Here is a 57,671-nt window from a genome sequence, read left to right as displayed (position 1 = left end):
CGTTGTCCTTGACGGACACATCCTGGATGCCTGCGGCGATGACAGGGTTTTGTGTGCGCAGCGCCTGCCGCTGCTGCGACGTGCGCTGCGCACACCCTGCTCAGGCCTTGGCCACCGGCTCCCGGCCGAACGTGGCATGGAGGCGCCGCGTGTGGTCCACGGGGCGCTCGGCTCCGGTCAGCGTGACCCTGGCTGTCAGGCGCGCATCCGCGCTGGAGGCGGCCAGCCGCAGTTCCAGTTCGCCCGGTTCGACGATGCGCCGGCCGTCGCGCCCGGTGAAGGAAGCGAGGTCGGCCGGGACCGTGACACGGACCCGACGGGCCTCGCCCGGCTCCAGCTCCAGGCGGGTGTAGCCGACGAGGCGCTGCACCGGCTGGACGACGGAGGCGACCGGGTCGTGCAGGTAGAGCTGAACGACCTCGGTGCCGGACCGTTCGCCGGTGTTGCGCACGGTGCAGGCGAGGGTGAACTCGCCGTCCGTCGGGGCCTGCTGGGCCTCCACGGTCAGATCGCTCCAGTCGAACTCCGTATAGGACAGTCCGTGGCCGAAGGCGAACGCCGGGGTCGGGTCGATGTTGGACACCTCGCTGGTGTGTGCGAGGCGCGCGCCGAGGTAGGTGGTCGGCTGGGAGCCCGGCCGCCGCGGCACGCTGACCGGCAGACGTCCGGAGGGATTGATACGGCCGCTGAAAACGCCGGCGATCGCGTGCGTGCCCTCCTCCCCGGGGAAGAAGGACTGCACGATCGCGGCGGACTCGTCCGCGGCGCGGCCCAGAGCGTACGGCCGTCCTGCGAGCAGCACGGTGATCACGGGTGTGTCCAGATCGAGCAGGGCGTCGAGCAGTTGCTGCTGTGCGCCGGGCAGGATGAGCGCCTCGGCGTCGCAGCCCTCGCCGCTGGTACCCCGCCCGAACAGCCCGGCACGGTCGCCGAGCACCACCACGGCGACGTCGGCCTCGCGTGCCGCCTGGACGGCGTCGGGGATGTGGGAGAGGTCTCCGTCGTCGATTCCGGTGCCGCGGGCGAGCGTGAACTCGGCGTCGGGGAATTCCGCGGCGAGCGTGTCGCCAAGCGTGGGCAGCGCGATGCCGAGCGGGGTGCCGGGATGGCGGACGCCGATGTGCTGCGGGAAGGAGTAGCAGCCCAGTACCGCCGTGGGCTCGGTCGCGTTGGGACCGATCAGGGCGATGCGACGCGGCCGGGTGAGCGGCAGGGTGCCGTCGTTGGTGAGCAGGACGACCGCCTTCTCGGCGATCTCGCGGGCCAGTTGACGGTTCTCGGGCCGGTCCAGGTCGACCGTGCCGCGCAGGGCCTGCGGGGTGTCGGTGTCCGCGCCGTCGAGGGCCGTCGGCATCGGGTTCCAGTCGGGGTCGAGCAGGCCCAGCATCGCCTTCTGGGTGAGGACGTGGCGCAGGGCACGGTCGATGAGCTCTTGCGGTATGCGGCCCTCGGTGACGGCCTGCACGAGGGGTTCGCCGTACGTCTTGACGTTGGGCAGTTCGACGTCGATGCCGGCCGCGAGTGCGCTGCCGGCGGCATCGCCCCAGTCGGCCGCGATGCCGTGCAGGGTCTTGAGGAAGGCGATGGCGAAGTAGTCGGCGACGACGGTGCCGTCGAAGCCCCATGTGTCGCGCAGCAGTCCGGTCAGCAGGTCCGCGTCGGCCGCGGAGGGTATGCCGTCGGTGTCGGTGTAGGCGTTCATGACCGACCGTGCGCCCCCTTCGCGGATGGCCATCTCGAAGGGAGGCAGCAGAACGTCGGCTCGTTCACGCGGGCCCACGGAGGAGGGGGCGAGGTTACGGCCGGCGCGGGAGGCCGAGTAGCCGACGAAGTGCTTGAGGGTGGCGACGATGCCGGCGGACTCGAGGCCCTGCACGTACGCCGTCCCGATGCTGCCGACGAGGTACGGGTCCTCGCCGATGGTCTCCTCCACCCGGCCCCAGCGTGCGTCGCGTACGACGTCGAGGACGGGTGCGAGGCCCTGGTGAACGCCGACGGACCGCATGTCGCGGCCGATGGCTGCGGCCATGCGGCGCACCGTGTCCGGGTCGAAGGTAGCGCCCCAGGACAGCGGTACGGGGTAGGCGGTGGCGCCCCATGCGGCGAACCCGGCCAGGCACTCGTCGTGCGCGAGAGCGGGTATGCCGAAGCGGTTCGCCGAGGCGATGCGGGCCTGGGTGCGGGCCAGGGAGAGGGCGCCGAGCGCGGGGTCGACGGGCACGGTGCCGAACGGACGGGTCAATTGACCCAGTCCGGTGGGCAGCAGCGCCTCGAGGTCGATGGCCTCCTCCATGTCGTGCTGGTGGGGGGCCACTTCGCCGCCCTGGTCGGAGGCGCCGACCCACACACCGTACAGCTGGGCTGTCTTCTCCTGAAGGGTCATCGCGTCGATCAGGGCGTCGACCCTGGTGGTGACGGGGAGGGTGGAGTCGTTCCAGAGGGGGGTTTGGGGGGTGGTCTCTACGGCCACGGTGGCGTTCACTTTCCTCCCACGCCCATCAGGCCCTGGAGCAGGACGAGACGGGCGAACAGGTAGACGAGCAGGGCGGGCGTCGGCAACGGCACCACGGCTCCCGGCAGACCCGGATGCCCTCCATGGTGCCGATCCGCCACTGGTCACGGCGTCGGGTCGATCACTTGCTGAATCCGGCGGTCAGACCGCTGAGCAGCTGACGGCGGCCGCATGCGTACAGGACCAGGACGGGCAGGGTCGTGAGGACGACGGAGGCGAGGACGGCGGGGATGTTGATGCCGTACTGGCCCTGGAAATTCCACAGTGCGAGCGGGAGGGTCCGGCGGCCGGGGCTCTGGGTGAGGACCAGGGGCAGCAGGAATCCGTTCCAGATGGTCAGTCCATTGAAGATGGACACGGTGAGGATGGCCGGCCGGGTGAGCGGCGCCGCCAGCTTCCACAGCGTCGTCCACTCGGTGGCGCCGTCGACCCGCATCGAGTCGAACAGCTCCTTGGGCACATCACGGATGAAGTTGGAGAGCACCAGCACGGACAGCGGGATGGCGAAGGCGATCGACGGGAGGATCATCCCCAGCAGGCTGTCGTACAGTTTCAGCCTGATGATGATCAGGTAGACCGGGATGATCGTCGCCTGCAGCGGGATGGCCAGGCCCATCAGGAACAGCCCGTTGATCGCACGCAGGCCCCGCATGTGCCAGCCGCGCACGATCGCGTAGGCGGCCATGAAGGAGAACGCGACCGCCGGCACCATGGCCCCGAAGGTGACCACGACGCTGTTCACGAAGTAGCCGATGAAGTCGGACTCGATGACCAGCTTGTAGTTGTCGAGCGTGGGGTCGCCCGTGGGCACCAGAGGGTTGCTCGAGTAGTAGCCGCTCTGGGGCTTGAGGCTCGTGATGACAATCCAGTACAGCGGTACGACGACGATGACGAGCCAGATCCATCCGGCCAGGCCGCCGAGCCAGTTGGGCCGGCTGGATGCCGGGCGGGAGTTGTGCCCGCGCCGGGGTCGGACGGCCTTCTTCGGTGTCTGCGCCTTGGTGAGCATGGTGGTCATGTCAGGCCCCCTCGAGTTGGCTCGCACCGGCGTCCCGGCCTCCGAGCCGGCGCAGCAGCAGTGCGAGCGCGAGGCCCACCAGGACCAGGACGACCGCGATGGCGCTGGCCGGTCCCATCTCGCTGGCCTGCCATCCCCGTTTGTACATGTCCAGCGCGAGGACCCGGGTGGCGTCCGCCGGGCCGCCCTCGGTCAGGATGAAGATCAGGTCGAAGAAGGTCAGCGACCCGACCACCATCAATGTGGACGACGTGATGATGGTGTACTTCAGCTGGGGCAGCGTGATGCTGAAGAACTGCCGGACCCGCCCGGCGCCGTCCAACTGCGCGGCCTCGTACATGGACTTCGGAATCTGCTGGACGCCACCCTGGTAGATCAGCGAGTGCAACGGGATGAACTGCCAGGAGACGACGAAGATGACGACGCCGAACGCGAGCCAGGGGCGTCCCAGCCAGTCCTTGACGAGCACGTCGATCTTCAGCCCGGCACCGAGCCCGAAGTTGGGGTCCAGCAGAGCCTTGTACGCGATCGCGATCGCGGCGGAGCTGAGCAGCAGCGGGACGAAGTACACCACGCCCAGCACCGCACGGTAGCGCTGGCGGCCGGCCATGAACGTGCCCAGCAGAATGCTGAGCGGAGTCTGGACGGCCCAGGACACGACCATCACGAGGAAGGTCACCCACAGGGCGTGCGGCAGCCCGGGGCTGGTGAGGATCGTGCGCCAGCTGCGCAGTCCGGACGGGTGGATGGCGCCGATCCCGTCCCACGTGGTGAAGCTCAGTACGAAGACACCGATGAGCGGAGCCACGGCGAAACAGATGAACATCACCAACGCCGGCATCGCCAGCCACGGCAGAATGCTCCGTGGCCTGCGACGCGGCGGGTGGCTGGTGAGTGAACTCATGTGCCGATGACCGCATTCATGTTGGCGGCGAACTTCTGCGGCGAGAGGGACAGCTGGAACAGCTTGGCGATGTTGTCCAGCAGCGTCGCGGCGGCCGCGGGGCTGAGCGCCTGGTCCCAGGACTGGCCGAACGACTTGGCCTTGCTGGCGATGCCGTAGTTGACCTGGAGGAAGTCGGCGCTCTTGGAGGACGCCAGCTGCTTGTCGATGCCCAGCCGGATCGGCACCGAGCCGTTGTCGATCCATGCCTTCACCTCGGCGTCCTGGAGGACGCCGGTGGCGAAGAAGTCCTTGGCTATCTTCTTCTCCTCGGCGGAGGCCTTCGAGGAGATGGAGAGGTACTGGGCGGGGTTGCCGACCGTGTTGCTCGGGTCGCCCTTGCCGCCGTCGACGGGCGGGAAGTTCATGTAGCCCAGCCCGCCGCTGGAGACGAAGTCCCCGCCGTCGGTCGACAGGCCGCCGTACGCCCAGGCGCCGTGCAGCATCATCGCAGCCTTGCCGGTGTACAGCAGCGCCTGGTCGGCGTTGGAGTCCGCGGTGATCGAGGAGAAGCCCTTGATGAAACCTTTGGCCTTGACCAGCTCCTGCACCTTGGTCAGCGCGGTGATGGCGTCCGGGTTGGACCAGGCGTTCTTCTCGCCCTCGATGACGGCCTGGAACACCTCGGGACCGCCGATGCGGTCGAACAGGAACTCCAGCCACATCATGCTCGTCCACCGGGACTGGCCACCCAGTGAGAACGGCGCGATGCCCTTCGCGTTGAACTTGGGGACCAGGGCCATGATGTCGTCCCAGGACTGCGGCGGGTTCACGCCGACCTGGTCGAAGAGCTTCTTGTTGTAGTACAGGATGATCGGCTGCACGGTCTCGACGGGCATCGCGTAGATCTTGCCGTCGACGGTCGCAGCGCCGAACGAGGACGGGAACAGCTTCTTCTTGACCTCGGCGTTCTCGTCGAACCACGAGGTGAGGTCCTCGACCTGGCCCGCCTCGGCGTAGGTGCGCAGCGTTCCGCCGCCCCAGCCCCAGATGATGGTGGGCGCCTGCCCGGCACCGATGGCGGTCTTGATCTTCGTCTTGTACGCGTCGTTCTGGAACGTGGTGTCTTTGATCTGCTTCTTGGGGTGGGCCTTGTTGAACGCGTCCACCGCGCCTGCCCTGACGCCTTCCTGCGGCTGGCCGTTCAGGTACCAGTACGTGGCTCCGGCGTTGCTCTTGCCGGGACCGGACGAGCCGCCGCAGGCAGTCAGCGCCGCGGAGACCGGCACAGCGGCGGCCATACCGAGGAGGGTACGCCGAGACAAGGTACGTCGAGAGAGAGGGATCTCCATGTTTGTTCTCCGCACTCGAGAGCCACCAACTTCTCATGAGTCATGGTGAAAACGTTTCGAAACCACCGGCTCAGGTTTCGTGCGTGCAAATTAGGTTTCAGGCCGATGCAGTGTCAAGGCATGTGCAAGCACGTTGCCGAGAAACCTTCAACTGCGTAGTGTCGGACGCGTACGGCTCCCGAGAAGCCCTGACCCGAGGATCGAAACATTTCGAAACCCTGAGGGTGAGGGCAGGGGAGAGTGAGGATGCGATGGCTGCGACTGCTTCCCTGCCGGCGCCGGATCAGGCCCGCGGGCAGGCTGCACGTGCAGCTCCCAGCCCTCCGAGTTCCCTGCCGGTTGCCATAGAGTTGACCGATTCCACCCACGTCGCCGACACGGACCGGCGGCTCGTGAGACCGGTGGACGTACAGCTGAGAGGAACCGATGCCACCGAACGCCAGGCGCACCACTTTGGCGGACATCGCGCAAGCGGCTGGGGTCTCCGTCGCGACCGTGTCCAAGGTGGTCAACGGCCGCGGTGACGTGGCGCCGCAGACCCGCGCCCGGGTGCAGGAACTGCTGCGCCAGCACGACTACCTCGCGCCCGTGTTCCGCACCGCCGAGGCCGTGGAATGCCCGACCATCGAGGTGCAGTTCCAGGGCGGCCTCAAGTCGTACGTGGCCAAGGCCCTGGAAGGCATCATCGACTCCGCCGCCGAAGCAGGAGCCTCGGTGGTGATCAGCAAGGCGTCCCGCGCCCCGCACTGGGCACGGGATCTGGTCTCAGCCGGGCGCCGCGCCCTCATCGCGGTCACCAGCGTGTACACCGCCGCACACCTGAAGGAGCTGGCCCGGGTCGGGCTGCCGCTGGTCGTGCTGGACCCGCTGCACCTGCCGGACAGCCGGGTCCACAGCGTCGGGGCGACCAACTTCTCCGGTGGCCTGACGGCGACCCGGCACCTGCTCTCCCTCGGCCACCGCCGCGTGGCCTATCTCGGCGGCCCGGCCATGGCCGTGTGCAACCAGGCACGTATGCACGGCTATCGCGCCGCCATGGAGGCGGAAGGAGCGCCGGTACCCGACGCCTACGTCCGGCCCGGAGAATTCACGTACGAAACGGGCTTGCTCGGCGCCGCGGCACTGCTGGACCTAAAGGAGCCACCGACGGCGATCTTCACGGGCAACGACGAGATCGCCCTCGGTGTCATCGAGACCGCCCGCGCCCGGGGCCTGCGCATCCCCGAAGATCTGAGCGTGGTCGGCTTCGACGACACGGACCTCGCTCACATGGCCTCACCGCCGCTGACCACCGTGCGCCAGCCACTGAGGGAGATGGGCGGCGCCGCCCTGCGCACCGCCCTGCGACTGGCCAATGGCGACAAGGTCGAGTCCCACCACATCGAACTCGCCACCGAACTGGTGGTACGCGCCTCGACGGCACCGCCCGGGGAAGTCACCTCGACACGTAAGTGATTCCCGCCCGAAGGCGCCCCACCTGCGGGCAGCGCGGGGTGTCCCCCTCTCCGCAGCCACGCAGACCGGGCCCGACCCCGTCCCCGCGCGTGCGGGGAGCAGACTCCGTGACCTGCATGTTCACCCGGCCAGGAGACGAGAATTCATCACGCTTGTGGGAGCGGGGCTCAGGCGCTGCGGCGGCGGCCGGCCACCGGCCGGCCGCCCAAGCCGGACGATGTCCAGGTCCACCGACGCACGCTCTCGGGGTGCATCCCCACTTTCCGTGCGACCTCGGGTGAAGAGCGTCCTTGCTCGAACAACTCGACCGCCCGCATACGACGGGCCTCGGCCAACTGCGGCCGCGTCAGCGGCAGAACAGAGACGTCGGAAACAACGGCCTGCGACTCGGAAAGCACACCAACATGCTCACCCCGCCGAAACCCCTGCGCCCACGGAACTAACGAAAAGCACAGTAACTTCCTTACCTGGCTGCGGACTTGGGACCCAACCGCGCGGATCTCGACCAGTGCCTGCTCGCCGGCGGTGGCGAGGCCGTCGATCGGGCTGGAGACGTCGGGTCAGAGGCAACCAACCCGAACACGGTCAGCTCGGCACGGAGCAGTGCGATGTCGGCGAGGCAGTCCCCGCCGAGCGCGACCGCCGGCGCGAGCTCCGGGCTCTCACCGCTGTGCCGGCGCTCGCCGCGCTGGCAATGGGCCCCAAGGGCACCCTCGGGGCAGTGACGGCCGCGCTGGCCGTCGGCGTGACCACCCACCGGCTCCAACCATGTGTTGGGCACCCAGCAGGTCCTCGGCAACCTCCTGGGACTGCTCATGGTCTCCCTCGCCAGTGTCACCATGAGCAATGCGGCACGGACCCACCGACAAAGCGAACTCGCCCAGGTACGCCGGGTCGCCGTGGCGGCACAGGAGCTCATTCTGCGGCCCGTCCCAGCACGGCTGGGCCCGGTGCGGGCGGCCGGCCTGAGCCTCGCGGCCGAGGCCGAGGCCGAGATCGGTGGTGACCTGTACGAGGCGGTCCAGACGCAATACGGCGCCCGCTGATCGCCGGCGGCGTCAGAGGCAAAGGACTCGATCATGCCGAGGGAGCGGCTGATCCGCACGACTTCGTGTCCGGCCTGTTCCAGGGCCGCACTGTGCGGGTCCCGATGTTCCCGGTAGCGCCTGCGACGGCGATTCGCGTCGTGATGCCTCCTCTGCCACATGCTGCCCTTCCCAGCGTGGCCCTCAGCCGCCAGGACCACGTCCCGGCAGCCGGTGTCGTAGCAGCCACGCCATAGATGGCCTCGCGTCCGCTCATCACCCAAGCCCTCCCGCCACTGGGCGGGCCTGCCTGAGCGGCCGGGTGCTGCGGTGCAGCCGCACGGTTCGGAGGACTACTCATGGTCTACAACTTCAATGAATTGCAAATTTCTGCAATTCAATACATCCTGATGTCTGTGGGCCCTTGGCACTCGCGGTACAGCCCGCGCGCCGGGGCGGTTGAGCATGGGGAAGGGTGGACGAGCGGTGCCGCTTGCGCTGTACCTGGCGACAACCTCCTTCCAGATGCCCGGACAGGACCTGATGCGTGTCCAGGTGCTGGAGCTCTTGCGAGAGGGCCCGCTGTCCAGGCGGGGCCTGCCGGCCGCGATCGCGGTGGATCCGTCGGCGATGTCGCAGCAGTCAGCGGTGCTGCGACGTTGCTGCCGGAGCGGCCTGCTCGATGGCCTGAGGCGGATCGCGTGGTGAAAAGCGTTGTGCTGCGGTGCGCGCGGAGGCTGCGGACCGTGTTGCCGGCCGGCGCCGACTATGCGCTCATGGCCCGAGATCCGGGTCGCAATCTTCTGGCGGGGCTGACCGTGGCGATCGTCGCCCTGCCGCTCGCGCTCGGCTTCGGTGTCTCCTCCGGGCTCGGGGCGAAGGCGGGTCTGGCGACCGCAGTGGTGGCTGGTGCGCTGGCGGCATTGCTGGGCGGGTCCAACCTTCAGGTGTCCGGGCCCACCGGGGCGATGACGGTGGTCCTGGTCCCGATCGTCGCGGCGTACGGGCCCGGCGGCGTGCTCACCGTCGGGCTGATGGCCGGGATACTGCTGATCGCTCTGGCGCTGCTGAGAGCCGGCCGGTACATGGCGTATGTGCCCGCGCCTGTCGTCGAGGGCTTCACCCTCGGGATCGCCTGCGTGATCGGCTTGCAGCAGGTCCCGAACGCGCTGGGGGTGGACAAGCCGGAGGGAGAGAAGGTCTTGGCGGTGGCCTGGCGGTCGCTGCCGGCCTTCGCCGAGCAGCCGAACTGGACCGCGATCGGCCTCGCGCTCGGATCGGTGGTCCTCATGCTGGCCGGGGCGCGGTGGCGGCCGACGATTCCGTTCTCGATCGTCGCGGTGGTCGCCGCGACGCTCCTGGTCCAGGTCTTCCACCTGCACGGGGCGGCACCGATCGGCGACCTGCCGTCCGGGCTGCCCGCTCCCTCGTTCGCTTTCCTCAGCGTGTCCACGATCGGGTCGCTGCTGACTCCGGCCGTGGCGGTGGCGGCACTGGCCGCGCTGGAATCCTTGCTGTCGGCGACCGTCGCGGACGGCATGACGGTGGGCCAGAAACACGATCCCGACCGGGAACTGTTCGGGCAGGGCGTGGCGAACCTGGCCGCCCCGCTGTTCGGCGGGGTCCCGGCAACGGCGGCGATCGCCAGGACCGCAGTCAACGTCCGTTCCGGCGCCTCGTCCCGGCTCGCGGCCCTGACCCATGCGGTGATCCTCGGCATCATCGTCTTCGCCGCTGCCCCGCTCGTCTCCCGGATCCCGCTGGCAGCGCTGGCCGGTGTCCTGCTGGCGACCGCGATCCGGATGGTGGAGGTCGGCTCGCTTCGGGCCATGGCCCGAGCGACCCGTTCCGATGCGCTGGTCCTGGTACTGACGGCCGCCGCGACCCTGGTGCTCGACCTGGTCTACGCGGTCATCATCGGCCTGGTGGTCGCCGGGTTTCTCGCGCTGCGGGCGGTCGCCCAGCAGGCCCGTATGGACCAGGTCGACTTCCGGCCCGACGTGCTCGGCGAGCACAGCGACGAAGAGCACGCCCTGCTCGCCGAACACATCGTCGCCTACCGGATCGACGGCCCCGTCTTCTTCGCCGGCGCCCACCGCTTCCTCCTCGAACTGGCCGAGGTCGCCGATGTGCGCGTGGTGATCCTGCGCATGTCCCGCATCACCACCATGGACGCCACCGGCGCACTGGTCCTCAAAGACGCGGTGGACAAGCTGCGCAGCCGGGGAATCGCCGTACTGGCCTCCGGGATCCGGCCCGGCCAGCGCCAGGTCCTGGACGCCGTCGGCGCACTGGATCTCCTACGCCACGACGACCAGGAGTACCCCACCACCCCCGAGGCGATCACCGCGGCCCGCAAGCTCCTCACACAGGCCGGCCTCCTGCCCCACCACCCTCACCGCACCCGGAAAGCACCCCGATGACCGCCCCCGCCGAGCAGACAGTCCCGGAGATCTCCGGCACCCAGACCCCGCGGATGCCCGACGGGACCAGGCACGGCCGGCTCACCGTCCGCACTCGCCCGCTCCCCTTCGCCCACCCCCTTACGAGGCAGAGACGGTGACCACGGCCTTGCCAGACGAACCCCTGCCGTTCCGTCATGTGCTGACCGTCCCCGCCATGGGGACGGCGGTGAAGATGGCGCGGGAGACCGCCGAAGCCGTCCTCCACGAGTGCGGTGTCGGCCTGCGCCACCCCAGCATCGGACCCGCGCTGCTCGTCCTGTCGGAGCTGGCTGCCAACGCCGTCCAACATGCCGTCGACACATCTCCGATGATCACGGTCATCTTCGCGCACGGCCCCGGCACGCTCGCCTTCGCCGTCCACGACCGCCACCCCTACCAGCCCGCCCCCTACCAGGCCCTGGTCTACGCCCCCGACAGCGGACTGGCGCTGGTAGCCGCAACCGTCGTGGAACTCGGCGGCACCCTGGCCGTGCACGCGGACGCCGACGGCCACGGCAAGACCATCTGGATCACCCTGCCCCTATGACCACAACGGTCAGCATCGACGAGCCAGTGCCACACCAGCACCAATGGCGCGTACCGGCGTCGGTCTCCTCAAGGCCGAGGCGACAAGACGCTCGCTCCACCCGCTCGGCGGGTGGGCCCCTGCCTGCGGCGCCAGGCCGGTCACCTCGGACCTGACCGGCCCGCAGTCCGCGGCCGGGCAGTCACCGTCGCCAGTCCACGCGGGAACCTCCCAAAGGGCACCCTGCCCCGAACCCGTACCCTCGCGGCTACACGGGCACGAGTGGCGGGCCGTCCGTCCCAGATTCCGGCCCGCGGGTTTTCAGGAGTTGCAAGAATCTGCAATTGTGGAGGTCACGCGGTACAGACGAGGGCGGCCCCGGCCACCCCCGAAGAGAAGGCCAAGGGTGGAACACGGTGCCACGGACGCGCGCAGGCAAGACGGCCCAGGCCCGCACCAGCCAGAGCCTCCCCCTGCAGACCCCGCTCTATCAGCTCAAGGCCGAGTTCTTCAAAACCCTTGGCCACCCAGTCCGCATCCGTGTTCTGGAACTGCTCAGCGTCCGCGAGCACGCCGTCGCCGAAATGCTGCCCGAGACCGGGGTCGAGGCGGCCGCCCTGTCCCAACAACTCGCCGTCCTGCGCAAAGCGAACCTGGTGTCCACCCGCCGTGAAGGCCCCAACGTCTACTACCGCCTCGCCAACGACGACCTCGCCGAACTCCTGCGCGTCGCACGCGGCATCCTCTCCGGTGTCCTGCAAAGCCAAGCCGACCTCCTGGCCGGACTGCGTGACAACCCCCAATAGAGGCACCCAGCACGATCTGCGCGGCAATCCGTTCGTTGAGAACCGCCAGCCGCGCAAGAGCCACCTTCGGACCATTGTCCGAGGACGGTACGGCAGCCACATCCCCATCCAGACACGGCAGGAACACGCAGACGGCGACAGGCCGATCTTCAGGCAGGTTTGACCGAGCGGCGTCAGTCGCGTGAGCAGGTCCTTGTGGAAGGGCAGACCCTTGCTACCCGGCCTGGCTACGCACGTGGTGGCCGGCGGGCGGAGAATGAAGCAGGGACCCTTCAAAGGGTGCCGTCTGGGTGATCGCGCGTCCTGCCCGTGGACTCAGGCGACAGCACGAGCAGGACGTGCCCCCTTGTCCCAGACAGCGCGCGGGGCGGCGCCGATTCCCGCAGACCGCGGTTGCAGTTGATGCTGGTGGCAGAACCGCCGTCCGGCTTCGCCCTCGCCCGCCCGTTCTGGCTGGCTGGGGGTCACTGTCGGTACGGAGTGTCACATGGCTGATCAAGTCCCACCGTGACGGCTTCCCCCAGGCGGTCCTCTCTGGGGGCTGGTCTTGCGCCCGCCTCCCGGATGGCCCGCAGTTGTGCCGCCCATCCGCGCAGGGACGTTCCCTGTGAACGCGCATGCCAAGGCGCGTCCGCAGGGGCCCCGTCTCCATGCGCGCCGCTGTCGGCCCAGCGCATCCAGAGCCGTCTCGGCCGATCGGTGGCTGCTTGCGGCTGAGCAGCCCCATTGTGCGTCCGCGGGGGCATGGATGGGGTGGAGGTGTGTGTTGTCCATGTTCGGCGGCGACCTGCTCATGCGCGTGGATGAGAGCGGACGGGTGATCGAGTGGAAGCATCCGGCGCAGGAGATGTTCGGGTGGAGTGCGCACGAGGCGGTCGGCCAGTTCGTGGCCGCCCTCGTGGGTGAGGCGGTGGCCGATGGGCCGTGGCGCACTGGGGTGGAGGATGCGGCCCCTGTACTCGTCCAGCCCGTACTGGCAGGCCCGTCAGTGGTGTGGGAGGTCCGCGCTGCGCGTGACGCTCGTTGCGGCCAGGACATGGCGATCCTGCGGGCTATGTTCACCCAGTCCCCGGTGGGCCTGCATGTGCTGGACGACCAGCTGCGCATCGTCCGGGTGAACACGGCAACGCGCGCACTGCGTGATGTGCCCACCGACCGTCTGTTGGGCCGCCTCTTCACGGAGGCCTATCAGCTGGCTGAGCCCGAGCAGGAACAGGCGGCCGCACGCAGCGTCCTGAAGAGTGGGCAGCCGGCGCTCGACCGGCTGGTGCGGGGAGTGGCCCGGCTGAACGGTGGCAGGCGCGGTATCTATTCCGTCAGCTACGTGCGGCTGGAGAACGCGGACGGTGACGTCCTGGGTCTGGTGGCCTCTGCCGTCGACGTCACCGACCGCGAGCAGGCCCTGCAGCGCCTGTCGGTGCTGGACGCGGTTCGCACACGGGTGGGCGAACACCTGGATGTCATCACTGTCTGCGAGGAGCTGGTCAACGCTGTGGTGCCCGCGTTCTCGGGCATCGCGGTGGTGGAGGTGATCGAGGACGTGGTGCGGGGCCAGGCACCGCCTCTGGTTCCGGTCGACCGTGATGTCCCCCTCCGCCGGGCAGCCTTCCGGGGCAAGGTGTCGGCGTACCCGGTGGGGGACGTGCGGCACCTGCCCTACGGCACTCCGTACGCGCGGGTGCTGAGCGACCTGCAGCCTCGCCTGCTGTCGGTGGAGGAGGACACCGTGTGGCTCGCGGCCGACCCGCCGCGGGCGGACGCGATCAGCCGTTCCGGCGCGCACTCCTTGATCGTGGCTCCGCTTGCCCTACGGGGCGAGGCGCTGGGCGTGGTGAGCTTCTACCGGCACGAGGGCCAGGACCCGTTCACGCAAGAGGACATGGCGCTGGCCACCGATGTGTGCGCGCATGCGGCCCTCTGCATCGACAATGCCCGCCGCTACGCGCGGGAACGCACGATCGCGGCAACCGTGCAGCGCAGGCTGCTCCCCCAGCAGCCGCAAGTGCCCTCCACGGTGGACTTCTCGCACCTGCACCTTCCCGGCGTCGCCGGCGGCGGTGCATGGTTCGACGTCATCACCCTGGCCGGGGCACGCACGGCGCTGATCGTCGGCGATGTGGCCGGGCGTGGAATCGCCGCCGCCACCACGATGGGCCAGCTGCGGACCGTGATCAACTGTCTGGCCGCGCTCGACCTGGAGCCGGATGAACTGATGGCCCGTCTCAATGACACCGCCGCCCGCCTGGCCGCCGAACGCGCCGCCCTGCCGACGGGCGACCCTCTGCACCGCGAACCGCTCACAGCCGGATGCCTGATCGCGCTCTACGACCCGGTCGAACTCACCTGCACCCTCGTCCGTGCCGGCCTGCCCGCGCCCGTCGTCATCCTTGCCGACGGCAGCTTTGCGACTCTGAACGTCCCGGCAGGCCCTCTGCTCGCCGGCACAGGCAACGCCCCCTTCCCCGCCACCACCATCGACCTCCCCCCAGGCAGCACCCTGGCGATCGGCACAGCCGCTCTGGCCGACACGGTCCTCTCCCCCACCGCCCCGCTGCGCGACCTCCTGAACGAAGCCGCAGGCCGACCTCTGACCGACCTGTGCGACACCCTCGCGTACGCGCTGCGCGACGACGACCGGTCCGAGGATGCGCTCGTGCTACTCGCGCGCACCAAAACACTCCCGGCAGAGCAGGTCCTCATCCGCTCCCTCCCGGCCGGCCCCGAAGCCGCACCTCTGGCCCGCGCCGCGGTACGCCGCCAGCTTGAGACCTGGAACGTGAACGAAGACGACGCCTACACCACTGAGCTCATCGCCAGCGAACTCGTCGGCAACGCCAGCCGCTACGGCGCCCCGCCCCTGCGTCTGCGCCTGATCCTCGACCGAAAAACACTCACCTGCGAAGTCAGCGACGCATCCACCAGCGCCCCGCACGTCAAGCACGCCCGCACCATCGACGAGACCGGACGAGGACTGTTCATCGTCGCCACCCTCGCCGACGGCTGGGGCACCCACGACCACGCCGACGGAAAGACCATCTGGGCACAACAGCACACCGAAACAACAGAAGGGCCTTGAGTTCGGCCGGCACCGGGACAGGGAGGCAGCGAGCGATGAGTGGAGCATCGAGCCGTCCCGAGGCGGGGTTGAACCATGCCCATGCGGTCGCTGTTCCTCTCGCCGCCCTGAAGGGAGGCGGGCGGCCACTGCAGAGCCTGGTTCAGACTCACGCAGGGCGTGCCGTTCACGCTCGCCTTGGCCGTGCTGGGCATCGAGCTCTGCCCCGCACACACTCTGGTCACCGGCACCGTCCTCACCGCTGTGCCGGCGCTCGCCGCGCTGACGATGGGCCCCAAAGGCACCCTTGGCTCAGCGACGGCCGCTCTGGCCGTCGACGTGACCACCGCCGGCTCCAACCACGCATGGGGCACCCAGTGGTGGCGGCGGTCACACCGGATTCGTCGGCAATCGATCCGTCCCATCCCGAGCGGGACGGCTGGAGACTGTTGGCGGCATGCTCGGAGCCGTGCCTGCAGGCCCGTGAAGAAGAGGCCGGGCGGCGGAGCACTGTCCTTCTGCGATGCGCAGTCACTGAGGACCTGGGCGGTCTTCCACCGCACGGTCCAGCGGGCTTGCCCCTTGCCTGTGGGATCAAGCGACATGATGGCCATGGAGACGCACTTCAAGGCGGCCTGCTCGTTGGGGAAGTGACCGCGGGCCTTGACCGCCCGACGGATGCGGGCATTCACCGACTCGATCGCGTTCGTCGTGCAGACGGTCCGGCGGATCTCGGTGTCGAACCGCAGGAACGGGGTGAGCTCCTCCCAGGCGTTCCCCACGGCTTCACGATCGCCGGATATCCGGCCCCAGGCATCGGCGAACTCGGCGAACCGCTCCAGAGCGGCCTCCTCGGTCGGCGCCGTGTAGACGGGCTTGAGGAGCTTGGCAAGCTTGTCCCAGTCCTGGCGGCCGGCATGGCGGAAGGCCCTGCCGATCTCGCGGGTCAGCCTTCGGAGGGACGCGGGGCGCGCAGGTGCGCCCGTTCCTTCAGCTCCTCCTCGTCGACCAACGTGAGCATCGGCTGACCCGGCGCACACACCATGGTCACCACGAACTTGGTCATTGCGTCCGACAGGGCGTTGCCGTCCTGGTAGTGGATCACGTCACCGCCTGGCTCCCAGAACGTCCCACCGGCCTCGACGACACGCTCCGGCTCACCCTCGAGCTCGAACCGGAGGGCGCCCTCCATCACGTAGCCGAACGACGGGCCCGAGTGACGGTGCGGCGGGAGCCCGGGGTGACCGGGAGGCCACTCGACGAGGATGGTCATTCCCGAACCACCTTCGGGAAAGAAGGGCGGAGTGACCTCCTGCAACAACTTGACTTCGGGCGGCAAGGAGACGCCGCCGATGGTCCCGTGCTCCGGGTTCTTCTCTGACATGAACCACACCTCCGTAAGCCTGCCCGGAATGGACGATCCTGCGGCGGCCACCACGGTCCGGACCGGTGTACCGGCCCACTTGTTCGGCGGTGCCCGAGTTCGCCGGTTTCCGGCCCGCACGACGTGCTTCGCGATGAGGACACGCCACGGCCCGCATCCGTGGGCCGTGCGCCTTCTGCCCCGCTCAAACACTCTCGAGACCACCCTGCCTCCCGTCGGCGGGCGTCACAATCTGGGAGCCCACGTTGACTGCGTCGGCCTGTGCCCTCGGCGGGCATCTACTGCCGCACCAGGCAACGGGCCGATCCATTTCGCGGTTGGCCCAGTCGGACACGCTTCAAATGGACCACAAGTCCGAGCCACTGGCTGCATAGGCTCGGCACCGATGCGGCTGAGACCACGAGCGGCCTCTGTCGGGGATCCCGAGGTCGACGCTGCTGCCTGCTTTGGGTTTCCGGCCCGTGCCTTTTGGTCGGCCGGACTGCGTAGGAGGACGGGGATCTGCTGTGAAGGCGTGTGGAGTATCCGGGGCCGGCCAGGAAGTCGCCCTGCTGGAGTTGCCCGAGCCGTCATCTCCCGGGCCCGGTCAGATCCTGGTGGCGGTCGAGGCGGCCGGGGTCGGCCCGTGGGACGAACTGCTCAACGGCGGGAGCTGGGACGTGGGGCTGCGTCCCCCGGCGGCGCTGGGAGTGGAGGGCGCGGGCAAGGTGCTGGCCCTCGGCGCGGGTGTCAGCGGGTTCGCCGCAGGCGACCGGGTGCTCGTACACGAGGCCCCGCTGCCCGGGGGAAGCGGCTTCTGGGCCGAACGCGTTCTGATCACCGCGGATCACGCGGCAGCCTGCCCACCCGGCCTGGACGCCGTACGCGCGGCGGCGCTGCCGGTCAACGGACTCACCGCGGTGCAGGCCCTGCAGAAGCTGGACCTCGGCCGAGGACAGCGGCTCCTGATCACCAACGGAGCCGGGGCCACCGGCGCCCTGGCCATCCAACTCGCCGCGGCCGAGGGCATCGAGGTGACCGCGACCGCGTCTGCTGCCGCCGCAGAGCGCCTGCTGGGTCTGGGCGCGGTGGAGGTCGTCGACTACCACGACCCGAACTGGCCGGCCAAGGCAAGCGGCGGATTCGACGCCGCCCTCATCATCGCCTCCGGCACCGCGGACGCCGCCCTGCCCTTGGTGCGGGACGGCGGCCGGCTGTGCTCGCTGACCTCGGACGCGCCTGCGGAGGAACGAGGCATCACGAGTTGGGACCTCTACGTCGAGCCCGACGCCGCGCAGCTTGCCCGACTGGCGGAGCAGGCCGCAGCGGGAGACTTGACACTCGCACCGCAACCCCTGCCGCTGAGCGAGGGACCGGCTGCGTTCGCCCGGGTGGTCACCGGAGGGGCCGGCGGTAAGAAGATCGTGCTCACCCAAGGATGACCCGACCGGGCACCGCCCGATCCCGATGCCGGGCCACGGTGCCCGTCGGGCGCGATCGATACGTCGGGACAGGGCTGCGCGGTGTGCGGATGCGCGGGTCGGCGCCGGTGTGGGCACAGGACCAGCCTTCCTCCTCGCCCCAGCGGGGGTGTACACCGTGCCGGCCGGCCGTGCGGCTGACGTCCCAGATGAGGACCATGTGCATGGTCTCGCCCGGCTCGCGGCTGGTGCGGTCGGCGCGCACCGCTCCGGGCGGGATGCCGCGAGCGGGTGAGGGCGGCGTCGACGGCTTGCACGTAGGGCCAGTGCGGCAGCTGGTGGGCGGGGAGGGGCCCGGGCGGGTCGAGCAGCACGGGTCACGCCTCTGTGCCAGAGGATGGGGCGGATGTCGCGCTCCCTGCAGACACCCCGAGCGGCCCTCACGACACCCTCGGCGAAGCACGGGTGCCGCAACGGCCGCCGCCCCTTGCGCAGGCTGCTACCGGGCCGAGGCGCACCGCGGCACACCACCTCGGTGCCGATGGACGGCGAGCCAGGTGCGGGTGTCGTGGCGTCGCGCTCGGGCAGCGGACCGGGGACCTGGCGGGGGCTCAGGGCCGGCCGGAGGGGCCCTGGTTCGCCTCCGGCAGCCCGGGAACGCGGCGCAGCGCAGGTCGGAAAGGCCCGGCGAGGCGAGCGGAGGAACGGCCCGGTGGGGGGCCGATAATGCGGCTGTGCTCCCTTCTTCTGCCGTATCAGCCCCGCACCAAGCGGCCCGGCCCTTTCGGATCCTCGTCGTGTGCACGGGCAACCTGCACCGCTCTCCTGTGGCCGAACGTCTGCTGAGGGCCCGGCTCGTTTCCTCGCACGGTGGGTTCGAGGTGCACAGCGCGGGCACCGCCGGGATCGCCGGCACCCCCATGGACCCCTTCGCCGCCCGTCTGCTCGTCGAACTGGGTGGCGACCCCCGGGGGGCGGTCGCCCGCCGGCTGACCGCGGCTCATGTGGAAGAGGCCGATCTGGTGCTGGGCGCCGGCGCCGAACACCGCGAGGCAGCCGTCCGGCTCTGCCCGGTACAAGCTCTTCAGCGGGCCTTCACCTTGCGGGAGTTCACGCGGCTGATGAGGCCGCAGGACGCCGCCGGTGTCAGCGACCCCGCCGGGAGAGCGGCGCTTTTGGTGAGGGGAGCGGCCTCGCGGCGAGGAAGCGCCGGGCGGGGTGACGATGACGTGGCCGATCCGCACGGTGCCCCTGCGGAGGTGGCGCGGGAGGTCGCCCGGCGGATTGCGGACGCGGTGGAGCACATCGCCTCGGCGGTACTGGGACATCCGGCCGACCGGGACATCCGGCCGACCGGGACGTCTGGCTGACCGGGACATCCCGCTGGCCGAGGGTGAGGCAGGGGGATCAGCGCGTCTGCGGCGCCCTCGGCTGCGCGGGCGGGACCCGGCCTGCCGGATCAGGCCCGCCCGGGGGCCGTGAGGCCCGAACGGCGGCCAGCCGTCAGCACGACGGACCGGTGTGTGCGGTGAACTGCACCGGCTTAACCAGTTGCTGCCGCAGGAAGAGGGGGGCGCGGTTCGAGGGGGGTTCGAGGAATCTCAGCACCAGGGTGCGGGTGGCACCGTGGGGCAGTTCCATGTCGACGGAGAGGACCGGATGTCCGCGTTCGGTCAGCTGGCTCAGCCTGGCTGTCCGTCCGTCCGTGCTGGCCTGCACCAGCCGTGCTCCGCGGGTCGCGTAGTACGAGACCAGCAGGCGGTTGTCACCGGGCCGGGTCGCATAGGGCGGAGCGTCCACGCGCTGCGTGACATAGGCGGGCAGCCCCGATGCCGGTGCACGGTTCGTCAGCTTGACCCTCACGGTGACCTCGCGTCCGGCGGCGGTGCAGCGCGCGGCTGCCCAGTCCACGCGTCGGTCCAGGTAGAAGTCGAGCTTGGTGCCCGCCGCGTTGTTGATCACCAGTCCGGCGAAGGGTGCGGGACCGTCGGGCAGGACGCCCGCGGCGGGAAGTGATGCCAGCTCCCGCTGCTCGACGGGGTGGGCGCTCCACGCTTTGACCCGGCCCTGGAGCAACTGCCCGTGCAGAGCGGTGAACAGCCCGGAGCGCCTGGCCGGGTCCTCGGCACTGTCCAGAAGTACCTGCGAGGTGGCGCGGGCGATGTCGAGGAAGAAGGCCTTGCGCGCGGTGGTGTCCGCGAAGAGCGCGTAGCTGGTGCGCTCGGTCAGATCGACCACGTTCGCTGTCGTGACGGCGGTTCCGTCGGAGAGCCGGACGGGGGCGGCCTTGGAGAGCAGACCGGCCAGGGCGCTGGGGTCGAACGCGATGACGCCGTCCACGTCCTGGCCGCTGTGCTCGCGCCACATGGCACTCCAGATGCGCGCCGCGTGCGGGAAGTGCGGGCTGAGGTTGGCGTTGACCCAGATACCGGTGGGCTGATGGCGTCCGTACAGTGCGGCGTACTCCTCGCCCAGGTCGACCGACGCGCGCACGTGCGCCAGTTCGCTGTCGTTGCCGAAGCGTTCGAACCCCAGATGTCCACGGTCGGCGGTCAGGACCGCGAACGCTCCGGGCAGCCCGCCGGTGCCGCGCGCCTCGGCCGTGTTCTCGAAGACGACCAGGTATCGCCTCGGGCCCTTTCGGCCGAGCATGGACGGCAGCACCCGTGCCGAGACGGCGGCCTCACTGGCCACCGGGGCGATCCGGTCGAGCTGTCCGCTCAGCTGCAGCCGTGCCGTGTCTGCGGCCGGCAGCCATGTGTGGTGCGGCAGGGCAGCCACGTCCGCCCGTACCTCCACGGCGCTGCGGGCGGCCTTCTGGAGGGCGGGGGCCGCCCGGTTCAAGGCGGCAAGGTCCAGGTGGCCGCCGCCGGAGCCGGTGCCGGCGGCGAGTTTCCCTGCGGTGTCCACCAGGGGTGTGAGCACGTCGCGGGTCAGCCGGTCGGCCGCGTCGGCGGCGCCGCGCACGGTACGCACGGGCCGCCCGAGGACAGGGACGTGCGCCACGGCGTACCAGACGGGGCCGGTGGTGAGGCGGTGGGCTCCGGCCGCGTGGCCGGCGGCCTTGCCGACAGCGCCGGCGGGGGCGTCCCCGGCCGGCGCCCCCGGGGCGGACTGGCGTCGCAGGGACTGCAGTGCCTGCTGAGCGGCCAGCAGTTCGTGGCGGGCGAGCAGCCCGGTGGCCAGGATCCAGCCGGCGGCGGTCAGGGCCAGTGCGGCGGCGGCGCACATCAGGGCGCCCAGGGGCCGACGGCGGCACCACCGGGCCGCCCTGCCCGCCCGGTGCGGTGGAGGGCGTTCTCCGCGACGCGGCATGCGCGTCTCCCTTCGTCGGGCAGCGGTGCGGCGCTGAGCACCGGGTCAGTAGGCGCCCTCGCCGCGCACGATGGCCGGCAGCGTCCGGGCGAGGATGTTCAGGTCCATCCGGATGGACCAGGCGTGCACGTACTCCAGGTCCAGACGGAGCGCGTCCTCCCAGCTGAGATCGGAGCGGCCGCCGATCTGCCAGAGCCCGGTGAGGCCGGGCCGGACCAGCAGACGCTGACGGGCATCCCCGCTGAAGGAGGAGTCCTGGACCGGCAGGGGCCGCGGACCGACCAGCGACATGTGCCCCATCAACACGTTGAGCAGCTGCGGCAGTTCGTCCAGCGACCAGCGGCGCAGCCAGCGGCCGGCGGGAGTGATCCGGGGGTCTTCGCGGATCTTGAAGAGATGCCCGTCTGTCTCGTTGCGGGCGCCGAGTTCGGTTCTCATGCGCTCCGCTCCCACATGCATGGTGCGGAGTTTGAGCATGTCGAAGTTGCGGCCGTGCCAGCCCGTGCGCCGTTGCCGGAACAGGACCGGTCCCGGTGAGTCCGCCTTCACCGCGACGGCCACGGCCAGGAGCAACGGAGCGAGCAGCAGGAGCAGGACGCTCGCTCCCACCATGTCGATGGTCCGTTTCAGGGCCATGCGCGTGGTGCGCGACCGGGGCCGGCCGCCGGTGCCGCGAACTGCCGTCACTACGACGGGTGCAGCGGTCGTGTCCTTCTGTTCCGACAAACGGGGGAAACAAGACCATACCGGACGCATATTCGCCCACCTTGGGTCTCAAGTAGTCCATAACCGACAAATCAATGCAAACACGACGCATAGGCGTGCCTCGGCAATGACACCTCCTTGCCGCCGCCCGGCCTGTGACGTGGCGAAGAGAGAGGACCCTCATGCGTGTGGTTGTGACCGGTGGGGCCGGTTTCATCGGCTCCCACCTGTGCGAACGGCTGCTTGCCGAAGGCCATTCGGTTGTGTGCGTGGACAATTTCGCGACCTCGGGCCCGCAGACCGTCGCCCACCTGAGCGACCATCCGCGCTTCCGGCTGGACCGCCGGGACGTCAGCGAGGGCCTGAGCGTGAGCGGAGAGGTGGACACCGTGTTCCACCTCGCTTCGCCCGCGTCCCCGGCGGACTATCTCAGGCTCCCCCTGGAGACGCTGCGAGTGGGCTCGGCCGGCACCTGGAACGCCCTGGACCTCGCCGCCGCCCAGGGCGCCCGCTTCGTGCTGACCTCCACCTCGGAGACCTACGGCGACCCCAAGGTGCATCCGCAGCCGGAGAGTTACTGGGGCAACGTCAACCCGGTCGGCCCGCGATCGGTCTACGACGAGGCGAAGCGCTTCGGCGAGGCACTGACGATGGCGTACCGAAGAGAACGCGGCGTGGACGCCAAGGTCGTACGCCTGTTCAACACGTTCGGCCCGCGGATGCGCCCGGAGGACGGCCGCGCGATCCCCACGTTCATCCGCCAGGCGCTGCGGGGCGAGCCGCTCACGGTCACCGGTGACGGCAGTCAGACCCGTTCCCTGTGCTACGTGGACGACATCGTCGACGGGCTGATGCGCATGGCGGACAGCAGCCACAGCGGGCCCGTCAACCTCGGCAATCCGCACGAGGTGACCATGCTCGAGCTGGCCCAGTGGATCGTCAAGCTCACCGACTCCCCGTCCGACATCGTGTCCATCCCCCGCCCCGCGGACGATCCCACGCGTCGCCGCCCGGCCGTCGATCTGGCCCGCGAACTGCTGGACTGGAACCCCCTGACCCCGGTGGAGCACGGACTGCGCGAGACCATCAGGGACTTCCGCCGCCGCATCGACATCGACGGCTTCCTCGGCGAGCCGGCGCGGCGCCCCCTCACCGTGCTGAACGGCACGGGCCGAAGGTGACGACGACCGGCGACCGCACGGCTCCCGTCGCGGTGGTGACGTGTCTGGGCGTGCCCATCACGGCCCACACCCCCGCGAGCGCGGCCCGCCACGTGGTGGAGCGCGCCCGGCAGATCCGAGAAGCACGCGAGGACGACCCGCCCGCCGGCGCGGCCCGCAGTGACGTACACCTGTGCAACGCCTACACCCTCGCCCTCGGCGAGGGGGACCCGGCCCTGTCCCAGACGCTCGGCTCGGCCTTCCTCAACCTCGCCGACGGGCAGCCGGTGGTCTGGGCGAACCGGCTGCTGCACCGCGGCACCGCACTGCCCCGCACACGCGTGTACGGCCCCGACCTGATGCTGGGCGTCTTCGGGCTGAGCCAGGGCACAGGACTGCGCCACTACCTGCTGGGCTCCACCCCGCAGACGCTGGCCGCGCTGCGCAGCGAGCTGCAGCGGCGCTTCCCCCGTGCCCGGCTCGCCGGATCGTCCTCCCCTCCGTTTCGGCCGCTCACCGCCGAGGAACTGATCCGGCAGGAGGCGGACATCCTCGCCAGCCGGGCCGACATCGTGTGGGTGGGCCTGGGCACACCCCTGCAAGACCACCGGGCCGCCGAGCTCGGCACCAGGCTGCCCGTGGTGAGCGTGGCCGTGGGCGCCGCGTTCGACTTCATCGGCGGCAACAAGCGCCAGGCACCCTCCTGGATGCAACACAGCGGACTCGAATGGGTGTTCAGGCTGGTCTGCGAGCCGCGCCGGCTGTGGCGGCGCTACCTGTTCGGCAACGCCCGGTTCGTGCGAGGCGTCCTGCGGCAGGCCGTCTCACAAACGGCGCCGCGGCGGCCGGCCCGGCCCCATGGAGCGCCGCCGAGTGCCGGGCCCGGTCGCTTCACGAGTGGGGGGAGGCGGCTTTGACGTCGCCGAGGGGCAGGAGCAGGGACGGACGCGAGCAGGAGGCGATCACCGGCGGGCGCCGCCTGCGCATCGTGGTGAGCGCCTACGCATGCGACCCGAGCCGCGGCACCGAACCGGGTATGGGGTGGGCCTGGGCCGAAGCTCTCGCGCGGCGCGGGCACACCGTGGAACTCCTCACGCGCCCCCACGGCGACAACACCCGGCACATCGCCGCGCGCATCCAGGAGCTGGGAGCAGTGGGGCGCCAGATCACGCCCCACCTCGTCGCCACGCCGCGCTGCCCGGGGTGGGTGCGCCTGGTGCCGGGCTTTTTGCGTGCTCAGGTCCAGGAGTTCGTGCACTACGACGGGTGGCAGCGACGCGCCCTGGCCTACGCGCGCCGCAACGATCTGGGGCGTGCCGACCTGGTGCACCACGTCTCCTACGGCTCACTGGTCGGCGGCAGCGCCCTGCACCGGCTCGGCCCGCCCCTGGTGTTCGGACCCGTGGGCGGAGGGCAGATTGCCCCGCGCAGTCACCGGCGGTGGCTGGGGCCGGCCTACCGGCAGGAGAGGACGCGGGAACTGCTGTGGGTCAACGCCATGAGCCTGCGCCCCTCGTGCCGGGCGACGCTGCGGCATGCCGCCGCGGTCCTGACCACCAATCGTGACACCGCGCAGCGGGCCCGCCGGCTGGGCCGGGCCGATCCGCATCTGGTGCTGAGCGACGGCGTTCCCGACACGTTGCTCAAGGAGGCGCCGCTCGGGGAACCGGAACAGGATCAGCGGCCACCGACCGTGCTGTGGGTGGGGCGGCTGACGGCCATCAAGGCCCCGGAACTGGCCCTGCGCGCATTCGCGTTGCTCCTGGGCGAGGTTCCCGACGCCCGCCTCGTGATCCTCGGCGACGGACCGCTGCGTCCCGGGCTGGAACAGCTCACCGCACGGCTGGGCGTCACCGGCTCGGTGCGCTTTGGGGGCCGGCTGCCCTGGAAGGAGACGCTCGCCGCCTACGACAGGGCGGACGTCCTGCTCTTCACCAGCCTGCGGGACTCCTTCGGGGTGCAAAACCTCGAGGCATGGGCCCGGGGGCTGCCCGTGGTGCACCTCGACCATCAGGGAGTCGGGGACTTCTCCGCACCGGGCTGTGCGGTGCCCGTCCCCCTGGGTGACCCCGCGGATCTGCCGCAGCGTCTCGCCCGCGCCCTGGGCGGGGTGCTCACCAACGAAGAGGCCCGCCGCCGTATGGCGGGCGCCGGGCTGCAGTGGGCCCGCCGGCACACCTGGGCGTCGAAGGCCGAGCTCGCCGAGAGGCTGTACGAAACCGTCCTGAAGGGTCATTGAAGCAGCGACACGCCCCCGGTGGCCGGACCTCAGGGCCCACCGGCAAAGGAAAGGCACGACAGAGCGCATGCAGGTACGAGTTCCGCTCACCGCCCCTCCCGAAAGGCCCGGACCGGGCTGTCTGTCTTGTCCGGTGCCGTCGGTTCCCGCCGCGTCCGCTGCCGCCGGGCCCGCACCGGGCGCCGCAGGCCCCACAGCCGGCCTTTCGCGCCGCGTGGTCACGGCAGGGACGGCGCGATGAACGCCGCACCCCGGCCCAGGGCCCGCCGCACCCCGGCCCAGGGCCCCGGCGCAGCCCGCACGGCACCCGCCACCGCCGCCCTTCGCGTGGCACTGGTGCACAGCTTCTACTCCTCCCAAAGGCCCAGCGGCGAGAACAGCGCCGTGCTCGACCAGGCTCAGGCGCTGCGGGACGCGGGACACGAGGTCATGCTGATCGCCGCCCGGACCGACGCCCTCGAGTCCGAGCGCGGGTACGCCCTGCGCGCCGCCGTGCGGGTAGCCACCGGCCGGGGCAGGTCACCGCTGGCCGGCCTCCACGACTTCCGCCCCGACGTCGTCCATGTGCACAACCTCTTCCCCAATTTCGGTACCGCCTGGCTGCACCGCTGGCCCGGCGCGCTGGTGGCCACGCTCCACAACTACCGGCCGGCCTGCGCGGCCGCCACGCTCTTTCGGGCGGGAGCGGTGTGCACCGCCTGCCCCGACGGCGACCGCTGGGCGGGACTGCGCCACGGCTGCTACCGGGGCGGCCGCAGCACGACACTCCCCCTGGCCTGGGCCGGCCGGCAGGGCACGGCGGCCGACCCCCTGCTGCGCCGCGCCGACCGGCTCGTCACGCTCTGCGAGCGCAGCCGGGACCTGTATCTGCGCTTCGGGGCACCCCCGCACAAGCTCACCCTGGTACCGAACTTCGTGGGATCCGTGCCCGCGGCCCGTTTGCAGGACGCCGCCCCGCCCCAGGGGGCGGGCGCACGCTGGGTGTACGTCGGGCGCCTGAGCCAGGAGAAGGGCATCCTTGCGCTGCTCAGGAGCTGGCCGCAGAACGAACTGCTCGACGTGATCGGCTCCGGGCCGCTGGAGTCGGCCTGCCGCGAGGCCGCGCCCGCCGGTGTGCGGCTGCTCGGCCCGCTCTCGCGCCAGGAGGTCGCCGCTCGGCTTCCGCGCTACACCGGTCTGGTCTTTCCCGGCGTGTGCCCCGAATCGGCCACTCCCCTCGTGTGCCAGGAGGCACTGGCGGCCGGCGTGCCCGTGCTCGCCCTGGCGGGTTCGGCGGCGGCCGACAGTGTGAGGGCGGAGGGGACCGGAGCGCTCTACAGCAGCGCTGCGCAACTGCCGCTTGCTCTCAGGTCGGCACGCGAACGCTTCCCCGGGCTGCGGGAGCGCTGCCGCCAAGTCCACGCCGAACGGTATGGCGTACGGGCCTGGACCACGGCCACGCAGGCCGTGTACGCACAGGCCCTGGGCCGGGCGGCGGGCCGGGCCGGTGTGGCGGAGCGGGCATGCTGACGTCCGCGGGCGGGCGGCGCCGCGTGGTGGTGGTGCAGCCCTACGTCCCGTCCTACCGCACCTCCTTCTTCGATCACCTGCACGCGCAGCTGGCGGACGAGGGCGTCGCTTTGGAGGTGCTGCACGGCGCCGCACCACCGCAGCAGGCCGACCGCAAGGACGCCGCGTCCTGCGCCTGCGCGATCCAGGTACCCACGCGGCGCCTGCCCGTGCCGGGCGGCAGGTCGCTGCTGTGGCGCCGCGTGCACCGCCCGGCGGCCTCGGCCGACCTGGTCGTCCTGGAACAGGCCCTGCACAACCTGGACGCCTACCCCCTGCTGCTGCGACAGCTGGCAAGGCGGCGCTTTGGCGGCGGTCCTGCGGTGGCCTTCTGGGGCCACGGACGGACCTGCACCAAGACGCCAAGCCGTGCGGAGGCTGCCGTCAAAGGCGCGCTGACCCGTCTGGGGTCGTGGTTCTTCGCCTACACCGACGGCGCGGCGGCCCACGCCGCCGCGCAGGGCTTCCCCCGTGAGCGGATCACCGTGGTGCGCAACTCCGTCGACACCACGGAACTGACCGCCGCACGGGCCAGGGCCATGACGCCGGGAACGGCCGAGTACGCCGAGAGCGTGCTGCTGCGCAGGCGCCACGGCCTCACCCCGGGGCGCACCGCGCTGTTCGTCGGCGGGCTGGACGCGCCCAAGCGCATCCCGCTCCTGCTCGCGTGCGCCGACCGCATCGCCGCCGAACTCCCCGGTTTCAGGCTGCTGGTGGCCGGTGACGGCGGCGAACGGCACCTGGTCGAAAAGGCCGCGTCCCGGCCGGGCAGTGCGGTGGTCGCCATCGGCCGTACGGATGCCCGACAGACCGCAGGGCTCGGCGCGGTCAGCGACGTCATGCTGATGCCGGGCCGCGTCGGCCTGTGCGCCGTGGACTCCTTCGCCCTGCTCACTCCCCTGGTCACCACCGACTGGCCCTGGCACGCGCCCGAGTTCGAGTATCTGGCCGACGGCCGCAACGCGGTGATCACTGCGGACGACCCCGCCTCCTACGCCGGCGCCGTGACCGCACTGCTTCGCGACCCGGCACGCATGGACGCCCTGCGCAGGGCCTGCGGGCAGGACGCCTTGAGGTACACGACGGAGCGCATGGCGACGCGCTTTCGCGACGGACTGCTCGAAGCAATGAAACAAGAGCGAAGGAACCCCTATGCAGGTACACGCAGCCGGCCTTCTCGGCAAGACCGCCAAGGCCGCAGCGCCCCGACTGTGCCGTCTGGCGAGCGGTCGCCGGATCCGGCAGGGCACCCGTCTGTTCGAGATCTACCTGGAGATCCTCCAGGGCAGAGGCGCGGGGACCGGCTGGGACCTGCGCGGTGAGGTCACCGCGGCACGGCACTTCCTCCAGGGCCTCGAAGCACCCGTGATCTTCGATGTCGGAGCGAACTGCGGTCAGTGGTCCACCGGACTGCACGCGGCGCTGGGAACCGACAACGGGCGCTACTTCCTGTTCGAACCGCAGCCCGCCTGCCGGGCCGCCCTGGCCCGCACGAAGGTCCCCAACCAGGTGGTCGTCCCCGCGGCCGTGGGTGAACAGGAGGGCGCCACGACGATCTTCGCCGACACCCCCGGTTCGGGCGTGGCCTCCGTGCACCGGCGCCGGGACTCGTACTTCGGGGATCTGACAGCCCATCAGGAAGAGGTTCCCGTCACCACCGTGGACCGGGAGGTTGAGCGGTGGAACGTCGAACGGATCGACCTGCTGAAACTCGACATCGAAGGGGCGGAGTTCCAGGCCCTGCAAGGAGCGGGCAGCACCTTGAGGAACAGGAAGGTGACCACGATCGCCTTCGAGTTCGGCTCGGCCAACGTCTACTCCCGCACCTTCTTCCGCGACTTCTGGGACCTGCTCTGCCCGCTCGGCTACCGGCTGTGGCGGATCTGCCCGGGAGGGGTGCTGCTGCCCGTGGGCGCCTACGACGAGGAACTCGAGCACTTCCGCGGGGTGAGCAACTACCTCGCCTCCCTGCGCCCGCCGCAGCCCCCCGCGCCGCGGGCGCCGGTGCAGGGCGGCTGAACCCGGGCACCGGATGACGCTGCGCACACCCGCCCGCCAAGAGGCGGCCGCCGCACCGGGCCGCTGTGGCGCCCAGGGGTGAAGCGCCGGGCAAGACGCCCGACACATCCAGGCGCCGGCGCCGATCCGGCAGCCCGCCGGTCTAGGTTGAGCCGCGTCAGGCCCCACGCTGCGCGAGGCCGGTTCGCCGTCGGCGACCCCCGGCGTGCGGCGCGGTGAGCGTGCGGTCGTGCGCAAGGACAAGACGCCGCACGCAGGCCGCGGGCGCGCTGCCCGAGCGGCCGCGCGCACCGGGCACGATCCGACCCCGTGAGGGCGCACAGCCCGCCAACGGCGACCACAGAAGCGAGGACGCAGTGAGCGCACCGGTGGTGCTGCACCTCAACAACGAGAACGCCCTGACGCCGCGCAGCCGGTTCACCGGTGCCTTCCGCCGGCTCCAGGCCGACGGTCACCTGCACCACGTGCCGGCCGCCCCTCGCGCACTGCTGCACAACGGGCCCCGCGCCGCACTCGCCGCGCTGCGGGAGGTGGTCCTCGACGCCCGCCCCGATGTGGTCTTCGTCCAGTCACCGCACGGCTTCCCGTTCGCCGAGCAGGACGTCGCGCAGCTGCTGCGGTCGGCGGGTTCACCCACGGTCGTCTACCAGGAGGGGGACGCGTGGGGAGGCAACAAGCAGCTCCCGGCGTCCAGTCGTGCATGGCTGCGCGCGGCGGACGCCGTTTTCAGCGTGGCCGCAGGTGCGCAGCTGGCCATGCTGGCCGGCATCGCGGGCCGGCCCGTGCGCTATGTGCCGCACACGCTGCCGTTGGACTGCTTTCCCGAACAGGACTGTCCCGCTCCCCCGGGGGACGGGGCCGTGTTCGACGTGGTCACGATCGGCAACAGCGTGATGCGGGCCCGGCTCCTTCCCCGCCTGCCCGGTGCCCGCGAGCGGGCGCAGGTCGTGCGCGGGCTGCGGCAGCTCGATTGCCGCCTGGGTGTCTTCGGGGCGGGTTGGCACGGCCCGCACGCCCGGGGCCCGCTGCCGTTCGAGCGGCAGATCGCCGTCCTGCGCTGTGCGCGGATGAGTGCGGGGTGGGACCACTACGGGCGCTACCCCGGGTACTTCTCCGACCGGCTGCCGATCTCCGGGGCCGCCGGCCGCGTCCACGTCGGGCAGGCCCGGCCAGGTCTGGAGTGGCTGCCCGGCCCGAGCAACGGACTGCATCTCGTGCCCGCCCCCCGGGACGTGGCCCACCGCGTGCGGGAGTTGCTGGCCACCGAGCAGGCGGTGCTGGACGCCGCCGGGGAACGGCTGCGCCGCTGGATGCGCGCCCGCCTGACCGATCTGCAGTCCCTCCAGTTCATGCTGGGCGAGTTCCTGGCCCTGCCCGCGCCGCCGGCCGACCCCTGGAAGCAGATCGCGGCCTGGCAGGAAGGGCCCGCATGAGGGCCGCGAGCCGCACAGCAAAAGCAGAGCGGACGGCCGGGGGGACCGGCCTCTTGGAAAAGGAGCGCCCACAAACCCAGACGGTGGTGAGGGGGGCGCTGTGGAACTATGCGGCGGCCGTCGTGGCGTGCGCGCTCCAACTCGGCTACACCTCATACACCGGGCGTACCGTCAGTGCCGCAGCGTTCGGCGCCTTCGCCTCCGCCCTGTCCCTCACGCAGTTGCTGGGCTACTTCGCCAACGCCGGGCTCGCCACGACCGTGCTGCGTTCGGCGGAGCTCACCCGTGGGCTGCTCACGGCGACGGTGCGGCTGGGCCTGTTCAGCGGGCTCGTGTGCTGCGCCGTGCTCGAGACGACGGCACCGCTGTGGGCCAGGCTGTGGGGGGCCGCGGAGACGACCGGGCTGCTGCGGGTGCTGGCGCTGCAGTTCCTGTTCCTGCCCCTGGGGGCGGTCAGCGTGGCCGGCCTGCGCCGCCTGCTCGCCCACCGCAGCGCGGTCGTGGTCGAGACCGGCGCGCACGCCGCCGGGCTGCTGACGGGAACCGTGCTGCTGTCAGCGGGCTGGAACCCGACGGGGCTGGCCGCCACGTCGGTGACCACCCAGTTCACCATCGCAGCCCTCGCCTCCACCCTGCTGGTGCGGCGGCTGCCACACGCCCTGGGCCCGGCCGCTCATCCCCCGGTCCGCTACCGGGAACTGGCCAAGGCGGCCGGGTTCCTCGCCGGCCACCAGCTCGTCCAGTTCGCCACCAACACCACCCCGTTGTGGGCGGCCGGAGTCCTGCTCGGCCCGGTGGCGGCCGGGTACTACTCGCGGGCCACACTCTTCACCGGACTGCTCCTGACCATGCTCGCGGCCGGCCTGACGCGGGTCACCACCCCCGCCCTGACCGCGGTCCGCGCCCAGCACCTCCAGCACGGGGACGCCCCCGGAAAAAACCGGGCCACCGGCCGGGAGACACCCGCGTTCGCCCGCGCCGGCACCGACGTCCTGCTCGCCTCCTCCGCGCTGTCCTTCCTGCCGTTCGCATTCCTCGCCGGAGCCGGACCCGATGCGCTGCAGCTGCTCCTGGGACCGGGCTGGAACGAGGCCGCCCGCCTGGTGCCCCTGCTGTGCATCCTGTCCGCCGTCGCCGTCCTGTACGCGGTCGGGCTGTCCGTGGACACGGTGTGCGCCTCGCCCGGCAAAATGGCGGCCGCGCAGGCGGCGGCGATCGCCGCGAACCTCGCCGGCATCGCCGTGGCCGCGGGACACGGTCTGGTGCCGTTGGCCCTGTCCGCGCTGGGGGGCCCGGTGTGCGGTCTCGCGGTGCAGACGTGGGCATGGCACAAGGACGGCGTCGTCCAGACGCGCCGGCTGTTGACGGGGTACGCAGTCCACGCGGCCCTGGGTGTGCCGGCGTACGCGGCAGGCGTGGCCCTGTGCCAGATCGTGGCCGGCCGCTCACCGGTGAGCGCAGCCATCGTGCTCCTGGCCGTCGCTCTTGTCGTGGCCGCCTGCCACAAGATGCCCACGCGGCTGCCGCTGTACCAGGTGGCTGCCGCGCGCGGCCTGCTGCCGCTGCGGTGGCCGGCCGTTGCCGGTTCGCGTCACCGGCGCGGTGCCGCCGCCCCTGCACCGGTTCAGGCCGGTGGCACCGGATCGCGGTGCCGGCCGGACGCCGGTTCGTGATCGCGCAGGAACACCAGATCGCACTGGAGCATCCGGCCGGTGCGGTGGTCGGTGAACCCCGGCACCACGGCCGCCAGAGCCAGCCCGTAGCGCCGGCGCGCCAGGTCCAGCACCTCGTGCAGCAGCGGCGCTCCCTCGTACAACGGGACGCAGGATGCCTCCAACTGCAGTCCGCAGCAGTGCTGCGCTAGGGTCTCGGCGCCGCGCAGGACGGCCGCCTCGTATCCCTGGACGTCCAGTTTGACGAACACGCGGTCCTGCGGCTTGGCCACCTGCCGCCACACGTCGTCGAGCCGGTACTGCTCGACCTCCTGGCGGCCGACGTAGCGGGAGGGGGGACACGCTTCGGCGTGGCGGGGCAGCATGGGCAGCACGGAGCTGCTCAGCCCCCCGTTCCCGGCCACGTTCATGGTGACGGCCCTGCGCTCCTCGCCCAGGGCGTAAGGGAAGACGGTCCACAGCGGATCGGCCGCCGCGCAGCGGCGCAGGGCCTCGAACGGCCCGCTCAGCGGCTCGAAGGACACGATGCGTCCCCGGTAGCCGAAGCGTCTCAGGCCGCGCCCGTACTGACCGCGGTTGGCCCCCACGTCGAGCACCACATCGGCACCCGCGTGCTGCAGCAGCCGCGCGGCACGGTAGTCGAAGGAGCACTGCGGGAACCGGTTCACGTCGAGGCCGAGGCGCTGGAGAGCTTTCCGGGCCCGGTGCAGAAGAGTCACCCACCCATTGTGATCAACCTTCGCCCTTTTTGTCACTGATGGTGAGGTCTACACGCCGGGCCGTCCGCCCTGCTTCGCGTGCGGCGGCGCAGGAATCGCGGGCCGGGGTCCGCGCGGCGCGTGCACCGCGCCCCGGGGGGCGGGCGCCGCGGGGTCGCCGGCCGGGGCCGAGGGCCCCGGCCGCTTTCCCGCGCCCGCCTCCAGGCGCGCCCGCCACAGGCACAGTCCGAGCAGCACGGCCTGTTCGGGGAAGGCCGAATAGGACACGAACAGCACCAACTGGCTCACCAGCAGCACACACAGGGCCCGCGTCTGCGCTCCGCCCCGGGCCAGGCGGCGCCAGGTGTGGGCGTAGAGGACCAGCAGAGCCAGCAGCCCGGCAAGGCCAAGACGCAGCACGACGTGCAGGTAGTAGTCGTGCGGCGAGACCGTGACGAGCCCGCCGCCGATGAAGCGCTCGTAACCGGAACCGAAGGGCGCTCCGAGCAGCCACCGGGCGAGGCTGCGGGGGCCGGCGAGCAGATCCTGCCAGCCCAGCACCCGCCAGGCGAAGGTGCTGCGCGTGCCCTGTGTCTCGGCGAGGGAGGCCGTCAGCGCCTCGCCGGCCGCGCCGAACAGGCCGACGGCGTACAGCAGTGCGGCCAGGCACAGCGCCAGCACTGCGGCACCTGCGGACACCAGGCGCTGGCCGCCGCGGGAGGGACGCAGCAGCCACCAGGTGGCTGCCATCGCGGCGCCGGCCGCCCACACGGTGCGGTGCTGGAGCAGCATCACCAGGGCGAAAAGCGCCAGTGCCGCCAGGTGGCGGGCGCCCGGGCCCCGGCGGTGCGCCAAACGGGCGCGGTCCGCCGCGCCGGACATCGCCGGGCCCGGACGGGACGCGGGCCGGGCGCGGCGGGTCAGCATCAGCAGCGCCGCCGCCTGGGCGAGGACCAGCGCCGCGGCGGCCGGGACGGGGCGGGCGTCCACCGCCACCCCGTCGACGGCCAGGTGGGCGTTGGAGGCGTAGAGCCCGCGGTCCGCCCAGCGGGCCACCGCGCACAGCGCGTACACGGCGGCTGCGGCCAGCCAGGCCCGCGTCACCGTGCGGGTCAGCGCGGCGCTCAAGGGAGCGGTGGCCAGATAGAAGGTGACGGCGAGGAAGTGCCAGAAGTAGACCCGGGAGTCGTTGCCCGCCGTCGCCGGACCGAAGACGGCGGCCCCCCGCAGGGTGGACCAGGCGGTGAGCGCGAGCAGGGCCGCCAGCGCCGCCAGCGCCGCCCGGGCCCTGGGGCCCCAGCGCGGCACCCGCGCCAGTGCGACACCGAGCGCGCACACGTCCAGGATGTCGGTCGGGTAGAGGCTGATGCCGAGGTCCACGGCGGCCCTCTGGCCGTCGGCGACCACGACCCAGACCTGCGTCGCCATCAGCAGCCCCACCGCGATGCCGCAGTGCCGGGCGAAGACCCACAGCAGCATCCCCAGCAGCCCGGGCGCGAGCAGGAGCAGCAGCAAGATCTGCGGGTCACCGGGAAGGAATCGCACCGTGGTCCGTTCTAAAGGAGAGGGACTGTGCTGGACGGCGCCAGCAGACGCCGGCACGGCAGGATGTTTGCCGTGCCGCACACCGGTGGCTCAGGATCCGGCGCGCAACAAGCCCGCTCGCGGGCGCTGGGAGGCGGCCCGCACGAGGGTCTTGGCGTAGGGGGAGCAGAAGACCAGCGGGGCCCAGGCACCGAGATGGCGGCGGCAGTAGCGCCACCACGGCAGCGGCGGCTGCTCGCGGACCGAGGCCAGCCGGCGCAGCGCGGTCAGCGCGCCGATGCCGGGCTCCGCCGAGGTCCCCTCGGTGCGGCCCACGTTGTCGTCGCAGGTTCCCACGTGGCCGGGCGCGAGCAGCACGGGGACGCCGGCCCGGCGGGCCCGCAGCCCGTAGTCGTAGTCGCCCATACGGTGGGGGAAGGCGCCGTCGAGGTCGCCCAGCAACCGCCTGGCGGAGGCCGTGACCAGGACAGCGTTGCCGTTTAAGGTGTCGCACCGTCGTGCGTGCCGCGCGTCGGGCTCCATCCGCTGCAGGGCCATGGGACGCAGGCGGGGGCGCACGATCCGGTAACCGCTGTAGGTGGTGCGCATCCCGTCGCCGGAACGCATCGCGCCGACGACGACCGCGGGCCGTTCCAGGGGTGCGGCCACGCGCAGGAGCGTGGCGAGCGCGCCCGCATCAAGGACGACATCGTCGTTGAGCCAGAGCACATGGGCCGCCGGATCCGCTCGAGCGGCGGCGATCCTGGTGCCGCTGCCCCAGTAGACGTCGCCACCGGTGCTCACCACATCGGTGGCGGGGAAGGCGGCCCGCACCGCGCCGGCCGTGCCATCGGCACTGCCGGCGTCGACGAGATGAACGCTCAAGCCGGTGCCCGCGGGAAGACCGGTCTGCGCACGCACCGACGCGAGGGCCGCGAGGGTGCTGTCGCGGCGGTTGTGACAGGCCATCAGGACGGACAGCCGGGGTGCGGCACCACCGGGCGGGACACCATCGGCGCGCACCGGGTCACCGCAGGGCCATGGCGGGGACGACGGGCGCCGCCGGCCGGCCCTTACGGCGGCCGGCGCCGCCGAGCAGCTCGAGCTCCGCATCGACCATCAGGCGGGCCAGTTCGGGCGCGCGCACCGTGGCACGCCATCCGAGCTCCGCCTCCGCCTTCGAGGCGTCGCCGATCAGGTGGTCGACCTCGGTCGGACGCAGGTAGCGCTCGTCGAACAGGACGTGTTCGCGCCAGTCAAGACCGACGTGGGCGAAGCAATGCTCGACGAACTCGCGCACACTGTGGCTCACGCCGGTGGCGATCACGTAGTCGTCCGGGCGGTCCTGTTGCAGCATCAGCCACATGGCCTCTACGTACTCGGCGGCGTAGCCCCAGTCCCGGCGGGCGTCCAGGTTGCCGAGGTGAACCACGTCCTGCAGACCAGCCTTGATGCGGGCGGCGGCCACGGCAACCTTTCGGGTCACGAACGTGGGGCCTCGGCGCGGTGACTCGTGGTTGAACAGAATGCCGTTGACGGCGTGGAGTCCGTACGCCTCCCGGTAGTTGCGGGTGACCCAGTAGGCGTACACCTTCGCCGCCCCGTAGGGCGAGCGAGGGTGGAAGAGAGTCTGCTCGTTCTGCGGCGGTGCGGCCGCGCCGAACATCTCCGAACTCGAAGCCTGGTAGAAGCGGCACGAGACGCCGCTTCGGCGGATCGCCTCCAAAAGCCGCGTCGTGCCAAGTCCGGTGCTGTCCCCGGTGAACTCGGGTTCGTCGAAGGACACCCGCACGTGCGACTGCGCGGCGAGGTGGTACACCTCGTCCGGCTGCACCTGTTCCACCAGCCCCGCCATCCGGGTCCCGTCGGTGAGGTCCCCGTAGTGAAGGAAGAGGCGGGCTTCCGGGTCGTGGGGATCCCGGTAGAGATGCTCGATCCGCTGGGTGTTGAAGGTGGAGGCCCGGCGGACGATGCCGTGCACCCGGTATCCCTTCTCCAGCAGAAGTTCGGCGAGATAGGACCCGTCCTGGCCCGTGATGCCGGTGATGAGCGCCGTTTTGGCGGCCACACGCCCTCCTTGGCTGACGACATTTCAAAGCGGCACAAGGCTCCCTTGCGGCCGGGCACCCCTGCGCCTCACCACTCTAAAGAACAAATGCAACATTTCTTAGCCAATGTGGCGCTATGTCTTCTTTGAGCTTATTCATCGTAGGGTGACGTCAATTGCCCTATTCATCAGCACTCAGCCCCTCACGGGACCGATCGGGGACGGACACTTTGGACCTGCGCGAATACCTACAAGTCCTCTCCCGGCGCTGGCGCGCCGTCATCGTTCTGACCCTCCTCGGCACCCTGGCCGGCGTGGGCGCCACCTACACCGCCACTCCCGAATACCGGGCCACCACCGGCCTGTTCGTCTCCCTGCAGGGCGGCGCCGACCCCGACACCGCACAGCTCGCCCAGGGCAACCTCTTCACCCAGGCCCGTGTGCGCTCCTACGCAGAGGTGGCGGCAAGTCCGCTGGTGACCCGGCACGTCGTCAAGAGCCTTCGCCTGGACATGTCGCCCACCGCACTCGGCAAGAAGATCACAGCAACCGCCCAGCCCGACACGGTGCTGCTGCGACTCACCGTCACCGACACCCGCGCAAGCCGCGCGGCGCGGATCAGCAATGCCGTCGCCACACGTTTCGCCGAGGTGATCCGCACTCTCGAGCGCCCCTCGGGTGCGCGCACCTCGCCCGTGCGGCTGAGCATCACCCAGCCCGCCTCCGTGCCCACCACACCTTCCGCGCCCAGACCGGCCGTGAACATCGCCATCGGGCTCCTTGCCGGACTGATCCTGGGAGTCGGATTCGCCCTGGCCCGCGAGACACTGGACTCCTCGGTGCGCAGCCCCGAGGCCCTGAGCGAGCTCATGAACCGCTTCGCAGGGCCTGCCGTGTTCGCCAGTATCGTGCGCGACCCGCACGCCGACAGCCGGCCGCTGGCACTGCGCGACGACATGCACGGGCTGCGCGCCGAGGGCTTCCGCCGTCTGCGCACCTGCCTGCAGTTCGTCGACGTGGACCGGCCGCCGAAGGTGATCGCGGTGACCAGCCCGCTCTCGGGCGACGGCAAGACCAGCGTCGCCGTCAACCTCGCCGCGACCCTGGCCGAGACCGGCGCCTCCGTGTGTCTCGTCGAGACCGATCTGCGCCGCCCCTCCATCGCCCGCGCCCTCGGACTGGTCCGGGACGCAGGACTGACCACCGCCCTGATCGGCAGGGCGGAGGTTGGCGAACTGCTGCAGTCCGCAGGATCCTTCGCCGTGCTGACCAGCGGCGCCGTACCGCCCAACCCGACAGAGCTGCTGGCAAGCACCCAGCTGAAGTCCCTCCTTGGCCGGCTCACCGAGAAGTTCGACCACGTAGTGGTGGACACCGCCCCGATCCTCCCCGTGGCGGACGCCTCCGTGATCGCCTCCGAGGTGGACGCCTACCTCCTGGTGGTGCGGGCCGCCCGCACCAGCCGGGACCAGATCAGCGAGGCCCTGCGCCAACTGCACCAGGTCGGCGCCTCCGTGGTGGGCACCGTGCTGAACATGGCCTCGCCCAAGACAGACCGCGGCGCCCAGGGATACACCTACGAGTACCGGCCCCAGCCCCAGGCGAACCGGCGCCTTTCCGTCCTGGCACGGCTCGCCCCCCGCCGCCCCCAGCTCCCGGCAAACGGCCGCTTCCCCGCCCTGGCCCGGCTCGCCCGGGTCGGCCGGCCGGCGCCGTCCGCCGACCTCGCCCGAAAAGGCCTGCCGACTCCCGGCACGGAACCGGCAGCCCGGCCCAGCGAACCGGCCGAAGAGCAGCAGAGCCACGATGCCGCCGAAAAGAGCATGCAGCGATGATGACCGAAGCCTCACCACCACGCGGGCTCGTCCAGCGCCCCCTCAACCGCTCGGCACGGGTGCTGGTAGCCGGAAGCCGGGGCCTGGTCGGATCGGCCGTATGGCGCTGTCTGACCCGGGAGGGCTTCAGCAACCTCGTGGGACCCAGGTCCGCGGAACTGGACCTGCGCGAGCGTCAAGCGGTACTCAGCTGGTTCGCCGCCGCACGGCCCGACGTGGTGGTGCTGGCTGCCGCACGGGTCGGCGGGATCAAGGCCAACGCCACACGACCCGCCGACTTCATCTCGGACAACCTGCGTATCCAAGTCAACGTGCTGGACGCGGCACTGGAGCACGGCGTCGAGCGGCTCCTCTTCCTCGGATCCAGCTGCATCTATCCGAAGCTCGCCGACCAGCCGATCCGTGAAACGGCGCTGCTCACCGGTCCGCTGGAGCCGACAAACGACGCCTATGCCATCGCCAAGATCGCGGGAATCCAGCAGGTCCAGGCGGTAAGACGGCAGTACGGTCTGCCATGGATCTGCGCCATGCCAACCAATCTGTACGGGCCCGGGGACAACTTCCGTCCCGAGGAAGCTCACGTCCTGCCGGCGTTGATCCGTCGGTTCGACGAGGCCCGACGTACCGGAGCAGCACATGTCGTGAACTGGGGCACCGGAACACCGCGAAGGGAATTCCTTCACGCGGACGACCTGGCCGAAGCCTGCCTCCACCTGCTGGAGCACTACGACTGCGAGGTCCCGGTCAACGTCGGCACAGGCACGGACCTGACCGTTCGGGAGGTGTCGGAACTGGTGGCGGCAACCGTCGGATACCAGGGGACCGTGGAATGGGATGCCACCAAGCCCGACGGAACGCCGCGCAAGCTCCTCGACATCTCACGCATCACCGCGCTGGGCTGGAAACCGCGGATCGACCTGAAGGAAGGACTTGCCGGGACCTACACCTGGTACAGGGACCATGCCGATACCGCCGCACTGCGACGCTGACAGCCACAGCACCCGACGGCACCGGCGGCACACAGTCCACCCGGCAAGCACGACCGCCACCCCACACCCCGACCACCCGCACCCGGGCCGTCCGCACACAGCCACCACCCCACACCCACCCCACACCCGCACCCGCACCCGGCCGCCACCCCACACCCCGGCCGTCCACACCCCGACCGCCCGCACCCGGCCGCCCGCACACGGCCACCACCCCACACCCGGGCCGTCCGGGTGATCTCCGTACCCCGTCCTGCCGAACACCACCTGCAACCGTTTGGGAAGACCACGTCAGGGGCCAGGGATCACAGCGCGGAATTCTTTGCGAAATCTGACAGAGCAACCACCACCGGCGCCTGCGGAGGCAGTTGCAACGACACAGCAGGGTCCGCCACTGCCCATCCCCACGCACCAGCGGTGGCGAGCACGAACCGAGGCACCGGCGCGCCCCACTGCCGGCCCGAGGCCGCAACGCCAGGCCTCCCGGGCGCCCAGGACGCCGGCTTCCCGGAAATGCCCCACCGATCACCACTCGCCAAGCGTTCTATGAAGGAGCCTTCCCCCCATGACCAGACGCTCCGTACGACAACTCGCCGTGGCGGTGGTCTCTGCCGGGCTCGTCGCCGCGGCCCCGCTGATCACCGCACAGCCAGCCCTCGCGCAATACCCCCCCACCTCCACCCTGACCATCCAAGACGCCGACCTCATCCTGCAACCAGGCCAGGTCGTCCCCTTCGTCGCCACAGGCTTCCTGCCCAACGAACGGACCCGCGCACGCCTCGTCCGGATCGCCGCAGGCACCCTCGGCAGATCCGCGACCCTCCCCCACACCCCCACCATGGCCGGCCCCACACCCACCTCGACCCCCGCCACCGGCACCGGCGGGGGCTCCGTAACCCTGGGCAGATGGACCGCAGACGTGAACGGGATCGTCGACACCACCGCCACCATCCCCCGCAACATCCGCAACGGCCTCTACAAATTCCAGATCACCGGTGAAAGATCCCACCTCGTCCTGAGCGTGCAAGTAAGCATCGACAACGCCGGCGGCCCCGGCCACCCCGGCGGCCAAGGCAACCCCAACCACCACGGATCACCCTCCCTCGCCGACACCGGCCAATCAGACCGCCAAGTCGTCCTGGTCGGCGCCACCGGCGGACTGCTCCTGCTCCTCGGAGGCGGCGGACTGCTCCTCGCACGACGCCGGCGCAACGCCACTGACGCCAACTGAACAAACCCACCCGACGCAAAACGCCACCCGGCCCCCAGCCGCAAGGGCCTGGGCCAGGGGGACCGCGTCAAGAGTCTTTGACACCGCTCCACACACCACCGCAGCGACAAGCCCGGCCCCCCACCCGACACCCGGCCACAACACGCACGCCGGGCCACAACACGCACAACCCGCCCAACACCACCGGGCGGCCCCACCAACCCACCGACACCACCGGCCAACCCGCCCCCCACCCGCTCCTCGACAACGCTGCCACCCCACCGGCCCCACCCGCTCCGACGACGCTGCCGCCCCACCGGCCCCACCGGCCCCACCGGCTCCGGCGACGCTGCCGGTCAAGGGGCCCCACCGGCTCCGGCGACGCTGCCGGTCAAGGGGCCTGCCGCGTCGCCCCGCCGACCACACAACCCACCTCCGCCCGGCGGGGCGACGCGCCGCGAACCAGCCGGCCCGGAACGGGGCCGAGCACACCCGGACGACCAGTCCCCGCACCTGGTGACGCAGTACGTCAAAGACCAGGGCGTCGAGACCACCACCAGGCCCTGACGGCCTCCCTCACGCCACGCCCCGGACCGATCAACCGCATCCCGCCGTCCAGGGCACCCCTTCCCGCCCTGCTGCAACGGAGCGAACCCCCCGGCACGCCACCCGGCAACCCGCCCACAACAGCGCAGGGCATGGGAGCGTGTCAGCCATGCGTGCAGCTCTCGTGGCCCCCGTGGCGCTCCTCGCCCTGAGCAGTACAGCCCTGCTCCCCGCATGCACGGCGCGAAGCCAAGGCAAACAACCCGGGGCGCATGCCCCGAGCGCGAGCAAGGTCGAGCACCTGTCCATCGACATCGTCCGAACGCTGCCGCACGACCCCAAAGCCCTCACGCAAGGCCTGGAAATGGCCCACGGCAGACTGTACGAGAGCACCGGCCTGACCGGACACTCCGCCATCAGCGCCGGCCCCCCGGGAACCACCCCCACACACCGCGTGAAAATCCCCGCACCCCTATACGCAGAAGGACTCACCATCACAGGGCCCACCCTGTGGCAACTCACCTGGCAAAACCACATCGCCATCCAACGCGACGCGACCACCCTCGCCGAACTCCGCCGAATCCCCTACGACACCGAAGGCTGGGGAATGTGCCACCAACCACGGCACAACCGGCTCGTGACAAGCAACGGATCCCCACTCCTCACCTTCCGCAACCCCACCACACTCAAAAAAACAGGCTCCGTCACCGTCACCCTCGACGGACACCCCCTGCCCAGACTCAACGAACTCGAATGCGTCAACGACCTCGTCTACGCCAACATCTGGCCAGCCGACCGGATCGTCCGCATCAACCCGCAAACAGGCCACGTCACCGCAGACATCACCATCCCACCCCTCCTCACCCCAACCCAACGACACCACGCAGACGTCCTCAACGGCATCGCCGCCATCCCAGGAACCGACCAATTCCTCATCACCGGCAAATGGTGGCCCAAAATATTCCAAGTACGCTTCGTACCCCGAACAGTTCAACCCGGCCCGCACACAAAGCGACAAGCCCGTTGACGACCGACGCCGGACGGCAAAGCACCGACACCAAGCGGTGCCAAAGACTCCTGACCCGGTCCCCGTAGCCCAGGCGGCTCAAGAGGCACAGACATCCCGGCACTCCGAGTACACCTGGACCGAGCACCACCACACAGACGGACCGGACCCACCCGCCGACCACCCCGGCACCCCCCGGCACCCGCACACCTCACCGCAGCAAACCCCCCGTACCCAGGGAACGCAGTCGAGGACCCTACCGCCACCGGCCCCGACGAGCCAGCACCGCGAACCGCTACCAACAGCCGGCCAACGACGGCCACCACCACCCGGCCCCAGCCCGGCACACCGCTTCCCGCCTACCACCACCAACCGCGCTCACCACCAGCCCCGCGCACCGTCGCACCGCAGTAATGCAGCCACTGCGACACAACCCACGCCTCGCCGCCACGATCCGTTGGGCGTGGCAGCACGGTGAGGCGTCCTCGACCTACAACGCCGGCTACCTGAACGACAAGGCCCTGCCGATCGACAACGTCTTCGTCTTCGTCTTCGTGCTGGTCCTCTCCTCCTTCGCCGTGCCCGACGCCTACCAGCACAAGGACCTGTTCTGGGGCGTGACCGGCGCGCTCACGGCCCGGCTGGTGTTCCTCTTCATCGGCGCCGAGCTGCTCCAGGCGTTCTTCTGAACCGCCCACCCGTTCGGTGCGTTCCTGATCTGGACCGGCTACAAGACGGCCCTCTCCAAGGACGAAAAAGTCCACCCCGACCACAACCGGGTCGTCCGCCTGGTCAACAAGCTCATCCCCACAAACCCGCAGTTGCACGACGACAAGCCCTTCACCCGCGTCAGCGGCAAACACGTGGCAACGCTGCTGCTGGCGGCGCTGATCGCGGCCGAAGCCACCGACCTCACCTTCACGGTCGACTCGATCGCCGCCGTCCTGGCAATCACCACCCACACACTCATCGTGTGGACCGCCAACGCCTTCGCCGTCCTGGGTCTACGGAGCTTGTACTTCTGCCTGGCCGGGCTGCTGCGCCGCTTCCAGTAGGCGTCCGTCGTCCGGGCCGTGGTCGGCACTTCCCAGCCGGGGCGGTGCCAGGTGGTGGTCTGCGATCCTTGACGCGCACGTGGCCGAGCCGAGCCTGGCAGCGGGGGGAGACTGCCGCTCTCGACAACACGACCGCGTCACCCTCCAGATGCGAGCGAACCCTGTGCTCGCAGCAGCCCGGCGGATCCGTACGAGCCTTTAGGACATGCTGCCCCGGCACACCGTCCCCGGGGCTGGGGTGCGGCCCGTGCGCAGGTAGCGGTCGACCGCCCTGGTGACGCAGCGGTTCCGCGGATACGTGCCGTGACCCTCCTCCTGGGCCGTCAGCAGGACGCCGACACCGTCGCCCAGGGCACCGGCCATGTGGCGGGCGCCCGCATAGGGGGTGTTCGGGTCGCCGGTGCCACCGACCACCAGGACAGGGGCCGCGCCCTCGGCGTCCACCCGGAGCGTGACGCGCTCGCCGTCGAACGGCCAGTCGTAGCAGAGGTAGACACCGGTGGACCAGGCCGCGCCGAAAACGGGTGAAGCGGCTTTGATACGGGCCTCGTCCCGGTCGAGGCGTTCGAAGCCGGGGCGCAGGCTGGAGTCCGCGCAGGTGATCGCGGTCTGGGCGGCACGGCTGTTGTCGGACGGGCTCGCCGCGCGGTCGGCGGAGCCGATGTCGTCCGCGCCCTTGCTCAACAAACGGCCGTCGTTGTGGTCGATCAGCGCGGTGAGGGCCTTGGCGAGTGGCGCCCAGCCGTCCGTGCCGAGGTCGAGATGGTCGCTGACGGCGTACGCGAGATCGTCGGCGTCGAGGCTTCTTCCGGCGCCGGCCGGGGCGGGCTTCTTCTCCAGGCGGTCGGCCAGGCGCGCCATGCGCCGCGCGGCCTCCTGGGGCCCGTCGCCGGTCGGGCAGTGGCGGACACGGGCCGCGCAGTGCGCGGCGAACCGGTCGAACGCCGCCTGGACCGCCTCAACCTGCGAGATCTGCTTCTCGGCGAGGTCCTCGGTCGGATCGACGGACGCTTCCAGGACGAGCCGTCCGACGTGCGACGGATACAGGTGGGCGTAGACCGCGCCGAGCGCCGTCCCGTACGAGACACCGAAGTAGTGCAGCCGCTCGTCGCCCAGGAGGTAGCGCATCAGGTCAAGATCGCGCGCGGTGTGCGAGGTACCGATGTACGGCAGCAGCGCCCCGGAGTGCTCGGCGCAGGCATCCGCCCCCTCGTAGCCGGGATCGTCCGCACTCTTCCCGCACCGCACAGGAATGGTCGCGCCGACGCCGCGCGGGTCGAAGGACACCAGGTCATAGCGGTCCAGGAGCGGCTCGTACTGGTCGAGGAACTCAGGCAGCCCACTCACACCGGACACGCCGGGGCCACCGAAGTTCAGAACAAGCGAGCCGATACGCCGGGCGTTCGCACCGGTGGCCTTACGACGGATCAGGGCGACATCGATCGTCTGGCCGTCCGGCTTCCGGTAGTCGAGCGGGGCCTTCATGACGGCGCAGTCATAACCCGCGCGCGCCGTGGGCGGCGAAGTGCAGCGGGACCAGTCAAGGTGCTGGCCGGTGGTGAGCGCGGCGGGCAGATGGTCGGGCGGATTGTTCGCAGTGAGTTCCGTACGCGGCTGCGCACTTCGGCCGGGAGCGTCGTGCTGGAGCCAAGCCCCGACGGCCCCGACCGCGGCGAGGACGACCCCGACGATGATGTACGCGCCGGCCCACAAGCCCACTCCGCGGCTACGTATCGGACGTACGTCACCCATCGAAACCCCCGCGCTCTCGCCCCTGAACGCCCGCCCCGTACCCGCACACCCGCATCCATGATCGCCCGATCATCGAACGCACGCAGGATACAAGCCGCCCCGGACAGCACGACCAGACACCCGGCGCGCCACGTCCTGGACGGCATCTGACGGTAAAACACTGCGGAAGGGTCTCGACTTGCCGCGCTCGCGGCGGCTGCCGCAGGGCCTGGTGTTACGCGCGTAAATTTCTGCTGCCAATAGCTTGCCGACGCCCCCAGAACGCACGACACTTGAGTATTGAACTTGTCAGGAGCACGTCCTGCCTGCCTACCGGTGGGCTCTTGCCATACCCGCTCGCCCCCTCTGACCCGCATTCCCCCACAGGAGGAACGCATGCGGATCAAGAAGCCCGGCACTGCGAGACGCGCGGGACGGACGGCCACAGCGTCCGACCTGTTCGTGGCTACCGTACTCACGACCCCCACCACTCAGATGCTTTCTGCGGGCGAGTCCTCGCTAAGGACGCGTCCGTCATCCGCCGAGCCCGGATCTGCCGCCATCGCCCGCGCCGCCGCGTCCCCCTGCCAGCGACGCGAGCGGAGCCTCCGGGCAATCGGCCGGCGGCGACAGAGGCTCACAGCGGCCGGACTGCCGCCGACGCGCGCACCGAGCCCGCGGCGCATACGGAGCCCGCGAGGCCGGGACGACAGCCGCGTCCATACAGGCTGCGGCGAGCCATGGGGACCGACGCCCCAGTACTCGGCGGCAGCGCCGCCCACTGTGTGCGCCCCGTCGATCTCAGGGGCTGCGCTTCTTCTCGCGAGCGCCCCTCCGATCCCGCCTCAGGGCCCGTGACCGGGACGTCGAACACGCTCTGCACCGGCATGCACTGACGGTCCGCCGACTGTTTCCTCGAGGCACCCACGCCGCCCCCACCGGCCCGCCGGGGGCATCACTCCGCCTTCTTGCGGCGGCCTTCCTGTTCGACCCGCTCCCGGCCTCATTCGCGTGAGATCAGGACGTGAACACGGAGTCAAGCAAAAGGCTGATCTGTCATGTCCACCTCACCCACACGCACAGTCCTGTCATCTGCGTCTGACGGAAGACAACATTCCATTTCTGGAGGTCTCGTGAGATCGACCAAGGTGCTGTCCGTACTTGCAACCCTGGGCGCCGTAGTGCTGATCAGCCTGGGCCTGACCGCTCCGGCGCAGGCCGCCGGCGCCGTGTACGTCGCCCTCGGTGACTCGTACTCAGCCGGCAACGGCGCGGGCAACTACGACAGCGCGAGTGGAAACTGCCACCGCAGCTTCAGCGCCTACCCGTACCTGTGGAAGAACGCGCACGCCCCGTCCTCCTTCGCGGACACGGCTTGTTCGGGTGCCGTCACCACGGACGTGACGAACTCTCAGCTCGGCCCCCTGAACGCCTCCACCACCCTGGTCTCCCTCACCATTGGCGGCAATGACGCCGGATTCGCCGACGTCATGACGGCCTGCGCAACGGACTCGGACTCCGACTGCGTCAACCGGGTCAACCAGGCCGAGAGCTACGCGCGGAACACACTGCCTGCCCGCCTTGACGCCACGTACAACGCGATCCGGGCCAAGGCCCCCAACGCCAAGGTGGTCGTGCTGGGTTACCCGCACCTCTACACCCTCAACGTCTTCTGCATCGGGCTCAGCGACACCAAGCACCGCAAGATCGACGAGGCCTCCGACGTCCTTGACAGCGTCATCCAGGGTAGGGCCGCCGCACATGGCTTCGTCTTCGGTGACGTCCGTACAACCTTCAACGGGCACGAGCTGTGCTCCGGCGACGACTGGCTGCACTCGATCGTCATCTCGCCGACCTGGGAGTCTTACCACCCCACCGCCACCGGTCACGCCTCCGGCTTCTACCCTCTGCTCAACGCCAACAGCTGACCGGCCGGCATCGGCAGGCCAGCACTCCGGGTCTCCCGGGCCCCTGTGCGAGGGAACCACGCACAGGGGCCCCGCTCGTTTCGTTTGCCCATGACGCCGAACCCTGGAAAGCAATGGGCAGTTGGCGATACGCATAGCGCCCAATCCTCCCTGCGGTTCATCCGACCGGCGACAAGATCCTGACCCGCGGCTCAGGGCTGCCGGGCACCGCAGCGCTGGCTACGGGATACCACCAACATCGAGAAGGCCGACTATCCGCGCCCTGGAGACCACAGCGCCCTCCCCCGCGAGGCCACCCGGCCGCTCCGGCGGACACTCATCCGACGCACCCCGGACCGAAAGGAATTCGCCCACCCCGTCCACTGGGCCGGATTCGTCTTCGTGGGGTCATGAGCCCTCACTCCGCCTCAGTGCGATATGGCACACAGCCGCCAAGAGGCCGGGGCGCATGCTGAGCCTGGACACCGCCTCGTGGACGCCGCAGAACAGCAGGTAATAGCCGGCAACGGCCACCACCTGTACCTGATGAGCCTTCAGCCCGACATCACCGTCCAGGTCACCATCCGCATCTGGGGCACCCCGCCCACCCCGCCGGCCGACACCGAAGGCCACACCACCATCACGCTCGAATCCGAAACCGGGGGCCGCTGCGGACCGCACGTCGCCACATCGCCCCGTTGCCCCGTAACGAATAGATCAAGTGACCGGACGCATGCGACGGGTGGGATCCAATAACCGTACGCTCCGGTCAGGTTGGAGGTCTATTCCAGTTCATGGGCCGCGCCACGCCAGATGCCACGCGCAGCAGGTCCGAACGGGGGGAAGGCAGGCTCGTGGCCGGAACGCTCGAAACGCACCCCGAAAGGAGACCCGCAGGGGGAGCCCGCGGGCCGGTTTTGCCACGGATCATGCGCAGATGCGCCCAGCACGGCCTCGTGTTGGTGGCCGCCGCCCTCACCGTACTGGTCGCCAGCACCGCGCTCGCCGCCCTCGGGGTTCTCGTCGGATCGGCCGTGGACCAAGGTGCGCAGGCGAGGATCGCGTCCGACCCGCAGGGCATCGTGCGGATCACGGCGCATTACCGGGCGAGCGGTGTCCCGGCCGCCGACGGACGGGTGCGGGATGCGCTGCGTGAAGCGTTCGGACACGTCCCGGTGACCGTGCACACCGCACTGCGCGCCCCGGCCGCGCGGTCGTACGACCTGCCGGTGATAGAGGCGGCGGGCAGGCCACGGCCGGCTGACAAGGTCGGGGTCGTCGCTGTGGATTCGATGCGCGGAAACGCCCGGTTGAGCGCCGGCGCGTGGCCGAAGGGGGCGGCGAGAGGCGCGAGCGACACGCTGGAGGCGGCCCTCCACATCGCACTGGCGCGCCGACTGCACGTCGTGGTCGGCGACACGGTGGTGTTGTCCGCCTCCCGGGGCAACACGGTGCGCAAGGTGCGGCTGGAAGTGACCGGGCTGTGGCGGGACACCGGCCGGGAAGCCGAGCTGCTGCATGGATTGACCAGCAGCTTCGGCGGTCCCGACAGTTTGGCAGTGGTGTCCGTGCCGGCGTTCGAGGCCAGCCCTGCGCTCTGCGGTGATGCCCTCGCCGTGTGGCTCGGTCTTCCCGTCACCGACCGGATGCCGGTGGCCGAATTGGGGTCGCTGCGTGACCGTCTCGCCGCCATGGCGGCCGGTGACCCGGACCGCACCGTCTTCCACGGCCGGCCCGTCGGCGTGAGGGGTGTCGTCGTCGAGGCGCCGCTGGTCGACACGATGGACCGTCTGCAAACTCCCATGGTGGTGGCTCGCTCCGGCATGTACATCCCGGCGTCGCTGCTGGCCGCGCTGGCCGTGGCGGCGCTGGTTCTGACGGCTCGCCAGCTTGCGGAGCACCGGCGTGCGGACACGGCGCTCCTCGGTGCTCGGGGAGCGGGCACATCACGGATACTGGCCGCGGCGGGCGCCGAGTGGGCGCTGGTGACGGTGCCTGCCGCGGTGGCCGCTCCGTTCCTGGCCGGTCCCTTGCTCGGTGTACTGGGCGATGCCGGGCTGCTGCCCGGTGAGGTGCCGCGTTCCGCGTTGTCGTCTGCCGGGTGGGTGGCAGCGCTACTGGTGCTGGCGGTGCACGGAGGGGCGGCGCTCCTGCCGGTGGTGCGGGACGGGCGGGCCGTCTCACGGTTGCGGCGGCGCGGGGCCCGGGTTGCGGTGCTGCAGAAGGCCGGCGCAGATGTGGTGCTGGCCGCGGTGGCGGTGCTGGGGTGGCTGCAGTTGACGCGGTACCGGTCGCCGGCTGCAGGCGGGCACGCGGGGGCGTCGGTCGACCCGGTGCTGGTGCTGGTGCCGGTCGTCATAGCTGTCGCGGCGACGCTGTTCACGTTGCGGCTGCTGCCGCTCGCCGAGCGCGGTGCGGTGTGGCTGGCGCGGCGCAGTGCCGGCCTGGTGCTGGCGCTGGGCGGCTGGCAGGTGAGTCGGCGGGCGACCCGCCATGCGGGTCCTGCCCTGCTGATGGTGCTGGCGCTCGCGGTGGGCGCGCTCACGACCTTCGCCCTCACCATGGTCGACCGCAGTGCTCACGACCGTGCCCAGTACGCCATCGGTGCCGATGTGCGGCTCACGCCGGACGAGTTCGGTGCGCAGTCGCTGCCAAGCGCGGTGCGGCACAGCGCCTACCGGGTGCTGCCCGGCATCGCGGCGGCCACGCCGGTCACCGATCTGCCGGTGCAGATCGACGGCGACGTGGCGGGCGTCACTGCCGTCGACATGGCCGAGGCGGCGCCCACTGTCCGGCCGGGGGCGGCCTCGGGGCCCATGCCGGCGCTGCGCGCGGATCTGGGCGACAGGCATCTTCCGCAGCAGCTCGCCGCGTTGGGGCAGAACGTGCCGCGCGCCGGTGCGGTGCTGCCCGGCAGGCCGCGGTCGATCGACGCGGCGGTGACGTTGAAGGCGGACGGCGGCGGCTCCGCGCAGGTGCCCCGGCTCGTCCTCACGGTGCAGGACGCCTCCGGTCACACGGACGCGGTCGTCGCGCGGCTGCCGGAAGCGGACGGCAAGCGACACACAGTCACCTTTGCGCTCGCCGTGCCGGGCGGCGGCGGCCTGGCCCGGGACTATCCCCTCACCGTCATCCGTATCGGCGTGGACTTCGAACGCGAACCGGTCCGGCGCCATTACGAGTTGACCGTCGACCACTTCGCTTCCGGCTCGGCCGGGTCGGTGGCTCCCGGGCCCGGGGGCGCCAGCTGGCAGGACGTGGAACCCGAGCCGCCCACCCCTGTCAACCTGGGCTGTGACGCTCCCGTCGCGGCGACCGTCAGCAGCGCCGGAGTGTGCGACATGGCGAAGGAGCAGCCGCCGAACGGGTTCAAGACGCGGCTGCTGGGACCCTCCGGGGCGGATACACAGTCCGACACGCTGGTCGAGTTCGGCCCGGTCCGCTTCGGCGGCATCCCCGCCCTCCCGGCCCTCGCCGATAACGCACTGCTGAACTCCCGCCGGGCCCGGGTGGGCAAGGAGCTCACGGTCCAGACGAACGACGGAACGACGTTTGCCGTCAAGGTGATCGGCCGTATCGGCGGGGTCCCCGGTTTCCCGCGTGAGGGAGGACGGCTGCTCGTCGACAGCCGGGCGTTGGCCGCATCGCTGGTCCCGCGCGGGGCGCTGCCTCCTCAGGAGGACTTTTGGTGGCTGTCCGCCCGCGGCGGCGACCCCGCGCCCGCGGTGGCCGCGATACGCAACGCGGACGGCGTCGGCACCGCCCTGGATACCCCGCAGGCCGAGAAGACGCTGCGCGGTGATCCGCTGCAGCACGGCACCCGCGGGGTGCTCACACTTTGCCTGCTCCTCGCCCCGGCCTTCGCTGTCATCGGCTTCACCATGCATGCCGTGCTCTCCACCCGGGAACGCCGGCAGGAATTCGCCCTGCTGCGAGCCTTGGGCGTACGCAAACGTCAGTTCACGGGGCTGCTGTTGACCGAGCAGCTGCTGATCGCGTTGGTCTCGGTGGTGCTCGGCGCGGCGCTGGGCACCGCGCTGGCCGGGCTGATCGTGCCGCTGGTGACCGTCGACGAACAGGGCCACCCCGTCTACCCCACGGTGCTCACGACCGTGCCCTGGGGGCGGGTGGCGCTGACGACCGCCGGCACCGCCGTGTTCATCACCTTGATGGTGATCGTGATGTCCCGGATGCTGGCCCGGGTGGATCTCGCACGAGTGATGCGGGCGGGGGAACGGTGATGGTCAACGCGCGTTGGGTGGCCCGCGACCTCAAGGGCCAGGTGCCCCTGCTGGCCTGTCTGTTCATGCTGACGGCCGTCCTCGGCTCGATCGCGCTGGCCGGGCCGGTGCTGATGGGCCGGCTGGCGGGCGAGGCGCTCGCCGACCGGGTGGCCGCGGCGCAGCGGCAGGGCGAGGCGCTGGCGACGACGGCGACGGTGTCGTCGTACGAGAAGGTCGGCTTCGGCTCGGCCGCCACCGTCGAGCAGCCCGAGTTCGGTGTGCTGGCGCCGGCCCTGGACAAGGCCGGACAGCAGATCCGGGCGGCCGCGCACCCGCCGGTGCGCGCGCTGCTGCGGCACGGTTCGCTGCGGGCCCGGCTGGATGCGGCCGACATCCGCGGTGGGGTCCCCCGGAGTCCGCGGGCGCAGCTGTCGCTGCTGTACGCGGATGACGCGCCGGCGTCCTCCGACTACGTCGAGGGCACTCCGCCGCCCCGGCTGCCGCGCACGGCGCTGAAGGACGGCCGCCCGATCCCGGTGGCGGTCTCCACCCGGGTACGGGACGCCTTTGGACTGAAGCTCGGCCAGCGACTGGACCTGGCGGGCGGCATCGGCGACCGGGTGGTGCTGTCCGGGTTCTTCCGGGTGAGTGAACGGCTCATCGCCTCACCGCTGTTTCGCCGGCAGCCCGGACTGGCCGCGCCTTCGACGGAGCCCCAAGGCGACGGTGTCGGGATGCGGCAGGCCGTGGCCGTGCTGGGCGGCACCGGCCTCGAGGTAGTTCAGCAGCGCCACGACCTCAACGTGCAGGTGGTGTGGCAGACCCGGGTGGAGCAGGCCCAAGCCATCGCCACCGCCGACGGCGGCGCCGCGCTGAAGCGTGCCCTCAGCCGGTTTCACAGCGACGCTTTTGCGGGGCTGTGCCCGGACACCGTGGGTGGCGAGCCGTGTTACGTCGCCGGCCGGCAGCTGCGTCAGCCCGCCACCCGCAATGAGCTGACCGGCGTCATCAGCGGCTTCGAGCGTGACGGCGCGCAGGCGAGAGCGCTGTCCGCTTTCGCCGTCGCCGGTCTGCTCGCCGTGGCGCTGGCCACCGTCGTCGTCACCGCGCAACTCGCGGTGCAGCACGGCCGGTTCACCGACCGGCTGCAGCGTTCCCGAGGCGCCACCGCGGCACAGGTGGCGCTGGCCCGGCTGCTGCAGACCGGTCCCACCGTGCTGCTGGGCGCCGCTGCAGGGTACGCGGGCACGCGGGCGGTGCTCGGCGCGGACGCCGACAGCGGGTTGCGTGGGCTCGTTGTCGTCGTCGCGCTCGCCGCCGGCGCGTCGCCGGCGCTCACCTGGTTCTCGGTACGGGAGCGAACGGCCACACCGGGCCGGCGCGGCGGCGATCGCGGGATGGTCCCGGTCCGGCGGCTGCTGGTGGAGGCCGCGGTGCTCCTGCTGACCGTCGCGCTGGTCGCCGCGATGCGGGTACGTGGCGGTGGGGCGAGCGGCGGAACATCGGGCGTCGACCCCCAACTTTCCTCACTTCCCCTCTTGTTGGGGACGGCCACCGCTGTGGTGCTGATGCGACTGTATCCGCTGCCGGTGCGGTTCCTCGCCGACCGGGCGCATGCCGGACGCGGCGCCGTTGCCTTTGTCGCGCTGGCCCGCGTGGGGCGGGGCGCGGGGGGCCGGCTCCTGGTGCTGCTGGTGCTCGTTGTGACGCTGGCCATCGCGGTGTTCGGCGGTCTGATCTCCTCCAGCGCCGCCCAGGGCCGCGAACGTGCCGCCGCCTGGAACGCGGGCGGTCGGGCCGCGGTCGTCGCCCCGCAGGCGGGTCCGCGGACGGCCGGGGAGTTCACGCACGTCCGGGGTGTCAGGCACGCTCTGGCCGTGCGGCGCGCTGACGTCGGGCTCGGCACGGCCACCGACGGGCAGGTGCGGGACACGACGAGCCTGATGGGCCTCGACCCGCAGCATTTGCGTGCCGCCGCCCCCCGGTCCCCGGCTGCCGCTGCTCTGCTCGACGCCCGGCTCCAACCGCCGCAAATGCACGACCACTCGACCGTGTTGCCGGCGCTCGCCGCCGGTCCCCCGGCCGCCTACGTGGGCCGGACCCTGACGCTGGACGGCCTCCACGGCAAGCCCCTGTCTGTCCGGATCGTCGGCACCCTGAACTCCGCGACGAGCGTGGACCCCGCGCTCGGCCCCATCTGCGGGCCGAGCGCCCCCCGCAGTCTGCTCCCAGTCCCTGCAGAGCGCGGTGGACAGGACTTCTTCGGGCTCGGTGGCCTGGGCTCCTCGATGCGGATGAGGGTGGGACCGGTGACGATGCGGTTGGTCAGGCGTCCCAACCCCTCGATCAGCAGTGCCCCGTTTCCTGTGGTCTCGACGATCGCCAGGTTCTCGATCCGCTTCTCTGCGCCGTCGGCGATTGCGTGCAGGATCCGGGCGCGCTCAGTGTGCGAGGGCGCAGCCCAGCCGGAGATAGCGGCTTTCGCGGCGGCCACCGCGGCTGCCGCCTCCATCGCAGTGCCCCTCGAGATCTCGCCCAGAACTCTGCCGTCGATCGGTGAGATGTCAGTGAACGTCTCGTTGGAGATGACGCGGTCGCCGTGGATCCAGTGCCGAGTGGCAACGCTTACCCGGGCGATGACAGCTTGGGGCTCGCGCGTCATGTCCCAGCCTCCTGTTTGTTTGGGCCCAAATAGACAGCCGGGCCGCAGGAGTGTCAAGGGGTGTGGCACATCAAATTTGAGCCCAAACATTCTGACCGAGACTGCCCGGCGCTCACGGCAAAAGGCAACCGCGCCAATGGTGTTGAGCGCCTCCCCGCGACAGCACCTGCCGCCTCGGCTAGGGGCGCGGGCGGCGGCCCGAGCGACGCGGGGCAAGGGGCTCGCCGTCGAGCAACTCCACCTCCGCTGCTCGCCGTGCCATCTCACAGGCCAGCGGGGCGGGCCTCCCGCAGGAGGCTGTCAGTCCCTCTTCGTAGGATCACGGCATGACTGATGCCTTCACCGTCTTGTGGACCCACGACACGTGCCGAGCGCTGCGCAAGGCAGGGCGAGTGGGCGAGCGACCGCCGGTTGCTTTCAGCGGTGCTCACTCCTCCCTACCCGCCTGGTCGGGCGCTCGTGCCGGGGACGAGGTGTACGCGCTGCACGTCAAGCAACGCGAATTGTTCGTGGTGAGTCAGATGCGAGTGATCGACGTGGAGCGTCGCGACTGCTGCGGCATGGCCCCCGCCACCTGGGAGGACCCGGCGTATCCCGGGCATGACGACTGGTCGATGCTCGGCGCCGGCGGATGCGGGGCTCAGGCAGTGCACGTGGACGCGACGCCCGTGCGCTTCGACGTACCCGTCTGTGGTGAACTGCTTACCAGGCTTACCTGGCGCAACCGGCGAGGGCAGACCCGCGGCCTGAAGTACGTGGTGGATGGCCGCCTCGAAAGATCGATCAGCCTTCAGGGGTTCTACCGCCTGACCCCCGAGGCCGCTGACGAACTGGCGGAAGTCGTCAGCAGTTCTGCCCCTTGATATCGATCGGAGGGCACGGCGTCAGTACCCATCGCACCTCTCTCTGCAGCAGCTGTAGAGAGTCGAACAAGAGCGAGCTCTGCCGCTTCCCGAAGTGGTGAACATTCGCTGTCCGTTCCCGGTTCTGCCACAGATCTTGGGGAGCGGTCTCGGAGCGTTGCCTCGATGTTCGATTGCGAGGAGACTGGATCGTGTGAGAGGGCGTACGCCTTGTCGTCTGACAGTCGAAAGTGACGCCCCCTCAGATGCTTGCCGCTCGCTGCTGTGGTCGACTGTGGACGGTGATGGTGTCTCTTCCCGCGCTCTCGGCCCTCCAGATACTTCACAAGTTGCCGGTGCGGATCCTGCCGGTCATCTCCCGCAGGAGCGCCCCGAACATCAATCGCCAGGGGCACCGGCATCTCGGTCGGCATGGTCTCCTACCTTTTCAACGGCCGCAGTGAGCCTAACCGCGAGCATGCTGCCCGCTTGGAGCGGTTCTTCGGCGCACCGGTAGGGTTTTGCTCGCTCAGCGAGGATGAGGCCCTGGCGAATCAGATCCGGCCGGTCTTCCAGCAGCTCTCGATCGTCAAGAAGGTGGCTGAGCTTCAGGCGGGCGGCGTCCAGGCGGTGGCGGCTCGCAGCTCGGAGGACATCCGCCAGAACCCGGAGCTGCTGCTGGAGTTGCTCCCCGCGGTACTGGATACCGTCAAGCTGTCGCATCCGCCTGCCAGTGGAACGGACGGCTCACCGGCAGACGTGAGAGGCCGGACGCACGCGAAGTCCCCGCGCCGTGGGCGCGGGGATTTCGTCGTTACTGCAGAGGATCGCAGACACGAAGGCGCCTGCCCCAGTCCGGCCTACCGGTGCCTCTTCGACTTGGGCGCGCGGTTCGAGAAGGGCTTCCTCAGCATCCTGCCGATGGCGAGGCACCGTGCGACGGCGGGGGCAGCGCGAAGGGGAACATAGGGACCCTTTCAACTTCGCGGCGACACGGTCGTCGTCCCGGTCCCGGGACCGGATACCCGTCCTCAGCTCAACGAGGCCGGAAATGATCTGCGGCGTCCGTGCCCGCTCCTGGGCGTGGGGCTGCCTGGTCAGGATGAACCGGCAGATGCGGTCTCCCGGCTGTCTTCGCGGCCGCGGGCGGTCATGTGCAGGGTGCTGGGCCGGACCGTGGCCCGGGCAACGGGACGGATCTTCTGGCCGGGAGCCAGTTCGAGCCGCCACGCCCGGACGAGCGTGGCGATCGCCGTGGTGATCTCGGCCTGGGCGAAACGGTCTCCGATGCACTTGTGCTTGCCCGCGCCGAAGGGCAGGAAGGCGCCGTCGGGCAGGGCTGGTTGGCCGCCGTCCAGCCAGCGGTCCGGGTTGAAGGCCAGCGGGTCCGGGAAGAACGCGGGGTCGCGGTGCAGGGCGTGCTGGCAGTAGGCGAGCTCGGTGCCGGCCGGGATGTCCCACTGGCCGATGCGGGTCTGTTGGAGGGTGCGGCGTGTGACCAGCCAGCCTGTGTGGTGCAGGCGGGTGGCCTCGGTGATGACCCGGCCCAGGTAGGGCAGCTGCGTGAGGCCGTCGAAGGTGACCGGACGTTCGCCCAGGACCTCGTCGAGCTCGGCGTGGATGCGTTCGTCGATGTCGGGGTGGCGGGCGAGCTCGTACAGCACCCAAGCCAGTACGGAGGCGGTGGTCTCGGTGCCGGCGACGGCGAGGGTGAGGATCTCGGAGCAGATCTGGTGCGGTGACAGCCGCTGGCCGGTGGCCTCGTCTTCGGTCTTGAGGAGCAGGGACAGCATGTCGCCGGTGTCGCGGCCGGAGACGCGCAGCTGGTCGACCGCGTCGTTGATGGTGGCGCGCACCGCGTCCCGTGCCGCGGTGAAGCGCCGGTTGGCGGGCAGCGGTAGCTTCTCCACCCAGTCCGGCAGCATGACGCGGGTGCCGACCCCGTTCATCACCACTGACAGGTCGTGGCGCAGCTGGTCGAAGGCCTGCGGCTCGATGCTGGAGGAGAACACGGTCGCGGCGAGCATGTCCAGGGAGAGCTTGACCATGGCTTCACGCACGTCGAGGACCTGTCCGGGCTTCCATCCCGCGGCGGTCGCCAAGACCTGGTCGCGCATGAGGTCGACGTAGCGGGCGATCTCGGTGTGCCGGAAGGCCGGCTGCAACTGGCGTCGCTTGCGGACGTGTTCGACGCCGGCGGCGGTGACGACGCTGTCGCCGAGGAGCTGACCCATCTTCTCGAAGAAGCGGCCCTTGTCGAGTGTGGGGGCGACGTCGACCAGCATGGTGCGGATGAGGGCCGGATCGTTGATCACGATCGTCGGCTGCTGCGGCTGGAGACGGATCTCGACGAGGGGCCCGTAGTTGCGCAGGGAAGCGATGAAACCGAGGTTGTCGCGCATGAGCGGTATCGCGTGGCCGAGCAGCGGGAGGGATCCCGCCGCCTTGGGTATGGGAGGAGGCGCTGCGGTTGTCACGGCGTTTGCTCTGTCCCTTCACAGTGATTGGCGCCGTGATCAATTCCCGTCTCGTTGACCAGGGCAATCCTGCCTCTCAAGTGTTGATGATCACGTGGGGTGTTGGTTTGCTCTGCGTTGGCGACGTTCGCAGGTGCGGTTTGCGACTGCTCGGTTCCAGGAAGTGCCACGCACTGTGGCGCAGGGTTGTGCAGATGGGCGAAGTCGATCACCGCGTGATGGACGCCGTCGCCTGTGAGAAGGATTCTGGGCCTGATCGGCGACCGGTTCCGAGAACTTAGCCTGCGCCTGGGGGATCTGGGGCTGATCAAGTCCTTCGTATGTCGCTCCCGCACAGCACTGTCTTGCGACTCGGCCGTCGTGGGCGGCTCCTGGCCTACTGGGCTGTGGTTTCCTGGGCCTCGTCGGTTCTGCCCGCGCCGAACCGCCGCAGGGCCGCCGTAACGGCCGGGTGGAAACGGATGCCGGGCAACGTCGAGGAGATGTGCCCGTTCACTTGTGGCCGGCGTCATGCGGGCCGGAGACCCTCGGTAGGGCCGACTCGTGGCTCGACGGCCGATCACACAGCCCGTGCTTCGGCGGAACGTCAGGCTGTACTGCTCGACTCGACTCGACTCAGCCAAGACGGATTCCACGACGCCGCTGATGCATCTCCCATCACTGCTGCGCAGTGCCGACACGCCAGTCCGCCGCTTGGCATGCAAAGCGGCGAACATGGCGCATCAGCATCCCGAATGCCCGTCCTGTAGAACGAACGACTGCCCTTCGGGCCAGCGTCCCCGGACCGCATCCCGATCCGCACAGAAGATCCCGGTTGTGGACCCAAAGGCGCATGGCTGCGAGTCTCGCCCATCCGATGGGGCGTTGGCCGCTTGAGAAGCCGTGTCTCAACCGATCACGGAACGTGCAAGTCGAACAGGTTTCTCGCCGGGGTGATCTTCTGGCGGTCGACGCATGAAGACAGGGCCCC

40 protein-coding genes and 3 pseudogenes are annotated in these 57,671 nt (G+C 70.6%); 26 read left to right on the top strand and 17 right to left on the bottom strand.

Features of this window, described 5'->3' with window-relative positions; all coding sequences use genetic code 11:
• Window positions 1-100: 100 nt before the first annotated feature.
• The 4 genes from ACZ4IF_RS42875 to ACZ4IF_RS42860 form a co-directional block, all read right to left on the bottom strand.
• Entirely contained in the window at window positions 101-2,482 is a 2,382-nt protein-coding gene (locus ACZ4IF_RS42875) for a beta-xylosidase/alpha-l-arabinosidase (RefSeq protein WP_467574169.1), read from the bottom strand.
• Between the two features lie 151 nt (window positions 2,483-2,633).
• A complete protein-coding gene (locus tag ACZ4IF_RS42870; protein WP_467574166.1) occupies window positions 2,634-3,530 on the bottom strand; it encodes a carbohydrate ABC transporter permease in 897 nt (298 codons plus the stop codon).
• Between the two features lies 1 nt (window position 3,531).
• Complete coding sequence (locus ACZ4IF_RS42865; RefSeq protein ID WP_467574163.1) at window positions 3,532-4,434, bottom strand: carbohydrate ABC transporter permease; 903 nt, start codon at window positions 4,432-4,434, stop codon at window positions 3,532-3,534.
• The gene (locus ACZ4IF_RS42860; protein WP_467574160.1) at window positions 4,431-5,765 is read right to left on the bottom strand and encodes an extracellular solute-binding protein; all 1,335 of its coding nucleotides are present in this window, start codon (window positions 5,763-5,765) and stop codon (window positions 4,431-4,433) included. Before ACZ4IF_RS42860 ends, ACZ4IF_RS42865 begins: the two co-directional genes overlap by 4 nt.
• Before the next feature lie 426 nt (window positions 5,766-6,191).
• Here ACZ4IF_RS42860 and ACZ4IF_RS42855 point away from each other — a divergent pair, with 426 nt between their 5' ends.
• Complete coding sequence (locus ACZ4IF_RS42855) at window positions 6,192-7,220, top strand: LacI family DNA-binding transcriptional regulator (protein ID WP_467574157.1); 1,029 nt, start codon at window positions 6,192-6,194, stop codon at window positions 7,218-7,220.
• A 167-nt stretch (window positions 7,221-7,387) separates the two neighbouring features.
• Here the strand turns inward: ACZ4IF_RS42855 and ACZ4IF_RS42850 are convergent, their stop codons facing one another.
• Window positions 7,388-7,537 (bottom strand): helix-turn-helix domain-containing protein, encoded by a 150-nt coding sequence (locus ACZ4IF_RS42850; protein WP_467574202.1) that lies wholly within the window; start codon window positions 7,535-7,537, stop codon window positions 7,388-7,390.
• A 456-nt stretch (window positions 7,538-7,993) separates the two neighbouring features.
• Between ACZ4IF_RS42850 and ACZ4IF_RS42845 the strand changes: the two genes are divergently transcribed.
• The 6 genes from ACZ4IF_RS42845 to ACZ4IF_RS42820 all read left to right on the top strand — a co-directional run bounded on the left by ACZ4IF_RS42845 (window position 7,994) and on the right by ACZ4IF_RS42820 (window position 15,097).
• A complete protein-coding gene (locus ACZ4IF_RS42845) occupies window positions 7,994-8,266 on the top strand; it encodes a hypothetical protein (RefSeq protein ID WP_467574154.1) in 273 nt (90 codons plus the stop codon).
• A 465-nt stretch (window positions 8,267-8,731) separates the two neighbouring features.
• On the top strand, window positions 8,732-8,953 hold the full coding sequence (locus tag ACZ4IF_RS42840) for a hypothetical protein (protein WP_467574151.1): 222 nt from the start codon (window positions 8,732-8,734) through the stop codon (window positions 8,951-8,953).
• A 68-nt stretch (window positions 8,954-9,021) separates the two neighbouring features.
• Window positions 9,022-10,668: a SulP family inorganic anion transporter gene (locus ACZ4IF_RS42835; protein WP_467574148.1), complete on the top strand. Its 1,647-nt coding sequence runs from the start codon at window positions 9,022-9,024 to the stop codon at window positions 10,666-10,668.
• Between the two features lie 196 nt (window positions 10,669-10,864).
• Window positions 10,865-11,236: an ATP-binding protein gene (locus tag ACZ4IF_RS42830; protein WP_467574199.1), complete on the top strand. Its 372-nt coding sequence runs from the start codon at window positions 10,865-10,867 to the stop codon at window positions 11,234-11,236.
• Between the two features lie 452 nt (window positions 11,237-11,688).
• Window positions 11,689-12,021 carry an ArsR/SmtB family transcription factor gene (locus ACZ4IF_RS42825; RefSeq protein ID WP_467574196.1) on the top strand — a complete coding sequence of 111 codons (333 nt, stop codon included), beginning with the start codon at window positions 11,689-11,691 and terminating at the stop codon, window positions 12,019-12,021.
• Window positions 12,022-12,793: 772 nt separating this feature from the next.
• Window positions 12,794-15,097 (top strand): SpoIIE family protein phosphatase, encoded by a 2,304-nt coding sequence (locus ACZ4IF_RS42820; protein WP_467574145.1) that lies wholly within the window; start codon window positions 12,794-12,796, stop codon window positions 15,095-15,097.
• Window positions 15,098-15,732: 635 nt separating this feature from the next.
• Here ACZ4IF_RS42820 and ACZ4IF_RS42815 read toward each other — a convergent pair.
• Both ACZ4IF_RS42815 and ACZ4IF_RS42810 read right to left on the bottom strand, forming a co-directional pair.
• A pseudogene (locus tag ACZ4IF_RS42815) lies at window positions 15,733-16,116 on the bottom strand (transposase); the annotation flags it as partial.
• The gene (locus ACZ4IF_RS42810; RefSeq protein WP_467574142.1) at window positions 16,023-16,460 is read right to left on the bottom strand and encodes a cupin domain-containing protein; all 438 of its coding nucleotides are present in this window, start codon (window positions 16,458-16,460) and stop codon (window positions 16,023-16,025) included. The pseudogene ACZ4IF_RS42815 and the gene ACZ4IF_RS42810, both read right to left, overlap by 94 nt.
• A gap of 506 nt (window positions 16,461-16,966) precedes the next feature.
• Between ACZ4IF_RS42810 and ACZ4IF_RS42805 the strand changes: the two genes are divergently transcribed.
• Together ACZ4IF_RS42805 and ACZ4IF_RS42800 are read left to right on the top strand one after the other, a co-directional pair.
• Window positions 16,967-17,881: an NADP-dependent oxidoreductase gene (locus ACZ4IF_RS42805; protein ID WP_467574140.1), complete on the top strand. Its 915-nt coding sequence runs from the start codon at window positions 16,967-16,969 to the stop codon at window positions 17,879-17,881.
• A gap of 776 nt (window positions 17,882-18,657) precedes the next feature.
• Window positions 18,658-19,230 (top strand): arsenate reductase/protein-tyrosine-phosphatase family protein, encoded by a 573-nt coding sequence (locus ACZ4IF_RS42800; RefSeq protein ID WP_467574136.1) that lies wholly within the window; start codon window positions 18,658-18,660, stop codon window positions 19,228-19,230.
• 133 nt (window positions 19,231-19,363) lie between these two features.
• Here the strand turns inward: ACZ4IF_RS42800 and ACZ4IF_RS42795 are convergent, their stop codons facing one another.
• Together ACZ4IF_RS42795 and ACZ4IF_RS42790 are read right to left on the bottom strand one after the other, a co-directional pair.
• Window positions 19,364-21,175 (bottom strand): DUF4012 domain-containing protein, encoded by a 1,812-nt coding sequence (locus ACZ4IF_RS42795; RefSeq protein ID WP_467574133.1) that lies wholly within the window; start codon window positions 21,173-21,175, stop codon window positions 19,364-19,366.
• A gap of 45 nt (window positions 21,176-21,220) precedes the next feature.
• Entirely contained in the window at window positions 21,221-21,811 is a 591-nt protein-coding gene (locus tag ACZ4IF_RS42790; RefSeq protein WP_467574130.1) for a sugar transferase, read from the bottom strand.
• Window positions 21,812-22,062: 251 nt separating this feature from the next.
• Here ACZ4IF_RS42790 and ACZ4IF_RS42785 point away from each other — a divergent pair, with 251 nt between their 5' ends.
• From ACZ4IF_RS42785 to ACZ4IF_RS42750, 8 genes are all read left to right on the top strand, one after another.
• Window positions 22,063-23,061 carry a UDP-glucuronic acid decarboxylase family protein gene (locus tag ACZ4IF_RS42785; RefSeq protein ID WP_467574127.1) on the top strand — a complete coding sequence of 333 codons (999 nt, stop codon included), beginning with the start codon at window positions 22,063-22,065 and terminating at the stop codon, window positions 23,059-23,061.
• Window positions 23,058-23,957 carry a WecB/TagA/CpsF family glycosyltransferase gene (locus tag ACZ4IF_RS42780; RefSeq protein WP_467574124.1) on the top strand — a complete coding sequence of 300 codons (900 nt, stop codon included), beginning with the start codon at window positions 23,058-23,060 and terminating at the stop codon, window positions 23,955-23,957. The genes ACZ4IF_RS42785 and ACZ4IF_RS42780 overlap by 4 nt, the downstream gene beginning before the upstream one ends.
• Window positions 23,954-25,279, top strand: a complete 1,326-nt coding sequence (locus ACZ4IF_RS42775) for a glycosyltransferase family 4 protein (RefSeq protein WP_467574121.1) — start codon at window positions 23,954-23,956, stop codon at window positions 25,277-25,279. Before ACZ4IF_RS42780 ends, ACZ4IF_RS42775 begins: the two co-directional genes overlap by 4 nt.
• Before the next feature lie 237 nt (window positions 25,280-25,516).
• Entirely contained in the window at window positions 25,517-26,788 is a 1,272-nt protein-coding gene (locus tag ACZ4IF_RS42770) for a glycosyltransferase family 4 protein (protein WP_467574119.1), read from the top strand.
• Window positions 26,782-28,149 carry a glycosyltransferase family 4 protein gene (locus ACZ4IF_RS42765; protein ID WP_467574115.1) on the top strand — a complete coding sequence of 456 codons (1,368 nt, stop codon included), beginning with the start codon at window positions 26,782-26,784 and terminating at the stop codon, window positions 28,147-28,149. Before ACZ4IF_RS42770 ends, ACZ4IF_RS42765 begins: the two co-directional genes overlap by 7 nt.
• A gap of 43 nt (window positions 28,150-28,192) precedes the next feature.
• The gene (locus tag ACZ4IF_RS42760) at window positions 28,193-28,846 is read left to right on the top strand and encodes an FkbM family methyltransferase (RefSeq protein WP_467574193.1); all 654 of its coding nucleotides are present in this window, start codon (window positions 28,193-28,195) and stop codon (window positions 28,844-28,846) included.
• 356 nt (window positions 28,847-29,202) lie between these two features.
• Complete coding sequence (locus ACZ4IF_RS42755; RefSeq protein ID WP_467574113.1) at window positions 29,203-30,279, top strand: glycosyltransferase; 1,077 nt, start codon at window positions 29,203-29,205, stop codon at window positions 30,277-30,279.
• A gap of 53 nt (window positions 30,280-30,332) precedes the next feature.
• Entirely contained in the window at window positions 30,333-31,952 is a 1,620-nt protein-coding gene (locus tag ACZ4IF_RS42750) for an oligosaccharide flippase family protein (RefSeq protein WP_467574109.1), read from the top strand.
• On the opposite strand, the gene ACZ4IF_RS42745 is transcribed toward ACZ4IF_RS42750, so the two are convergent.
• The 4 genes from ACZ4IF_RS42745 to gmd all read right to left on the bottom strand — a co-directional run bounded on the left by ACZ4IF_RS42745 (window position 31,904) and on the right by gmd (window position 36,242).
• Window positions 31,904-32,671: an FkbM family methyltransferase gene (locus ACZ4IF_RS42745; protein WP_467574106.1), complete on the bottom strand. Its 768-nt coding sequence runs from the start codon at window positions 32,669-32,671 to the stop codon at window positions 31,904-31,906. The genes ACZ4IF_RS42750 and ACZ4IF_RS42745 overlap by 49 nt on opposite strands.
• A gap of 48 nt (window positions 32,672-32,719) precedes the next feature.
• Window positions 32,720-34,195, bottom strand: a complete 1,476-nt coding sequence (locus ACZ4IF_RS42740) for a hypothetical protein (protein WP_467574103.1) — start codon at window positions 34,193-34,195, stop codon at window positions 32,720-32,722.
• A 90-nt stretch (window positions 34,196-34,285) separates the two neighbouring features.
• On the bottom strand, window positions 34,286-35,197 hold the full coding sequence (locus tag ACZ4IF_RS42735; RefSeq protein ID WP_467574100.1) for a glycosyltransferase family 2 protein: 912 nt from the start codon (window positions 35,195-35,197) through the stop codon (window positions 34,286-34,288).
• 4 nt (window positions 35,198-35,201) lie between these two features.
• Window positions 35,202-36,242 (bottom strand): GDP-mannose 4,6-dehydratase, encoded by a 1,041-nt coding sequence (gene gmd, locus ACZ4IF_RS42730; protein WP_467574097.1) that lies wholly within the window; start codon window positions 36,240-36,242, stop codon window positions 35,202-35,204.
• Window positions 36,243-36,451: 209 nt separating this feature from the next.
• Here gmd and ACZ4IF_RS42725 point away from each other — a divergent pair, with 209 nt between their 5' ends.
• The 5 genes and pseudogenes from ACZ4IF_RS42725 to ACZ4IF_RS42705 all read left to right on the top strand — a co-directional run.
• Window positions 36,452-38,056 carry a tyrosine-protein kinase domain-containing protein gene (locus tag ACZ4IF_RS42725; protein ID WP_467574094.1) on the top strand — a complete coding sequence of 535 codons (1,605 nt, stop codon included), beginning with the start codon at window positions 36,452-36,454 and terminating at the stop codon, window positions 38,054-38,056.
• Window positions 38,053-39,045 carry a GDP-L-fucose synthase family protein gene (locus ACZ4IF_RS42720; RefSeq protein ID WP_467574092.1) on the top strand — a complete coding sequence of 331 codons (993 nt, stop codon included), beginning with the start codon at window positions 38,053-38,055 and terminating at the stop codon, window positions 39,043-39,045. Before ACZ4IF_RS42725 ends, ACZ4IF_RS42720 begins: the two co-directional genes overlap by 4 nt.
• Window positions 39,046-39,607: 562 nt before the next feature.
• A complete protein-coding gene (locus ACZ4IF_RS42715; protein ID WP_467574089.1) occupies window positions 39,608-40,273 on the top strand; it encodes an LPXTG cell wall anchor domain-containing protein in 666 nt (221 codons plus the stop codon).
• Between the two features lie 718 nt (window positions 40,274-40,991).
• Complete coding sequence (locus tag ACZ4IF_RS42710) at window positions 40,992-41,825, top strand: glutaminyl-peptide cyclotransferase (RefSeq protein ID WP_467574087.1); 834 nt, start codon at window positions 40,992-40,994, stop codon at window positions 41,823-41,825.
• A gap of 440 nt (window positions 41,826-42,265) precedes the next feature.
• Window positions 42,266-42,853: pseudogene (locus tag ACZ4IF_RS42705) on the top strand (TerC family protein); the annotation flags it as partial.
• Window positions 42,854-43,057: 204 nt separating this feature from the next.
• Here ACZ4IF_RS42705 and ACZ4IF_RS42700 read toward each other — a convergent pair.
• Window positions 43,058-44,578, bottom strand: coding sequence for an alpha/beta hydrolase (locus ACZ4IF_RS42700; RefSeq protein WP_467574084.1), 1,521 nt, complete (start codon window positions 44,576-44,578; stop codon window positions 43,058-43,060).
• A 1,145-nt stretch (window positions 44,579-45,723) separates the two neighbouring features.
• On the opposite strand from ACZ4IF_RS42700, the gene ACZ4IF_RS42695 reads away from it, so the two are divergent.
• Together ACZ4IF_RS42695 and ACZ4IF_RS42690 are read left to right on the top strand one after the other, a co-directional pair.
• A complete protein-coding gene (locus ACZ4IF_RS42695) occupies window positions 45,724-46,518 on the top strand; it encodes an SGNH/GDSL hydrolase family protein (protein ID WP_028805937.1) in 795 nt (264 codons plus the stop codon).
• 908 nt (window positions 46,519-47,426) lie between these two features.
• Window positions 47,427-50,738: an ABC transporter permease gene (locus tag ACZ4IF_RS42690; RefSeq protein ID WP_467574080.1), complete on the top strand. Its 3,312-nt coding sequence runs from the start codon at window positions 47,427-47,429 to the stop codon at window positions 50,736-50,738.
• 2,329 nt (window positions 50,739-53,067) lie between these two features.
• Here the strand turns inward: ACZ4IF_RS42690 and ACZ4IF_RS42685 are convergent.
• Window positions 53,068-53,382 (bottom strand): annotated as a pseudogene (locus tag ACZ4IF_RS42685) (aldehyde dehydrogenase family protein); the annotation flags it as partial.
• A gap of 326 nt (window positions 53,383-53,708) precedes the next feature.
• On the opposite strand from ACZ4IF_RS42685, the gene ACZ4IF_RS42680 reads away from it, so the two are divergent.
• Together ACZ4IF_RS42680 and ACZ4IF_RS42675 are read left to right on the top strand one after the other, a co-directional pair.
• Window positions 53,709-54,245 carry a hypothetical protein gene (locus ACZ4IF_RS42680; RefSeq protein ID WP_467574077.1) on the top strand — a complete coding sequence of 179 codons (537 nt, stop codon included), beginning with the start codon at window positions 53,709-53,711 and terminating at the stop codon, window positions 54,243-54,245.
• A gap of 381 nt (window positions 54,246-54,626) precedes the next feature.
• Window positions 54,627-55,193 carry a helix-turn-helix domain-containing protein gene (locus ACZ4IF_RS42675; RefSeq protein WP_467574190.1) on the top strand — a complete coding sequence of 189 codons (567 nt, stop codon included), beginning with the start codon at window positions 54,627-54,629 and terminating at the stop codon, window positions 55,191-55,193.
• 128 nt (window positions 55,194-55,321) lie between these two features.
• On the opposite strand, the gene ACZ4IF_RS42670 is transcribed toward ACZ4IF_RS42675, so the two are convergent.
• Window positions 55,322-56,701: a cytochrome P450 gene (locus ACZ4IF_RS42670; protein ID WP_467574074.1), complete on the bottom strand. Its 1,380-nt coding sequence runs from the start codon at window positions 56,699-56,701 to the stop codon at window positions 55,322-55,324.
• On the bottom strand, window positions 56,698-56,913 hold the full coding sequence (locus tag ACZ4IF_RS42665; protein ID WP_467574208.1) for a hypothetical protein: 216 nt from the start codon (window positions 56,911-56,913) through the stop codon (window positions 56,698-56,700). Before ACZ4IF_RS42665 ends, ACZ4IF_RS42670 begins: the two co-directional genes overlap by 4 nt.
• Window positions 56,914-57,671: the final 758 nt, after the last annotated feature.

It is taken from the genome of Streptomyces sp. NPDC025784 (genome assembly GCF_055558435.1).
Note: the sequence above shows the minus strand (reverse complement) of the source record. Positions and strands in the feature narration are given on the sequence as shown.

Bases quoted from the DNA above. Each gene is read 5' to 3' on its own strand.
- ACZ4IF_RS42860 (WP_467574160.1), bottom strand. From the start codon at position 5,765: ATGGAGATCCCTCTCTCTCGACGTACCTTGTCTCGGCGTACCCTCCTC.
- ACZ4IF_RS42820 (WP_467574145.1), top strand. From the start codon at position 12,794: ATGTTCGGCGGCGACCTGCTCATGCGCGTGGATGAGAGCGGACGGGTG.
- ACZ4IF_RS42680 (WP_467574077.1), top strand. From the start codon at position 53,709: ATGACTGATGCCTTCACCGTCTTGTGGACCCACGACACGTGCCGAGCG.
- ACZ4IF_RS42715 (WP_467574089.1), top strand. From the start codon at position 39,608: ATGACCAGACGCTCCGTACGACAACTCGCCGTGGCGGTGGTCTCTGCC.
- ACZ4IF_RS42850 (WP_467574202.1), bottom strand. From the start codon at position 7,537: ATGCGGGCGGTCGAGTTGTTCGAGCAAGGACGCTCTTCACCCGAGGTC.
- ACZ4IF_RS42720 (WP_467574092.1), top strand. From the start codon at position 38,053: ATGATGACCGAAGCCTCACCACCACGCGGGCTCGTCCAGCGCCCCCTC.
- ACZ4IF_RS42810 (WP_467574142.1), bottom strand. From the start codon at position 16,460: ATGTCAGAGAAGAACCCGGAGCACGGGACCATCGGCGGCGTCTCCTTG.
- ACZ4IF_RS42835 (WP_467574148.1), top strand. From the start codon at position 9,022: ATGGCCCGAGATCCGGGTCGCAATCTTCTGGCGGGGCTGACCGTGGCG.
- ACZ4IF_RS42690 (WP_467574080.1), top strand. From the start codon at position 47,427: ATGCGCAGATGCGCCCAGCACGGCCTCGTGTTGGTGGCCGCCGCCCTC.
- ACZ4IF_RS42785 (WP_467574127.1), top strand. From the start codon at position 22,063: ATGCGTGTGGTTGTGACCGGTGGGGCCGGTTTCATCGGCTCCCACCTG.
- ACZ4IF_RS42870 (WP_467574166.1), bottom strand. From the start codon at position 3,530: ATGACCACCATGCTCACCAAGGCGCAGACACCGAAGAAGGCCGTCCGA.
- ACZ4IF_RS42855 (WP_467574157.1), top strand. From the start codon at position 6,192: ATGCCACCGAACGCCAGGCGCACCACTTTGGCGGACATCGCGCAAGCG.
- ACZ4IF_RS42790 (WP_467574130.1), bottom strand. From the start codon at position 21,811: ATGGCCCTGAAACGGACCATCGACATGGTGGGAGCGAGCGTCCTGCTC.
- ACZ4IF_RS42865 (WP_467574163.1), bottom strand. From the start codon at position 4,434: ATGAGTTCACTCACCAGCCACCCGCCGCGTCGCAGGCCACGGAGCATT.
- ACZ4IF_RS42795 (WP_467574133.1), bottom strand. From the start codon at position 21,175: ATGCCGCGTCGCGGAGAACGCCCTCCACCGCACCGGGCGGGCAGGGCG.
- ACZ4IF_RS42770 (WP_467574119.1), top strand. From the start codon at position 25,517: ATGAACGCCGCACCCCGGCCCAGGGCCCGCCGCACCCCGGCCCAGGGC.
- ACZ4IF_RS42765 (WP_467574115.1), top strand. From the start codon at position 26,782: ATGCTGACGTCCGCGGGCGGGCGGCGCCGCGTGGTGGTGGTGCAGCCC.
- ACZ4IF_RS42830 (WP_467574199.1), top strand. From the start codon at position 10,865: ATGGGGACGGCGGTGAAGATGGCGCGGGAGACCGCCGAAGCCGTCCTC.